This window comes from Fibrobacter sp. UBA7003 (assembly GCA_002449765.1).
In the GTDB taxonomy this organism is placed as follows: Bacteria; Fibrobacterota; Fibrobacteria; order Fibrobacterales; family Fibrobacteraceae; genus Fibrobacter.
Genome location: DJXN01000013.1, coordinates 173,014 through 230,684, shown reverse-complemented (window position 1 = coordinate 230,684; position 57,671 = coordinate 173,014). Strand labels below are relative to the sequence as shown.

Annotated in this window: 38 protein-coding genes and 1 tRNA gene (1 of these 39 running past the window's edge); 18 read left to right on the top strand and 21 right to left on the bottom strand. The window is 53.9% G+C overall.

All coding sequences use genetic code 11. From position 1 onward, the window contains the following. The 3 genes in view from B2952_RS10620 to B2952_RS10610 are tightly spaced (at most 55 nt apart) and all read left to right on the top strand, a layout consistent with a single transcriptional unit that may run on beyond the window. Nucleotides 1–720, top strand: the 3' portion of a protein-coding gene (locus B2952_RS10620) for a TIGR02147 family protein (protein ID WP_290736389.1). 171 nt of this gene lie to the left of the window's left edge; 720 of the gene's 891 nt are visible here — the last part of the coding sequence; the start codon falls outside the window, past its left edge; the stop codon is at nt 718–720. Continuing rightward, on the top strand, nt 713–2,686 hold the full coding sequence (locus B2952_RS10615) for an FISUMP domain-containing protein (protein ID WP_290736392.1): 1,974 nt from the start codon (nt 713–715) through the stop codon (nt 2,684–2,686). The genes B2952_RS10620 and B2952_RS10615 overlap by 8 nt, the downstream gene beginning before the upstream one ends. Before the next feature lie 55 nt (nt 2,687–2,741). Continuing rightward, a complete protein-coding gene (locus B2952_RS10610; protein WP_290736395.1) occupies nt 2,742–3,902 on the top strand; it encodes a class I SAM-dependent RNA methyltransferase in 1,161 nt (386 codons plus the stop codon). A 546-nt stretch (nt 3,903–4,448) separates the two neighbouring features. Here B2952_RS10610 and B2952_RS10605 read toward each other — a convergent pair. Then, entirely contained in the window at nt 4,449–5,414 is a 966-nt protein-coding gene (locus tag B2952_RS10605) for an NERD domain-containing protein (protein ID WP_290736399.1), read from the bottom strand. Nucleotides 5,415–5,611: 197 nt separating this feature from the next. Here B2952_RS10605 and B2952_RS10600 point away from each other — a divergent pair, with 197 nt between their 5' ends. From B2952_RS10600 to B2952_RS10590, 3 genes are all read left to right on the top strand, one after another. Further along, nucleotides 5,612–5,884, top strand: a complete 273-nt coding sequence (locus B2952_RS10600) for a type II toxin-antitoxin system RelB/DinJ family antitoxin (RefSeq protein WP_290725075.1) — start codon at nt 5,612–5,614, stop codon at nt 5,882–5,884. A gap of 85 nt (nt 5,885–5,969) precedes the next feature. After that, nucleotides 5,970–7,154: an MFS transporter gene (locus B2952_RS10595; protein ID WP_290725073.1), complete on the top strand. Its 1,185-nt coding sequence runs from the start codon at nt 5,970–5,972 to the stop codon at nt 7,152–7,154. Nucleotides 7,155–7,156: 2 nt separating this feature from the next. Then, nucleotides 7,157–7,771 carry an NUDIX hydrolase gene (locus B2952_RS10590; protein WP_173381245.1) on the top strand — a complete coding sequence of 205 codons (615 nt, stop codon included), beginning with the start codon at nt 7,157–7,159 and terminating at the stop codon, nt 7,769–7,771. Here B2952_RS10590 and B2952_RS10585 read toward each other — a convergent pair. The 5 genes from B2952_RS10585 to B2952_RS10565 all read right to left on the bottom strand — a co-directional run bounded on the left by B2952_RS10585 (nt 7,760) and on the right by B2952_RS10565 (nt 18,334). After that, entirely contained in the window at nt 7,760–10,213 is a 2,454-nt protein-coding gene (locus tag B2952_RS10585; RefSeq protein ID WP_290736402.1) for an InlB B-repeat-containing protein, read from the bottom strand. The genes B2952_RS10590 and B2952_RS10585 overlap by 12 nt on opposite strands. A 159-nt stretch (nt 10,214–10,372) precedes the next feature. Continuing rightward, entirely contained in the window at nt 10,373–13,414 is a 3,042-nt protein-coding gene (locus B2952_RS10580; protein WP_290736405.1) for a diguanylate cyclase domain-containing protein, read from the bottom strand. A gap of 135 nt (nt 13,415–13,549) precedes the next feature. Continuing rightward, on the bottom strand, nt 13,550–14,356 hold the full coding sequence (locus B2952_RS10575; protein WP_290736408.1) for a hypothetical protein: 807 nt from the start codon (nt 14,354–14,356) through the stop codon (nt 13,550–13,552). Nucleotides 14,357–14,406: 50 nt separating this feature from the next. Then, nucleotides 14,407–16,599: an NADP-dependent isocitrate dehydrogenase gene (locus B2952_RS10570; RefSeq protein ID WP_173381241.1), complete on the bottom strand. Its 2,193-nt coding sequence runs from the start codon at nt 16,597–16,599 to the stop codon at nt 14,407–14,409. Between the two features lie 67 nt (nt 16,600–16,666). Continuing rightward, a complete protein-coding gene (locus B2952_RS10565) occupies nt 16,667–18,334 on the bottom strand; it encodes a cellulase family glycosylhydrolase (RefSeq protein WP_290736412.1) in 1,668 nt (555 codons plus the stop codon). A gap of 183 nt (nt 18,335–18,517) precedes the next feature. Here B2952_RS10565 and B2952_RS10560 point away from each other — a divergent pair, with 183 nt between their 5' ends. Further along, nucleotides 18,518–19,948 (top strand): alanine/glycine:cation symporter family protein, encoded by a 1,431-nt coding sequence (locus B2952_RS10560; protein ID WP_290736415.1) that lies wholly within the window; start codon nt 18,518–18,520, stop codon nt 19,946–19,948. 3 nt (nt 19,949–19,951) lie between these two features. On the opposite strand, the gene B2952_RS10555 is transcribed toward B2952_RS10560, so the two are convergent. Next, nucleotides 19,952–21,052, bottom strand: a complete 1,101-nt coding sequence (locus B2952_RS10555; RefSeq protein WP_290736418.1) for an NAD(P)-dependent oxidoreductase — start codon at nt 21,050–21,052, stop codon at nt 19,952–19,954. Between the two features lie 203 nt (nt 21,053–21,255). On the opposite strand from B2952_RS10555, the gene B2952_RS10550 reads away from it, so the two are divergent. The 4 genes from B2952_RS10550 (at nt 21,256) to B2952_RS10535 (ending at nt 25,419) form a co-directional block, all read left to right on the top strand. Beyond that, nucleotides 21,256–22,605, top strand: a complete 1,350-nt coding sequence (locus tag B2952_RS10550) for a polysaccharide deacetylase family protein (RefSeq protein WP_290727889.1) — start codon at nt 21,256–21,258, stop codon at nt 22,603–22,605. Nucleotides 22,606–22,796: 191 nt separating this feature from the next. Beyond that, nucleotides 22,797–23,738: a PD-(D/E)XK nuclease family transposase gene (locus B2952_RS10545; RefSeq protein ID WP_290727887.1), complete on the top strand. Its 942-nt coding sequence runs from the start codon at nt 22,797–22,799 to the stop codon at nt 23,736–23,738. Further along, nucleotides 23,701–24,306, top strand: a complete 606-nt coding sequence (locus B2952_RS10540; protein WP_290727885.1) for a hypothetical protein — start codon at nt 23,701–23,703, stop codon at nt 24,304–24,306. The genes B2952_RS10545 and B2952_RS10540 overlap by 38 nt, the downstream gene beginning before the upstream one ends. Before the next feature lie 186 nt (nt 24,307–24,492). Beyond that, complete coding sequence (locus tag B2952_RS10535; protein WP_290727884.1) at nt 24,493–25,419, top strand: Rpn family recombination-promoting nuclease/putative transposase; 927 nt, start codon at nt 24,493–24,495, stop codon at nt 25,417–25,419. 244 nt (nt 25,420–25,663) lie between these two features. Here B2952_RS10535 and B2952_RS10530 read toward each other — a convergent pair whose 3' ends face one another. The 6 genes from B2952_RS10530 to B2952_RS10505 form a co-directional block, all read right to left on the bottom strand. Next, nucleotides 25,664–33,964: a pilus assembly PilX family protein gene (locus B2952_RS10530; protein ID WP_290736421.1), complete on the bottom strand. Its 8,301-nt coding sequence runs from the start codon at nt 33,962–33,964 to the stop codon at nt 25,664–25,666. 8 nt (nt 33,965–33,972) lie between these two features. Then, nucleotides 33,973–35,373, bottom strand: a complete 1,401-nt coding sequence (locus B2952_RS10525; protein WP_290736424.1) for a prepilin-type N-terminal cleavage/methylation domain-containing protein — start codon at nt 35,371–35,373, stop codon at nt 33,973–33,975. 266 nt (nt 35,374–35,639) lie between these two features. Beyond that, nucleotides 35,640–36,623, bottom strand: coding sequence for an Rpn family recombination-promoting nuclease/putative transposase (locus B2952_RS10520; protein ID WP_290736427.1), 984 nt, complete (start codon nt 36,621–36,623; stop codon nt 35,640–35,642). Between the two features lie 138 nt (nt 36,624–36,761). Next, the gene (locus B2952_RS10515; RefSeq protein WP_290781609.1) at nt 36,762–37,850 is read right to left on the bottom strand and encodes a hypothetical protein; all 1,089 of its coding nucleotides are present in this window, start codon (nt 37,848–37,850) and stop codon (nt 36,762–36,764) included. Between the two features lies 1 nt (nt 37,851). Further along, nucleotides 37,852–39,591 carry a hypothetical protein gene (locus B2952_RS10510; protein WP_290736432.1) on the bottom strand — a complete coding sequence of 580 codons (1,740 nt, stop codon included), beginning with the start codon at nt 39,589–39,591 and terminating at the stop codon, nt 37,852–37,854. A 57-nt stretch (nt 39,592–39,648) separates the two neighbouring features. Continuing rightward, nucleotides 39,649–40,473, bottom strand: coding sequence for a tetratricopeptide repeat protein (locus tag B2952_RS10505; protein WP_290736435.1), 825 nt, complete (start codon nt 40,471–40,473; stop codon nt 39,649–39,651). 33 nt (nt 40,474–40,506) lie between these two features. Here B2952_RS10505 and B2952_RS10500 point away from each other — a divergent pair, with 33 nt between their 5' ends. The 5 genes from B2952_RS10500 (at nt 40,507) to B2952_RS10480 (ending at nt 44,034) form a co-directional block, all read left to right on the top strand. Continuing rightward, nucleotides 40,507–41,010: a hypothetical protein gene (locus B2952_RS10500; RefSeq protein WP_173365016.1), complete on the top strand. Its 504-nt coding sequence runs from the start codon at nt 40,507–40,509 to the stop codon at nt 41,008–41,010. 1 nt (nt 41,011) lies between these two features. Continuing rightward, nucleotides 41,012–41,737, top strand: coding sequence for a hypothetical protein (locus tag B2952_RS10495; RefSeq protein ID WP_290736438.1), 726 nt, complete (start codon nt 41,012–41,014; stop codon nt 41,735–41,737). Further along, nucleotides 41,727–42,467, top strand: coding sequence for a hypothetical protein (locus tag B2952_RS10490; protein WP_290736440.1), 741 nt, complete (start codon nt 41,727–41,729; stop codon nt 42,465–42,467). Before B2952_RS10495 ends, B2952_RS10490 begins: the two co-directional genes overlap by 11 nt. 13 nt (nt 42,468–42,480) lie before the next feature. Then, nucleotides 42,481–43,608, top strand: coding sequence for an AI-2E family transporter (locus tag B2952_RS10485; protein ID WP_290736443.1), 1,128 nt, complete (start codon nt 42,481–42,483; stop codon nt 43,606–43,608). Between the two features lie 111 nt (nt 43,609–43,719). Then, nucleotides 43,720–44,034 (top strand): HU family DNA-binding protein, encoded by a 315-nt coding sequence (locus tag B2952_RS10480; protein ID WP_173365020.1) that lies wholly within the window; start codon nt 43,720–43,722, stop codon nt 44,032–44,034. A gap of 54 nt (nt 44,035–44,088) precedes the next feature. Here B2952_RS10480 and B2952_RS10475 read toward each other — a convergent pair. The 4 genes from B2952_RS10475 to B2952_RS10460 all read right to left on the bottom strand — a co-directional run bounded on the left by B2952_RS10475 (nt 44,089) and on the right by B2952_RS10460 (nt 50,516). Then, nucleotides 44,089–44,162, bottom strand: a tRNA-Val gene (locus tag B2952_RS10475). A 101-nt stretch (nt 44,163–44,263) separates the two neighbouring features. Beyond that, nucleotides 44,264–44,764 (bottom strand): hypothetical protein, encoded by a 501-nt coding sequence (locus tag B2952_RS10470; protein ID WP_290736446.1) that lies wholly within the window; start codon nt 44,762–44,764, stop codon nt 44,264–44,266. Beyond that, nucleotides 44,764–45,207, bottom strand: coding sequence for a DUF6941 family protein (locus B2952_RS10465; protein ID WP_173365022.1), 444 nt, complete (start codon nt 45,205–45,207; stop codon nt 44,764–44,766). The genes B2952_RS10470 and B2952_RS10465 overlap by 1 nt, the downstream gene beginning before the upstream one ends. Continuing rightward, nucleotides 45,207–50,516 carry a hypothetical protein gene (locus B2952_RS10460; protein ID WP_290736449.1) on the bottom strand — a complete coding sequence of 1,770 codons (5,310 nt, stop codon included), beginning with the start codon at nt 50,514–50,516 and terminating at the stop codon, nt 45,207–45,209. Before B2952_RS10460 ends, B2952_RS10465 begins: the two co-directional genes overlap by 1 nt. A gap of 137 nt (nt 50,517–50,653) precedes the next feature. Between B2952_RS10460 and B2952_RS10455 the strand changes: the two genes are divergently transcribed. Next, nucleotides 50,654–51,532 carry a prepilin peptidase gene (locus B2952_RS10455; RefSeq protein WP_290736452.1) on the top strand — a complete coding sequence of 293 codons (879 nt, stop codon included), beginning with the start codon at nt 50,654–50,656 and terminating at the stop codon, nt 51,530–51,532. A gap of 68 nt (nt 51,533–51,600) precedes the next feature. Here B2952_RS10455 and B2952_RS10450 read toward each other — a convergent pair whose 3' ends face one another. The 4 genes from B2952_RS10450 to B2952_RS10435 all read right to left on the bottom strand — a co-directional run bounded on the left by B2952_RS10450 (nt 51,601) and on the right by B2952_RS10435 (nt 56,960). After that, nucleotides 51,601–53,703 carry a pectinesterase family protein gene (locus B2952_RS10450; RefSeq protein WP_290736455.1) on the bottom strand — a complete coding sequence of 701 codons (2,103 nt, stop codon included), beginning with the start codon at nt 53,701–53,703 and terminating at the stop codon, nt 51,601–51,603. Nucleotides 53,704–53,705: 2 nt separating this feature from the next. Beyond that, nucleotides 53,706–55,466: a pectate lyase gene (gene pelA / locus B2952_RS10445; protein WP_290736458.1), complete on the bottom strand. Its 1,761-nt coding sequence runs from the start codon at nt 55,464–55,466 to the stop codon at nt 53,706–53,708. A gap of 157 nt (nt 55,467–55,623) precedes the next feature. Further along, on the bottom strand, nt 55,624–56,628 hold the full coding sequence (locus B2952_RS10440) for an XRE family transcriptional regulator (protein ID WP_290736461.1): 1,005 nt from the start codon (nt 56,626–56,628) through the stop codon (nt 55,624–55,626). Nucleotides 56,629–56,636: 8 nt separating this feature from the next. Beyond that, nucleotides 56,637–56,960 carry a type II toxin-antitoxin system RelE/ParE family toxin gene (locus B2952_RS10435; RefSeq protein ID WP_173381221.1) on the bottom strand — a complete coding sequence of 108 codons (324 nt, stop codon included), beginning with the start codon at nt 56,958–56,960 and terminating at the stop codon, nt 56,637–56,639. A 170-nt stretch (nt 56,961–57,130) separates the two neighbouring features. Here B2952_RS10435 and B2952_RS10430 point away from each other — a divergent pair, with 170 nt between their 5' ends. After that, nucleotides 57,131–57,667: a hypothetical protein gene (locus B2952_RS10430; RefSeq protein WP_290736464.1), complete on the top strand. Its 537-nt coding sequence runs from the start codon at nt 57,131–57,133 to the stop codon at nt 57,665–57,667. The last annotated feature ends 4 nt before the right edge of the window (nt 57,668–57,671 follow it).

Below are 57,671 nucleotides of genomic sequence, written 5' to 3'. Positions count from 1 at the left end.
ACGGCTCCGCAGGTGGCACAAGCCATGGGGCTCGCCGGATTCGAATCCACGTTCTTCTGCAAGCTGGTGGCCTTGGATAACGCGAAAAGTGAAAGCGACAAGAAAGAAATTCTCGAGAGCATCGCCGAACTGGCGCGCGTTCACAAGGTAAAGCCGATTACCGCGGAGGAATACCAGTTTTTCAAGTCCTGGAAGAACTCGCTTATCCGCGAACTTGCTCCCTGCATGGACGGAGCGAACCCGAAGGAGATTTCGAGGGCCACCCGCTACCGCGTAAAAACTGGCGAAGTCCGCGAGATTCTGGAATTCCTGCAGGAGGCGGGCTACCTCACCCAGGACGCGCAAGGGAACTACCGGCAGGCCGACCGCTCGCTCCGCATGGGGAGCGAAGCCCGCAACAGCGCGAGCAAGACCGTGCAGAAGGCCATTGCGCACGACCTGCAGGTGCAAATGGCGGAACTCGCCACGGATGCGCTCAAGAACGACCCCGCACAGGGCCGCAACATCACGGGCCTCACGCTGGGCATCACCCGCGAGGCGTACGGCCAGATTGTAGAGGAACTGGCCGAGTGCCGCAGGCGCATCGTGGCAATCGCCACCGAGAGCGCAAGGACCGAAGAAGTTTACCGCCTGAACATGCAGCTGTTCCCGCTAAGCGATATGCACAAAGAAGGTTTTATACAGGATCCACCCTCCAGCAAGGGAGTAAAAGATGAATAGACTCTGCACAATTCTCGCCACGGCATTCCTGCCCGCATACTTCCTTGCTGCCTGTAGCAACGCCGAAAAATCGGCCGGCGGCTCCGTCGAGGACCAGGAAGTCATCGCCGTCACCGACAAGACTATCTCGGGCGTAACGCAAAAGGGGCCGTTCCTGCACGGCTCCAGCATCACGATACAGGAGCTCGACGAAAAGACTCTTTCCCAGACAGGCAACAGCTACGAGGGCAAGACAAAGAACGACAAGGGCGAATTCTCGGTAAAGGTCGCGAAGCAGGCATCCCCATTTGCGCTCCTGAAGGCAAACGGGTTCTACCGGAACGAAGTCTCCGGCAAAAAATCGCAATCGCCGATTACCCTTTACGCCATTATAGATCTGAGTAAACGCGAGGTGGCGAACGTAAACCTGCTTACGCACCTGGAATACGAGCGCTCCGTCTACCTGGCAGCGACCGATTCCATGGATGTCGCCACCGCAAAGGAACGGGCAGAGCGGGAAGTACTGGCATCGTTCGGAATCGAGGGTGAATTCGCCAACTCCGAAGACCTGAACATTTTCGGGGAGAGCGACGGCAGCGCCGCGCTCCTCGCAATTAGCGTGCTGATGCAGGGAGACCTTGATGAAGCCGACTTCAGCGAGCGCCTGGCCAACTACGCATCTGACATTGAAGAAGACGGCACCTGGAATGACAGCGCGGCTGCAACCGTCATTGCGGATTGGGCCTTCGAAACAAACAAGAACGACAGCCTCAAGGCCATCGGCAAAAACATCGCCGGTTGGGAAATATCGGCCGACATCCCCGCATTCGAAAAGTACGTAAACAACTTCTGGTACAATAACTTTAGGCTCGGCAGCTGCAACGCAAAGCGTGAAGGCGAAGTACAGAAAAACGCAAACAAGAAGAGCAAAAACGCCTCCGTATACTTTATATGCAGAAGTGGCGCATGGAACATAGCGAACGACTTCGAGAAGGATACCTACGGCTGGAAGGATACTACCGATGGGGCGATAAAGAAGGGTGATATCACCGACAGCCTCTATATTTTTGACGAGACCATTTGGCGTCCGCTCTCGCCCGCCGAAAAGGAATTGGGCCGATGCGTCAAGGCTCTCGAAGATACCGTCCGGGTAATCAACATTCTCGAGGATTCCTCCCAGATAGATTTCCACGACAATATACGCAACTACGACCGCTATTTTATCTGCAGGTCAGGCAAATGGAAGACGCCAAAGGATTTGGTCGGATCCATGACCGACCCTCGGGACGGGCATGTTTACAGGACCATCGAAATAAACTCGCAGATATGGATGGCCGAGAACCTTGCCTACAAAGACTCCGTAAGCTATCCGAGCATGAGGGGCAAATTTGGGTGCAGAAGTGATTACGCGTTCGGCTGCTTTTACAAATGGACTGCTGCGATCGATTCCGTAAAATTCGCAACCGATGCGGATAACCCGTTGGACTGTGGCAAAGACAACAGTTGCAGGGGTAAGTTACCTGACGTGGTGCAGGGGATTTGTCCTGATGGATGGCACGTGCCCAACGAAGAAGAATTTGTTTCCCTAATCAAATCACTCATAACACCAGACCTTTACGCGGAATTCCAGATAATCCGGCGGGAAGACATCGCCAAAGCGTATCCACAAGATACCACTGACTGCGATGTCGATGTTCGATGCCAAAATGCAATAGGTGACTTTTATGACGCGGTTTTCAGAGATTTAGTGAGTTTTTGGAGCAGCACTGAAGAGTCCATCAAATCAGCATTAACGGGCGATACTCTCTATTACGCCGTGGAAGCCTATCCGATATCATGGGCCTGTCGATCCAAGCTAGAGGAGCCCAAACAAGAGGTGCAAGAGGAGCAGCAAGCCGAGTACAGGAAATGTCTCCATAAATATTTTATCCATGGTAATAGTAAGAATACCGGGCGCCCCGTCCGTTGCCGAAAAGACGATGATTAGGGATTCTATTTTTTCTAAATTTGCCCCTGTAAAAACGGCCGACATGGAGGCAATCATGTTTTTCGAACAAGCCATCGCACACCAGATTCCGGGCTACACCAAGGAGGCCGACTCCCTCCACGGCGAATCGCTCGCCATGCTTGACTACAGGGACGAGCTGAAGGTCAAGAACGACGCCATCCAGGAATTCTGGGACGTGAACCGCCTTGCCGGCAACCCGCAGAAGATAATTGCAAGCCCCATGCACCGCGGGTACCGCACCACGAGCAAGCGCCGCGTGTACATGCAGCCGGGCAATCTGCAGTTTGACCGCCAGGAATCCATGCTCGAGCCCGAGGAACACAACAAGATTTACGACTTCCTGTTCGAGAAGCTGATTACGCCCGCGTACAAGCCGCTCGCCTACGCGCTCAACTGGATAATTATCCGCGGCACGTACCAGTACCGCGTGGTGATTTTCAACATCAAGAAGATTGACGCGAGCATCGTGCGCAAGCTCAAGCTGATTGCCGACGCACTGCAAAAATCGCCCTTCCACGTGACCGCGGCGCATGCCTACGTGGACACGACCGAATCGGATTACTACCTCGAAGCCAAGCGCCCCACCGAAGGCCTGAACTTCAAGCAACTCTACGGCCCGCGCGAACTTAGCCTGAATCTCGGGCACTTTAGCCTGCGTTACCCCGTCACGGGATTCAGCCAAATTAACGAAAGCCAGATTCACAACCTCATCAAGGCGGCGAGCCGCATGCTCAGCCTCGGCAAGGAAGACCACTTCCTGGATTTGTACTGCGGTTACGGCCTGTTCAGTTTTGCGCTCGGCGAAGCCGCCAAGGACGTTCTGGGCGTGGAATGGGAAGGCCCGTCCATCGACTGCGCGAAGGCTTCCGCAAAGCACCTGAAGAAAAACTACCGCTTTATCGCAGGTAAAATCGACGAAATGTTCGTGCAGACGCGACTGCCGCGGCCGATCGTGAACGAACCGGAAAAAATCCTGCTGGACCCGCCGCGCAAGGGCTGCGAACCGGGCGTGATTCACGCACTCGCGATGAGAAAGCCAATCCGCGTATGCCACGTGTTCTGCGGCACCGACGAAATTCCCGCCTCGCTCAAGGAATGGGAACGCTACGGCTACCGCGTGCGCGAAGTGCAGCCGCTCGACCTGTTCCCCGGCACCCCGCACCTCGAAACCATCGTGATGCTCGAAAAGAAATGACGCAAAGCGTCATCCTGAGGCGTGGAACGCCGAATCAATCGCCTATAGCGGGCTTTCGGCAATATTTTGTTCCTAAATTACATACCAAACAGGCCTTTCCACCTCTTTTAGTATGTAATTGAGCAAAATGCTTTTTGGGCCTTACATACTAGAAAGCCTTTGGGGGACATTTGGTATGTAAACCTGCCACTAAAAAAGCCCTACCAAGGCAGATTTCGCACTCCAAGGCATACAACTAGGCCGTTTCCCCGCTTTCCAATCCGATTTACGTCCCGTTATTACATACCAAAATGCAATTTTCCACATTCTGGTATGTAACAGAGAGAAACGCATTTTGCCGTTTACATACCGGCAGCTTATTTTGGCCGCTCTTAGTATGTAATCAAGCAAAGGAATCAAGAAAAAAAACTAATTAATCCTTTTGGGATTCTAGGCAAGTACCCATTGACCGCCCTTGTCGGAGCCAATATGTACGAGAACACCGCACCTCGAAACCATCGTGATGCTGGAGAGGAAATAGCTCGAAGCGTCATCCTGAGGAGTGAATCACGCTTTTTCAATAAACCTGCATTTTGGATAACCGCTGCATCCCCAGAATTGGTTGCCAGCGTTCTCCCCTTTTTTAGCAATCCGCAAAACCAAGGCTTTTCCACAACGAGGACAAGTCTTTGACGTCCCATCTTTTTCGGCAGATTCAGTTTTCTTTTCTAGAACGCGCTTTGCCTCTTGAGTTTTGCATTCAGCAAGCATCTCTTCGTACTTTTTCGAATAATCCGATTTATTGGGAAGGCTCTTGTCAAGGAAATACTGAATCGTTTCACGCATATCAGCATCAGTCCAACAAACATCCTTCGAAGCGTCATCTTTCGCTTTGATAAAAGCTACTAGCTGATCGGCACGAATAACCCTGCTCTTAATTTCTTTGGGCGCGTTCTTATTGTTCAACACCGTCTTAGGATTCGCAAGGACAACAATTGACTGATAATTTTCTGCAAAAGTATTATCAAATATTTTTTCAGATAAGCCCAAAAAACTACCAGTTTTCACCTCTCGACGGACTTCTTTCAAAACATTCAAGTGGCGCTGATTTTGCGTAATTGGCGAATAAAGGCCTTCCTTCTTGTACGCCTTGCCAAAATTCATATGTCGGATAAAATTGCCTTTTGCATCAATTTCAATATTTCCAAATAGATTCTTACATTCTATAACATAGAGATGCCGTCTTGTAATCAGCAAAAAATCAATCTGCGCCGACAAATCACCCTTTTCAAGATAGATATCGTGAAGAACATACATGTCTATTCCACTGTTCTTCAACTCAAAAGCAATCTGCTTTTCACCAAGCAAACCAGCTTCGGCATATTTTATTTGTTCTTCAATTTTTTCTTTAATACTACCGGTAGCATTTGTCAGTAAAGAATTCATTTTCACAATGAAATTTTCAGAGTCACTTGATTCTTTTAAGAATACCGGTCCAATACGCTTATTTAAGAACGAATCTAAAAGTCCCATAAAATACCTCTAATCTGAATATAACCTTTTCCTCAAAAAAATACTCAAGCCTATTGACAAATCCCACTCCTAAAATTATATTATAATGCACAAATGTGTAGCATAAAAGACTTCAGAAAGCACAACTCTGATAGCATTCGCAAGAATACACAATCATTCACTTGCTTTTGCAATCAAAATGAGGTATATTTATGTTCATGAGCACCATAGCTAAAAATTTCCGCATCGACTCCGAGCTGAGCAGCCAGGCCAACAAGCTCCTTGAGGGGCTGGGGCTTTCTATGTCTCAGGCGATTTCTATGTTCCTGCGGCAGGTGGTGCTACAGCAAGGCCTCCCCTTTGAAGTGAAATACCCGAAACGTTCCGGCGAACTCCTAGACACAATCGAAGAAGCAAAGCGACTAGAAGCAGACCCGAAGACCAAGCGCTATACGGATATGAACGAGATGTGGGCGGACCTTGACAAATGATTTACGAAATAATCCGGACCAGCCGTTTTTAAGAAAGATTTTATTCGGGAAGTAATTTCTATCTTTGGCCTCCGGGATATTTGATATGACGGATGCAACCCAAAAGCCAGCTCTCTGGACACGCAACTTCGTGACGGTCGCCGCCGCGAACTTTCTGCTGTTCTTCAGCTTTTACCAGCTGCTGCCGATTCTGCCGCTCTACATTATCGAGAAGTTCCAGACCGACAACGCAACCGCTGGGTTCATCATCTCGCTCTACACCATCGGGGCACTCGCCTGCAGGCCCTTCGCGGGTTTCCTCGTGGATACGCTTTCCCGCAAGCCGCTGTACTTCTGGACGTTCTTCGCGTTTACCGCATGTTTCTTGGGCTACAAGACGGTGGCATTCCTGCCGATACTAGCCGCAGTGCGCTTTGCACACGGACTCTTCTTCGGGATTTCGAGTACCGCAAGCAACACGGTGGCCATCGACGCGCTCCCCGCAAGCCGCCGCGGGGAAGGCATCGGTTATTTCGGGATTAGCGTGAATCTCGCGTTCGCGACCGGCCCGATGACGGGTATGTTCCTGTACGAGGCCTTCGGCGACACCATCGTGTTTATCATTTCCATCGCGCTGTGCATCATCGGGCTCGTTCTCGTGCAGACCCTGAACGTTCCCCGCAAGGAGAAAAAGCCGCACGCGCCGCTTTCGCTCGACCGGTTCTTCCTCACGCGCGCCATCCCGCAGTTCGTGAACTTCATCTTCGTGGGGTTCGCCTACGGGCCCGTCACGAACTACATCGCGCTCTACGCGAAAGAACTGGGCATCGGAGGTTCCGGCTGGTTCTACGCGCTCATCGCGGCAGGACTCATCTTGAACCGCGTTATGACCGGGCGCCTGATTGACCGCGGCTACTTGATTCACTTGGTTGGCACCGGCATGACGCTCAACATCGTCGCGTACTTCCTGCTCGCCTTTAGCCACTCGCCTGTCACCTTCTTCGCATCGGCATTCCTCATCGGTACAAGCCTCGGGCTAATTTTCCCCGGCTACCAGACGATGTGCGTGAACCTCGCCCGCCACGACCAGCGCGGTACCGCGAACAGCACGTACCTGAGCGGCTGGGACATCGGTATCGGGGCGGGCATTTTAGCGGGCGGCTCCATGGCGGGGCATTTCGGCATGCACCAGCAGGTATTTTTCACCTGCGCCGTGGCACTTGTAATCGCCGACATATTATATTTCACGTGGACCGCAAGGCACTACCTGAAGAACAAGCTGGAAGGATAGCGATGAACCCCTGGAAACTGCTCAAGACGGAATACCTGGTAGACGCCCCCTGGCTCAAGGTCGCGAAGGAAACCTGCGAACTCCCGAACGGCAAGGTCATCGACGACTTCTACACGCTATGGCAACCCGACTGGGTGCTGATTCTCGCGCGTACCGCAGAAGGCAAGTGGGTCATGACAGAACAGTACCGCCACGGCACCGGAAAAATCGCGCTCGAATTCCCCGCGGGCATCATCGACAAGGGCGAAACGCCGGAACAGGCCGCGCTCCGCGAACTGCAGGAAGAATGCGGGTACTGCATAGATCCTCGCCTGCTCCCCAAAGAGGATAACTCTACTATGGCAACAAGTTGCCAAGTATCGTATAGCGAGGATGACGAAGGCAAGGCAATCCGCTACCTCGGCAAGTTCCCGGTGAATCCGGACAGGCACCGCGGCGTATTTCACGTGGTATTCATTGACGGCGTCGTCAAGAGCGGCAGCACGCATTTCGACAGCACCGAGGACATCGAGTCTCTCGAACTCTCCGACGAGGATCTGCAAAAGAAAATGGCGGATGGCACATTCAACCATCCGCTACAGATTGCAGGGTATTTCAAATTCAAGCTAGCGCACTAGCACGCGACGGCTTTCGCTACCCACGCGAACCAGGTACATTCCCGGCACAAACGTCCCCATGCTGAACAAGCCCGCACTTGCCGTAGCCTTCGCCACGACATGCCCGCGCATATCGAACACGGCGACAGGCGTACCGGAGCGCACGCCGGAAAGTTCAAGAGTCCTTCCGTTCGCCACGACACCGAAGCGTGCGGCCGCCTTCGCTACGACAGGAATAGCAGTCGGGTCCTTTACCCAGTGCGGGAAAAGGGCGACATCCGCATCGGCGGCATATTCGGCACCAAGGTCGTATTTCTTCTTGCCGCCATCCTTCGTGGACCAGCCGTCCTGCAGGTAGCCGTAGCGGGTAAACGAGGCTTCCTTGAGCTTGATCGTATCGCCGTAGGCCTTGACATCGGGCTCCACGATTTCCAGGGCAAATTCGCCAGCCATGTAGGTGACCGTAAACGTCTTGATTTCCCACTTTGCATACAACTTCACCTTTCCCGTGGAGCCTTCGGTAATCTGCGTCGCCGTATTCACAAAATCCGCATCGTAGTACCAGCCGTCAAAGTGGTAGCCCTTCTTGGTGGGCGGCTGCAACTTGATGGTCGGCGTTTCGACCGTATAAGAAACCGGGTTCGCCTCGTTGTTCGCGCCCTTGCCCATGATATAGACAATTTCATATTCAACGATGTCCCACTTGGCATATGCGACAACATTTTCTGCAATCGGCGTTTCGGAGTCGAATTCGGAACCTTCCGCAAATGTGAAATCGGTAAACCAGCCGACAAACTTGTAGCCATCCGCCTTCGGAGTCTCGGGCAGAGTCGTCGTTTCACCTTCCTGCACGTAATCGACAGTCACGCCGAATCCGCGCGTATCGTAGGTGACCGTGAATGTCGGAGCTTCCGTCCATACCGCATAAAGCGTCACGTTATCGGTTGCAGAGCCAAGCGTTTCGAGGGCAGCCTCGGCATCGGCTTCGAGAGCCCAGCCCGAGAAGTAGTACTTGACTTCTTCTTCGGAGGTGTAGGTCTGTGGGACATCGAAACCACTCACGTCTATGGCAGCGCCATCCGCGACAACCTTCGACTTTTCCGTAGATTCATCCGGGAAGGTCCCTCCGTTCGCATCGAACTTGACGGTAAACATTTTCTTCCACACGGCATAAACCGTTTTCGCCCTGTCGGCAGCGCCAAGGTCCTCGTCCGGAGTTTCAGCATCCTTGGCAAGAGCCCAGCCCGCAAATACGGTATCACCGCGGGTCGGCGGGATAATTTCTGTGGCCGTAATCTTGTCGCCGACCTTCAAAAGCTTGCTTGTCTTGTCGCCATCGCGGAACACGCCGCCATTAGCATCGAACTTGACTTCGAACATGAGCGCACCGCTCTCGTTACGCGACACGCCGTTCACGACAATGTGGGTTTCGCCAACCGACCACACGCCATCCTTATCGCAGGCACCATCCTTAAGTTCGCCACCGTTCAACGCGCACGTAACCTTGCCGACATTCAGTTCTTCTTCACTCACCGTCGTGCCATCCACCTCGAGCGAATCCGTCTTGGCACCAATACCCTCCGAGACAACATCTCCATCGAAATAGGCAATCTCGACCTTAGCCGTTCCAATTTCAAAATTGCCCAGGATGCCTCCCCGCTTTCCGTCACCGTTATTTATGAGCGCGGCTCCATCGTACGCACTGTATTCGATACTTGTCGCCCCTCTGACAAACCCTACTATGCCTCCCACATATGTCGAATTCCCGCTAGCATACACAGAAACCGTACTCAAAGTATTTCTAATCGAGCCTCCTCGCGCTGTTCCTACAACACCACCAACGGCATTGCCAGCTCCACTTGTAAAGATCTTGCCCGAAACAAAGCATCCCTCGATGGAACCACCCGTCTGCCAGCCTACTATTCCTCCCACCGAAATCGGGTTTGCGACATCCAATATTTCGCCTGCATTGGTCGATGCCGTAATATACACGTTTTCCAGATTCAAATTTTTGACAACGCCACCTCCGCCTAGCACGGCAATAAACCCAGGATTTTGAGAGTTACAGTACGATTTCGAGGTATCGCAGTTCGGATTAGGGATTTCGCCTATTTTCGCCGCATCAATATAAAGATTGGATATCGTGAATCCGTCACCATCGAACACGCCGCCAAATTGCGTATCGCCCTTCCCTGCGGCAATCGGCATAAAGAGTTTTTCGGCCAGGTCAAGCGACTGGACCAATTTCGCGTTCAATGCAATAGTCCCCTTATTTTTGTTAACGGAATCAGCAAACCATGCAAGGTTCGCCTCGTTACCGATAAGGTAAAAAACCTTGCCGTCAATCTTCTGGATTTCCGGTTTTTCCATGGACTTGCCGTCCCACGCGGCAAAGGACTGACCCGCACCCACCACCAGGGCGAGCGCAGCGACTAGGGCAAACTTCGTACGTATATTCTTCATATTGCCACCTTTTTTCGTGCTAAAATAAATAAAAAATTCGTTTTTTTTCATCGTCCATGCCGCCCCAAAAAGCGTTTTTTGCCGTATATCACAAGCAACCCGCGAAAAAGGCGCAAAATTAGACGCGCCTACATTCCAACTTGGACTATGAATTTTGACTTACGACAGGGTCGCGGATTCGACAGACAGCCTGCCGCGGCCATCCTTCTTCGACTTGTACAGGGCCTTGTCGGAAGCCTCGTAGACCTGCTTGAACGTCATATTTTCGTGCTCGGCAACGACCGCGCCCATCGAAAGCCCGGTCGGGTGTTCTGCCGCCGCCAACTTATTCGATATCCGGTCAAAAATCTGGCGAGCGCGCGAATGCATGAATTCCGTATCGTTCTCCTTCTTGAAGAAGAGCGCTGCGGCAAACTCGTCACCGCCCATACGGCAAGCCAGGTCGCTATCGCGCAAGGAACCGCGGACCGTATTTGCCACAAAGACAAGGTATTCGTCTCCCGCGCGGTGGCCATAGGTGTCGTTGTACTTCTTGAAATTATCGACATCTATCATCAGGAGCATCACCTTGGTCTCGCTGTCGAGCAACTTTTCTTCCACATCGCTCTGGAAGGCCGACCGGTTCAACAGCCCCGTCAGGGAATCCTTGCGATAGGTATCTTCCCACTGGCGCAACTGTCGAGCCGCCTTCACCTGTTCGTCACGGGCCATCATCGTCATGGCAGTCGTGCTGGAGCTATCGGCTATAATCACCTCGCAACGGTTCTCTCGCGAAGCGGAATCGTAAAACACCTTGTACGCACCGAACACGAACAGGACAGAACCGTTTCTGCAGCGCAGGCGGTGTTCGAAATAGGCGACCTGTTCCTTCGCGGCAAGATCGGCAGTCGCACAAAGGTATTCCGTCAAATCTTCCGGCGGAATCAGGGATTCCAGGCTCAAATTCATCTGACGGATATCCTCGCGAGAATACCCAGTCATGCCCTCGAAGTTTTCGTCTACCGACACAATCTTGTTGCCAGCATCGACAATGCAACGGCAGAACTGCACGCGGTGAATGCAGGGGGCCCGCTTGTCCATCTTCTGCACGACATCCTTCATCGAAGCGAGCGCCTCTGCGGAAGGCACATGGACATTGGAAGCCGACGGCGCCTGCGAAGACTCGGCCGCTTTCTTTTCAGTCCCGGCATCCTCGGTTTCTTCCGAAAGCACCTGCAGGAACTCGGCAACAACTGTCGGATCGAACTGGGTTCCCGCACAGGAGCGCAGCTCGTTGAGCGCGTATTCCTTCGGCATCACGGCACGGTAGGGGCGCGGACTCGTCATAGCATCATAGGAATCGAGAACCGCGATAATCCTTGAAAGGAGCGGAATGCTTTCGCGGCTGATGCCGTCAGGATAGCCGATTCCGTCCCAGCGTTCATGATGGTGCCGCACATAGTCGGCAATACCGACAAATTCCTTGGAACTCTTGGCAATCTGGTAGCCCTTTTCCACATGCGACTGCACCAGGCGATATTCCTCGCGAGTCAGCTTCGCGGGTTTCTGCAGGATTTCGACAGGGATGGCCACCTTGCCCACATCGTGCAAGGTGCAAAGCAGCTTCAAGTCACTCAGCTGCCTTTCGGTCAGGTCGAGACGAGGCGCCAGCGCATCGCAGAATTTTTGCATCTTCGCGACATGCTCTTCGAAACGGCTGTCGTTCTTGAGCAAAGCCTGCTTGAGCGTTTCCAGGATCTCGGAATGCTTGGAATCCGTATCCAGAAGCTTCTTTTGCCTCAGGACTTTGGACGCCGTCTCGATAGCCTGCAGGATTCCTGTCTGAAAATCCAGGACCTGTTCCGTCGCATAGAGGAATTGTCCCCCGAATGCGGCACTCACGGATTCCATGGCCTTGGCGACCGTCTCCTTCGAACGGTTATAGGCAAGGACAACAAGGTTCGCCCCCTCGCCACGGACAAAGTAAGAATTTTCGACAAATTCTTTTCGCAGGAGATGGGCGAAAGCCTTGAGCATCTGGTCACCACGGGTGCGGCCACCGACACTGTTGACCACCGAAAGGTTATTGATGTCGGAAACGATGACAGTCAGAGGCAGGGCAAACGTCTCTGAATTTTCCAAGACAAAGTTTTTGAATCCATCCCATTCCTGATAGCCCGTCACGGGATCTGTTTCGAGGCCGATATCCGCAAACACATACAGGTAGCCGACAAGTGCGCCATGTTCGTTCTTGAGCCTGCGGAAATCGCAACGCAGCGGAATCCGTCCCGAAGACTGACGCACAAAGCACTGCAGCGACGCCGTATCGATATCCTTTTCGCCCACAATCACTATGTTGCAGATCTTTTCGAACTCCTTGCGCAACGGCTTCTTCGAGAAGTCAATCATCGAAAATAGCCGGACGGCCTTGGAATTGCACATCACCATCTCGCCGCGGAAATCGAACAGGACAATGGATTGCGATACATTCTCGAACACGCTATCCTTGAAGTAGTCAATCTTGATATAGTCCGAGAACTTATACGCGAACACATACATGATAACCGGAAGGATGGAATAAAGGCCTATGGAATAATTCAAGAAGTTCTTGTTGTCCTGGACAAAGACCGATACAATATTAAACACGAGGACAAAAGCCAGCGCAATCATCGTGTACAGGAACTGCCTCCCGAATTCTTTCGGGACCATGGCAAGCCCATGTCCAAGGAGAAGCAGGACACCGACGATAAGCAGGTAGGCGATCGCCATGTGCATGTAGTACAGCGGATATTGCGCCGCATAGATAAACTTGGAAAAAAGGGATTCCGGAGTGCGGAGCGCAAACTCCAAGACAATATTCTTGAAGGGATTTATCAACAGAACGATGATGTCTACCGCAACCAGCGCAACAAGGATTCTGGAAATAATCTTTATAATACGGAAAGATTCAAGCCTCACATAGCGGTACGAGAACACCCATGCGCAGAACAAACCAATGGCAACGGCAATCAGATGCACGGTCGTCATCCAGGCGAAGACCGAAACCGAATCCGTAAAGACTGTCACAAAGTAGGTGACAACACAAACGGTGGCAAAAACTCCGCTAGCCCCCAGCCACCTCGCCGTGGCATCGCGACGCAACAGCCTGTTGGTCGTCCAGATGTTCATACACAAGAGAACCAAGGATACGGCCACAAAGATGTTCAATACCATCGTATTCATTTCCATTCCAACTTACAAAAAACAGCCGAATAGACTACTATTTTAATATACATAGAAAAAACGCCCCGGAACAAAAAATGGAGCGTCAAATCATCTTTTTTCGGGGGAAACAGGCCGACCGGCCCCACCCGTCCACTATTCCCCTAGCGAAACAACTGCCTTGCAGGCATCCGCAAACCGGACGGCGAAGCCCTCCAGCGGGCCCAAATCCGCCCCATTTTTGAAATGCGGGATATTTTTGGCCAGTTCCGACCTCGAAATTTCGAGCCAGGAATCGTCCTCGGTCAAGCAGAAAAAGGCATTTTCGATGAAAGCTTCGTAATTGAAATCCTCGAAGGTCGTTTCGACACCCAGGTTGCCGAAACCATCCGGCAAGTCCTTCCCTTCGTCAAGGGCTGCCTTCGCAGCATCCAGCGCATCCTTGTTTTCATCGTCGACCTCGACCATGGCATCGGTCCCGATGCTGATGACCCCGTCTTTCGCGATTATCGATTCACCGACCACGCCGGAACCAAAAACGGCCTCATACGAACTGGAACTTTCCTCGGCAACCGAGGAAGAGGATTCTTCGTCATCCTCCTCTTCTTCGGACGAACTGGATTCTACGGGTTCGGAATCCGAGCTCACATCCCCGGATGAGGAGCTCACGTTTTCGGATGCTGAACTTGCCGCAGTCGAGGAGCTGGAAGCTTTGGATCCTGAAGATTTCGCCTCCGTTGCAGTCGAAGAACTGGATACTTTCCTGGTGAGCGTCGTATCGATGACATTCCCCATCTCGTCGACAAGCCCGGCATTCTTGAGCGACTCGAACTCCTTTTCGGAATAGGAGTCCCCGTTCGCCGTAATGACCTGCGGAGGCAGGTCAGACGTGCAAGAGACAAAGAACAGAACTGCAGCGGCAGTGGCCGCAGCCGACAGCGAATTTTTCAACAGAGCTTTCATATCCAGCCTCCGGTTCTAAGGCTAAACATATATTTTTTTGCGTCCGTGGACTACAGGCCGTCAATGACTTCGTTAAATTCTGTGACAGGGCGCATCCACTTCTTGAGAAGTTCGGCCTTCGGCAGGTAGTAACCACCGATATCGGCAGGCTTGCCCTGTTCGGCGGCAAATGCGGCGACAATCTTCTGCTCGTTTTCAGCGAGGGCCTTCGCAACCGGGGCGAACTTCTTGGCAAGTTCCGCGTCGTCCTTCTGGGCGGCGAGAGCCTGCGACCAGTAGAGGGCCAGGTAGAAGTGTGAGCCGCGGTTGTCGAGTTCGCCAATCTTGCGGGCCGGCGTGCGGTTGAATTCGAGAATCTTGCCGTTCGCTTCGTCGAGCGTGTCGGCGAGGACTTTCGCCTTCTTGTTGCCGTCCTTCAGCGCGACTTGCTCGAAGGCGGGCACCAGTGCGAAGTATTCACCGAGGGAATCCCAGCGGAGGTAGTTTTCGGCGAGGAACTGCTGCACCTGCTTGGGGGCGGATCCACCTGCACCCGTTTCGTAGAGGCCACCGCCCGCCATAAGCGGCACGATGCTGAGCATCTTGGCGGATGTTCCGACTTCGAGAATCGGGAAAAGGTCCGTGAGGTAGTCGCGCATCACGTTGCCCGTGACGCCGATGGTATCAAGGCCGGCCTTCGCGCGCTTCATGGTTTCCACAATGGCCTTGCGCGGGCTCATAATCTTGATGTCGAGGCCGTTCAAATCATGTTCCGGCAAGTAGGCTTCGACCTTTTTCTGGATTTCGCGGTCATGGGCACGTTCCGGGTCCAGCCAGAAAATTGCGGGCGTGTTGCTGAGGCGGGCGCGCGTGACGGCGAGTTTCACCCAGTCGCGCACCGGAGCGTCTTTCGCCTGGCACATGCGGAAAATGTCACCCGCTTCAACATTCTGCTGCAAGAGGACTTCGCCCTTGCTGTTCACGGCACGAATGACGCCCTTGCCCTTTGCAACGAAAGTCTTGTCGTGGCTGCCGTATTCTTCGGCGCCCTGAGCCATGAGGCCCACGTTCGGCACGGTACCCATCGTCTTCGGGTCGAATGCGCCGTTCTGCTTGCAGAATTCTATCGTTTCGTCGTAAATGCCGGCGTAGCAGCGGTCCGGAATGCAAGCGACAACTTCTTGCAACTTGCCTTCCTTGTTCCACATGCAGCCGGAATTGCGGATCATCGCAGGCATCGAGGCGTCGATAATCACGTCGCTCGGCACATGCAAATTCGTAACGCCCTTGGCAGAATCGACCATCGCGAGATCCGGGCCAGCGGCGAGTGCCGCATCGATAGCGGCCTTGACTTCTGCTTCCTTCGCATTGCCTTCGAGACGCTTGTACAAGTCGCCCAGGCCGTTGTTCGCGTCAATCCCGAGTTCCTTGAACAGGTCGGCGTACTTCGTGAACACGTCCTTGAAGAACACGCGCACGAACGCACCGAACAGCACCGGGTCAGAGACCTTCATCATCGTGGCCTTCAGGTGCACGGAGAACAGCAGGCCCTGCGCCTTCGCCTCGGCCATCGCATTGGCGATAAACTTTTCGAGCGAGGCCATGCGCATCACGGTCGCGTCAATGATTTCGCCCTTCAGGAGCGGCTTTGCGGCGCGGAGTTCAGTGACTTCGCCTGCTTCATTAACAAATTCAATCTTGAACGTGTCGGCATCGGCCATGGTGATGGACTTTTCGTTGCCATAAAAGTCGTCGGCCTGCATGCTTGCCACATGCGTCTTTACAGAAGTGTTCCAGTTGCCGTTGCTGTGCGGGTTGTTACGGGCGAAGTTCTTCACCGCCTTGGGGGCGCGGCGGTCGGAGTTGCCCTGGCGGAGCACCGGGTTCACAGCAGAACCCTTCACCTTGTCGTACTTCGCGCGGATTGCCTTTTCTTCGTCGTTCGCCGGAGCGTCCGGATAGTCGGGCACGTCAAAGCCGTTCTTCTGGAGTTCGGCGATGGCGGCCTTGAGCTGCGGCACAGACGCCGAAATGTTCGGGAGCTTGATGATGTTTGCATCCGGTTCAAGCGTAAGCTTACCCAAAAAGTCTAGGTCGTCGCTCGCCTTGCCAAAAGCGGCCAGAATGCGGCCCGGCAGCGAGATGTTCTTGGTTTCCACATCGATATCGGCGGCCTTTGCAAAACCGCGAACGATGGGGAGCAAAGATTGAGTCGCCAAGAACGGCGACTCGTCAGTAAGCGTGTAATAAATCTTCGTATTCATACGAATACAAAGATAGAAAAAATTACATCACGCCAAACCGGTCGAAAAGCGGGAACAAGCCCGTCCCTTACTTGATGCGGTGGCCCGTCAAGTCAAAGCGCACGCCGTTCCTTTCGACAAACAGCTGGCCACCCTGCTTGCGGAGGCGCGGGGCCGAAGTCTTGGTAACGGACGCGGGCATGATTTCACGGATTCCTGTAGGCGCCTCGCAGGCCTCGCCTTCGCAGAACTTGAGCCAGTCCACGTTCACATAGCTACCTGCAATGGCAAGTTTCAGGATATGTTCGCCAGCAGTAAGGTTCGCGACACCGATATCGACTTCCTTGTACACATTCCATGTGGTATCGACCTTCTCGAAAGTCACCGTATCGCCAATCGCCTCGCCGTCGACAAACAGTTGGATTTTCGAAGTCTCGGATGCAGTCGCCACATTCGCACGGATGGCGTACTTGCCGCTTGTAGCGACCTTCACGCTGTATTCGAGCCACTCGCCCGCTTCCGTGTACCCGACGGCATAGCCCTTGCAGGCAGAGTCGTTGCAGGTGGCGCCCTCCAGGGGAACGACATCCACGGCGTCTTCGCGGTAGGTCTCGCCCTTGTTGGCAGCATCCTTGTCGTAGAAGCTGAAGCGGTTACCGCCCTTGTCGTAATTCTCCGCCTCGATTATACCCGGAATCGCCGCAGGTTCGCCGTTATACGCTTCGCGCACGAGCGGAGTCGTCTCGACCGTATCGGCCCAAGCCATCTTCATACGGTCCACGCCCGACTGGTTCACGATTTCGAGCTTGATGTTCGCGCCTTCGCCGGTGCGCTTGGTCATGCTGTACCAGTCGCCGTCGCGAAGCCCCGGCCAGTAGAAGCTACCCATCTCCCATTCGCGCAACTGGTCCGACATGCCGCGAATGTAGGCCATAAAGTAATTCGTCGGAGTAGAATTATAGTCCATGTAGTCGTAATGCACGCCAGCCTTGTCGCCAGGGCTCATGGCACCGCCCCATTCCGTACACACGGTGCGGTCGGCATACTTGCCCACCTTGCCCTTGAAGCTGTTCTTCCAGCCCTGCTCAGTGGTGATGCTCATGTTCCAAAAGGTGTATTCGTGCACCGCGAAAAGGCAGCCCTCGAAACGCGGGTCGTCGGCAATGTCAGGCACGTTCCATGCAAGGCCCGAGCCGTCGAGCAGAATATGGTCACGCGGGACATCAGGGAACTTGCTCAGCCACTGGGCATACAGATTGCGCAACTCGTCCTTGCTGTACATGTGCGGCTCGTTGAAGATTTCAAAGTAGGCGTTCGGGTGGTCGCCGTATTTTTCGACGATTTTTGCCCACATGCTCCACCAGTCATTCATGTTCTTGGGGCCAGAAGGCTGCGCGGGGCCCCAGTAGCCCATCACGATGCGGCCCTTAGAAAGGCCCATGTCGATAACACCCGTGTAGGTATCCCAGAACTTGAGAACCGTGGGTTCGTTCACCGGAATTCGCACGCTGTTCGTGCCGAACAGTTCCTGGAACTGCCCGATAACGCGGTCCGCCACTACGGATGCCGACTGGTAATTGTCCGAAAGGCTCATGCCCGAAAGCACCAGCACGTCAGACACGAAATTGTCACGCTTGTCCGCCCAGTTTACGCCGCGGAACTGGCTCGTGACGGCGAAGGAACTCACTGCCGAAAGTGCGGTTGCAGCAAGAACAGAACAGGCTACACGCCTAAAACCATAACCAAACATCTTCATACTCCTTGTTGTATCCCACCAACAACACCTATAAAATATCTTTTGATGAACCGAAAAGGCGTATACGCACGACAGTTAGCATGGATAGAATGTCAACAGGCGGGAAATTTTATATCTTTTTGCCCATCAACGAGTTACGGCACGCGACTTGCGTACAAGCCATTCAACATTAGGGAGTTTCAGATGGAGACTTTAAACGCTATTCTCGACACCATCGACGGTTACGTGTGGGGAATCCCGCTCATCGTCGTAATCCTGTTCGTGGGAATTTTGCTCACGAGCCGCCTCGGCGTGCTGCAGGTGACCAATCTCGCCAACGCGCTTCGCTACATGACGCACAGTGAAAAGGAAGGCGAAGGCGAGGTCTCTAGTTTTGCGGCTCTCTGCACCGCACTTGCCGCAACGGTCGGCACGGGTAACATCGTGGGTGTCGCGACCGCCATCGGCACTGGCGGCCCGGGCGCTCTCTTCTGGATGGAAGTCGCCGCGTTCTTCGGCATGGCGACCAAGTACTCCGAAGGCCTGCTCGCGGTCAAGTACCGCAAGGTCGACAGCGACGGCAAGGTCCTGGGCGGCCCCTTCTACTACATCGAGACCGGCATCAAGGAACGCTTCGGGCTCAATTTCAAGTGGCTTGCCGTACTGTTCGCGGTGTTCGGCGTGCTTGCGGGCCTGCTCGGCATCGGCACCATCACGCAGGTGAACGGCATTACCTCGGCGGTCGCGACAGTCATCCCCACCAGCGAATTCATCAACCTCGCCGGCAACTCGGTCTCTTACTCCACGGCCATCGCGGGCCTGCTCTGCGCGGGCTTCACCGCCTGCGTCATCATCGGTGGCTTAAAACGCATCGCGAAGGTTTCCCTCTACATCGTGCCGTTCATGGCCATCTTCTACATTCTCTTCTGCCTGCTCATCCTGGGATTCAACTTCTCGAAGCTTTCGGGCGCCATCGAGACAATCATCCAGGCGGCATTCAACCCGAGCGCGGTCACCGGCGGCGTGGTAGGCACCATCTTCATCGCGATGCAGAAGGGTATCGCCCGCGGTATCTTCAGTAACGAGGCGGGCCTCGGTTCGGCACCTATCGCCGCTGCCGCCGCCAAGACAAAAGAACCCGTGCGTCAGGGTCTTGTGTGCATGACGGGTACGTTCATCGACACGATCGTCATCTGCTCCATGACGGGCCTTGCCATCGTAGTCACCGGCGCTTGGACTCCGGAACTTGGGCTCCAGGGCGTGAACATCACCATGGAAGCGTTCTGCCGCGGGCTTACGAACTTCCCGGGCGGCTCGACCATCGCCCCGTACATCCTTACCGTGGCACTCGTGTTCTTCGCGTTCACCACCATCCTCGGGTGGGCATACTACTCCGAGCGCTGCCTGGAATACCTCATCGGGCGCGGCAAGAAGAACGCCATCCTCGCCTACCGCTGGGTTTACGTGGCTGCGGTGTTCATCGGCCCCTACCTCACGGTGAGCGCCGTGTGGACGAGCGCCGACATCTTCAACGGGCTCATGGCCTTCCCGAACCTCGTGGCACTGATTCTACTAAGTGGTATCGTCGCCCGCGAGACGAAGAAGTTCTTCATCAAACTCGAAAAAGAGAAGTAATATCTACCAGCCCATCATCTCGGCGATTTCTGCGCCTATAACGCCATCTTGCATAGTCATCGAGAGAATGCGCTGTTCCAATTCACTTGGCGGGTCCTGAGGGCCTGCCTTTTTATTTGCGGCGGCTTCGCGCACGAGCTGTTCCCCGAGGGCGGCATGCAGCGCGAGCGACGCATCGATGTACTTGAGATGCGTCGGTTCTTCCAGAATAAAGTTCAGCGGTTTCTTTTCGGCGAGCACGCGACTAGCCGGAACGCCCGGCCCGTATTCGTCCTCAACGCCCATGTTGGCAAGCACGGCACCCGAGGCGAGCAAAGCTTCCACGACCTGCGGGCGGTCAAGCGCACCCTTCACGCCGGTCGCAGTCACCACGAAGTCGGCACCGCGCACGAGGGCAGCAACCGCATTCACGTCATTGCAGTCCGTGACCGGCACGCCGTTTGCATCGAGAAACGGGTTTGTGCCTCGCGAGCAGTCCGTGACCACATGGACATCGGCACCGGAGCGCAACAGCTGCAACACAATGCCCTGCCCCACCTTTCCGCTCCCGAACACGACAAACTTCTTGCCGTCGTAAAAATCGTACCCAAGTTGCGCAAGCGCCCGCACGTAGCCCTCGCCCGTCCCGAGGCAGGTCTCGATGCGTTTCACTATCCCGCTGTCGGCCACATACACCTGGTGTTCGCTCTTCTCATAAAACTGCACGCCGCTGCGCGTGAGTTCCACAAACCCGAACCGCGGATGGCATGCCGCAAACTGGCCCGCGCAATCCAGCACCAGGTCGAACGCGCAATCACCCGACTCCGCGCAACGGACCTCCATCTCGAGGGCCTCTTGCAACCCGATTACGGGAATTCCATTTTCGCGCAAGGTTTCCACGATACCCGGGTCGCAAGGCATACCGCCGGCCACACCCACGACAAGATCCGCCCCGCCCGCGATAAGCGCACGGTACTGTAGCAGCGTATTCCTAAAAACCGGTGTCGCCACCAGCACGCGCAGACCGTCAAAAGGGCGCGCGACCTCCCATTCGCGCGCCAGGGCCAAAAGGGCCGGGTATTCGCGTTCCTCGTAGGCGTCGTTCACAATATCGTCGAAAATCATGTGCATAATGATAGAAAACGCGAGGCGAACCACCCCGCACCCCCTGTAAAATTTTAACAACACCCTCAAAAAACGCTTTTTCCGGCCTAAATTCGCCATTTTCGCGTTGCTAACCTATACAACGGAAACACCCCGCCCCATAAGCAATCAACCCGGCAAAAAGATAATTTAATGGTATAAAACATGATTATGGAGTATATTTTATGAAAAAGGTTCTCTTTGCCGCATCTGCGGTTGGGTTGTTCGCGGTGGGTTCCGCGTTCGCGCAGAGTGTCGAAATCGCAACCTGGTCGGGCTTCCGCAAGGGCGCCGCTTCGTTTACTTTCGATGATGGCGCTCCGAGCCACGTGACCGACGCTGGTCCGATGTTCAAGAAGTATGGCTACAAGGCTACCTTCAACGTGGTGGTGAACTGGAACCCCAACTGGAGCGGATTCCAGGGCCTGGCCGACGAAGGGCACGAAATTGCAAGCCACAGCAATAGCCACGGCAATAACATGAGCGGCGAAGAAGCCTCTTCGAAAAAGTCCATCGAAGGCAAAATCAACCAAAAGTACGGCGTCATCACGGTCGCCTACCCGAACTGCAACGTGCCTAACGAAAGCGCCGTTCTCCAGAACTACATCGTTGGCCGTATCTGCAACGGCAGCTGGAAGGGCATGGCCGATGAAATGGGCAAGGACGGTCCCTCCAACTGGGCTCAGGTTCCCGCCACCATGACCGGTGCCGAAGGCCAGCTCAAGAGCACGAACGACTTTACCGGCAGAATGCAGAAAGTTATCCAAAGCAACGGCTGGGCGGCATTCCTCACCCACGGTTTCCAGGGCAAGCAAAATGGCAACGCCAACTACTCGCCGACGGATATCAACGCCATCGATGGAGCCCTCAAGTGGGCCCAGCAGAACGATAAGGACATCTGGGTAGCCCCGATGGGCCATGTCGCCATGTATCTCAAGGAACGCAAGGCATCGAAGGCCGAAGCTAGCAGCAGCGGTGGAAACATCACCGTCAAGCTCACCCACAGCATCGCCGACAACATTTCCAAGTACGACTACCCTCTTAGCCTGAAGGTCAAGTACGACGGCTCCAAGGCCGAGGTGACACAGGCGGGCGCCAAGCTTGAATCCAAGATTGACGGCGGCTATGTGTACTTCGACGCCGTGCCGAACGCAGGCGAAATCGTGATTTCCGGAGGCGCAACTCCCCCGCCGTCTTCTTCTAGCGTCGAACCGCCGGCATCTTCCAGCAGCGCCGCCAATCCGGAATCCTCCTCGTCTTCGGGCCATCACTGGGGACCGTGGACGCAGAGTTCTTCCTCTACCACAGCAATCGCTGCCGATCCGGCAAGCCTCGCCGCAGTCGCCGTCTACAGGACCGCCGACAACTACATCGAAGTTTCTGGCGCACAGGGCCTGGAAATCTCCGTATTCAACAGCCTCGGCCACAAGGTCCGCGAAACGCGTGGTCTCGGCTATGTCCAGAAAGTGTACACCGGCGCGAAGGGCGTGTACATCGTGAAGGTCGGAAACAGGACTTTCAAGACAAGACTCTAATACTTAGATTCTCTGCGAGTTTGCGGCATCCTCACGGATGCCGTTTTTTTATTCCCAGAAAAGGCTTGCGCATGTAAAGAAAAAAATTTTCGCTCATTTTGGAACATTTTCCGGTTTCAATCGTTCTTGTATATAGATAGGGGAGTCTCTATCCGCCATCGCGGGGGCGTTCCCGCATTTAACGGAATAAAATGACAAGAGAGGAATTCGCAATCTTTCTCAAGAAACTCAAGGCCGCAAACGACAACGGACAGGATGTCGATACAATCGTCAAGGAATACGAACACCGCAACGTCTATTTCTACAACGACGGATGCATTAAGAAGATTCTCGCCAGCGAGAAGAACTTGACGCTCACTACCGACCTCATCAACGCGGCGCTGAATCTCGTGGGTTCGGACCGCATCGAAAATCCGCAACTCATGAACCCGTATGTCCCTGGCGAACTTGGGTACCGCGGCATCGAGCCCGATTTGCTTTTGACCAACGACCGCGGTAACGGCGTGCCCCGCGACCGCATTTCCATCGACGTCCAGCACGAGAACAACGATTCGCTGTACAGCGACCGCCTAGTTCTCTACGTGGCGCGCCTTACAGGCAGCATGGAGAAACCGGGCGACTTTACCCCTCTAGAGAACCTGCACGTAGTAAGTTTTCAGTTCTTTGACGCTTTCAAGGGTTCGCCGAACTACCTCCACACGGTACAGTTGCGCAATCAGGAACAGCGCGTGTATTTCGAACGGCAAACCGTGACACTCATCGAGGTGAACAAGTTCCTGAAGCATGCTGAGCAATTCGCCGGCGACCGCAGTCGCATCGCCCAGTGGCTCCGCGCCATCGACACCCTCAATCGCGAGGCTGATTTCAGCGAATTCGCTGGTGACCCCGTGTTCAGGGTATTGCAAAACGAGGTAAAATTGTGTAATTTTAGTGCAAGGTATATGCTCAGCAACATCATGAAAGACATCGACAAGTCGTACTGGGAATACGGTGCGGCCCGGAAAGCGAAGAAGGAAGTCGCAAAGAACTTCCTTCTGGACGGACTTCCTATCGAAATGGTGGCCCGCAATACGGGTCTTCCCCAGTCTACCGTCCTTGAACTCAAGAAGGAAATCGACTCGCCGGACGCATAACTCGCGGACTGTCAAGAAGTCGCAGAACTACAAGTTGCCGCACATCTACGTGCTCTCGCTTTTGACCGAGAACCAGTTCCCGAAGGAACCGGACACCTACCTGCACCATGCGCAAATCGTGCGCAACCGGTGCATTTTCTACAATAAGCTGGATATCTATCTGGTCGAAATCGAGAAGTTCTTCGCCATCGACAGGCGCACCTCACCGTGCAAGCGCGAAGCGACCGATAGGGCCGAGATGCTGCGTTTGTTCCGCGATGTTCTTGAAGAAAAGGACATCCCTGAGGAAAAGCTGAAGAAACTGCTTGACAAGGACTTTATGAAAGATGTATCTTTAGTGGGGTACACCGACGAAATTCTCCTGAACGAGGTTGACGGGATGACGAACATTATCTACGAAAAACAGGGTTCCTACTTGCAGGGCGGCGAAGACAAGGCAAACGAAATAGCCCTCGCGATGCTTGCCGAAGGCGATTCTGTTGACAAAATTGTCCGTGTTACCAAGCTCCCAAAGCAGGAAGTGGTCAAGCTGAAACGGCAAGCCGCGAAAGAACTGGCCACAGCGTAGCTCTATTGTCATCCCCGACCTGGTCGGGGATCTTTTTGTTTCCGCAATGTAAAAAATGCACGTAAACAAAATTTATTTGGCTCATTTTGGAACATTTGCCAGTTTCGACCGTTCTTGTATATAGATAGGGGATTTTCTCTCTATCTGCCATCGCGGGCGCGTTCCCGGAAACAAGAGAAATACGAAATGACCAAAGAACAGTATGCCGAAATGCTGCACGACATCAGCGAGACCCACAAGACCGGAGGCGACACTGCCGCTTGCATCGCCAAATACCGAAAGCGATACAAATTCGCCTACATCTACAACGACACCATATTCAAGCTCCTATTCGGCACCCCCGAAAACATGGAGTTCACGGCAAGCTTCCTCAACGCCATACTCAAGCTGGACGGAGGCGACTGCATTGACAAACTCACCTTCGTAAATACGGCAGTAGAAGGCGCCCTGAGCAAGAAGGTCATCTCGGACGTGGTCATCGAAAACGAATACCTCGAGCGCATCGTGCTAGAAGTACAGCACAAGGAAGACGACACCTACAGCGACAGGCTCGTGTACTATGTCGCAAAGCATACCGTGGCAAGCAAGGCCCACGGCGAAAGCTACTGGCTGCGGAACCTGAACCTCATCAGTCTCCAGATGTTCGACGGGTTCCCCGAATCCAGGAACTACCGGCACAGCATCCGGCTCAAGAACCAGGAGAACGACGAATTTTTCAAGAAGCAGACCATCACCCTTGTGGAAATCCCCAAGTTCCTGAAGGGGGGCTACAGTTCCGACAGCAGCATGCTGGCACAGTGGCTCCGGGTGATCGACGGCCTGAACGAAGAAAATCCCGTTCCCGTGCCCGAAGGTTCGCTGTTCGCCCGCTTGCAGGAGAAGGCCAAATTGAGTATATTTACCGAAGAGTTCCTGGTAAGCGAGGCAATGAACATGAGCGACCGCCTATACGAAATGTACGTGGAAAAGAAGCACGCCCGTGCCGAAGGGTTGGCCGAGGGCCGTGCTGAGGCAATCGATATTCTAGAGTCACTTGGTGCGCCAGCCGACCTAATCGAAAAAGCCCGAAAGATCGCAGCGGAAAAGGCCAAGGAATCCCCTAGCGAACTTTAACCCACTCCTTCATTAAAGCAAAAGCCCCCGGACATGTGTCCTGGGGCTTTGATTGTTTGTTGGGTAAAGAGAAGGCTCTCCCACCGTAACCGTTATTGTCGCACAATCTTATTTTTAGCGAAAGCGGCTCGTTCCAAGTGAACGACCGCTTTTTTGTTGAATTAAACTGTGCTTTCAGGATGGGTAAACCTATATGTCGAAGCAGATCACATAAGATCTTATGGAAAGCGATAAAAGATCTATTCTAATTACAAAGACGAGCTCCTAAAGTCACATTTGATCCATAGTTATCGCCACTTTGTGTTTTAATGTAATAGCCTCCATCTCGCTTTGCAGGCATATCTCCAGAAGCCTTATACCCCGATAGAGTTGTTCCATTTACGGTATATGAGTTCTGAAGGTTTATATAGTTCACGGATGTTGCATAATAACATCTTCCATCAGACGCAAATGTACCTGAGGTTACAGGGCTCGAGCATCCCGTCGGAGGGTTACACGCCGTCATGGCAACTGTTACCGACCATTTACATGTAAACGGTCCCGTAGTCTTTTCGTTATTTTTCAATTTAACGGAATAGACATAATCAAAATCGCCTACAGCTACAGGAGAAATTGAAAGATTTGTATTGAACTTGCTTGGATCGTTGTAGCAATCGCCACCAGAAGGTACTCCATTGCCACTCAGACTACAATCTTCAGGATTTCCATCAACACCACTTGCCCACGAAGCCTTAGCTGTAAACGAGTTCCCTATGTTGATACCTGCAGGTTGCGCCGAACATACAATTGGGTTCTTTATTTCATATGTCCCATGGCAAAGTTCATCAGAACCAACTTTCAGATAATATGTGTAAGTACCAACTCCTTGTGTTGGAGCATAGTCATCCATATTTGGACAGTGGTATTTGCCACAATCTTTAGATCCAACCTTGTCACTACCAATATATACATCTCGTGTCACGTCGGATGTCAGAGCGTCATTTCCCGTTGTCGTTATGCCCCAAGCAGTAGTTTTCAATGGGTAAGTGGAAATAGAAGGACAAGTTGCGGAAATTACGGTGCTTGATCCTCCCGTTTTATACTTCACATCAAAGTCGCACGGCGTTCCATCGCCAGCGGGGTTGCTGAGCGTCACGTAGTAGGTAACGGTCTGTGCGGTCGATTCGCCGGTAAAGCCGCTTCCCAGGGCACCGGATGTGTACCCGGTACCTGGTCCGATGACTTCCGTTCCTGTCGAACTGCCCTTTGTCACCTTGTAGCCACATCCCTGCGTGCAGTTTGTGACGCTGGTTGGGGTTACTGCGACTGTTGCGCCAACAGCTTCTTCCTTATCTGTAGGACAGTTATACGTAGGTCTCTGGTAGTTTACCGTAATCTCGCAATCAGCGCTATTGTCCGAAGTTTTCTTGTTCTCTATGGTGAAGCGGTACGTATTGTTTCCGCCCGCGGCATCGCCCGTAAACGAAATCTGCCCGGAAGTGTAACCGTAATTTGTTACACTCTTTTTCGTGGTAGAGCCTTCGAGCCAATCCACGGTATAATTACAGCCGGAACTGCATCCTGTTATGGTCGGTGTAAACTGTATTGTCGTTCCGGGTTCTGCGTTGATAGTTCCGGTCGGGCATGTCGCTGTCGGCGAGGCTTCGCCTACTTCGATATTTATGGTCTCGCAAGAAGCCGTGCCTATAGAACCTCCCGTAACGGAGAAATTATAGGGTTGAGTGCCCGCTGCTGTTGGCGTAATGGTATAGCTCATCTGGCAATTAGTATGAGAAACGCCGCTGCCGGTAAATGTCGAGTTATGGCAAGCTCCTCCATAAGACGCCGTAAAGGTGAAATTCTCTCCGAGTGTCAGGCTGGTCTTGTCCACCGAGCAAGTCAACTTCGGGTTGACCGTCAATGTTCCGTGGCATTTTTCCAGATTGTTGAAATACATGTAATAGGTGTATTCGCCTGTTGTATTGGGGGCAGTCATCGTCAGGGGTTCACAGTAATCTTTGTTGCAGTTGTTGCTCGATCCGACCTGGTTATTGTTTATTTTCACGACTCGCGGAGTGTTGTTGTTTATGTTGCCCAGATTAGACATCGTTACAAAATTTTCCACAGTCATTCCTGGATAACCTGAAACATTGTCGCAAGTTGCTGCGACCTCATCGTTTTCATCGACAATCGTGACGTTGCCCGAGCACACGCTTTTACCGCCAAACGTAAGTGTGTAGGTGTAATCGCCGGCAGCCGGAGCTGTAATCGTATTGTCCCAGCAGTTGCTCGGACTGCACTTAATTGTCCTTGTGACTGTGTTCGAACCACCGTCCGTCAGCGTCCACGTCATGTCGCTTCCGCTGTTGCTTACGTCGCCCGAAATTGACGATACGTTCAATGTCAATGCCCGTCCCGGATACAAATCTCCAGTAATGTCGCAGCTCCCTGTTACCGCAGAACTCGTCACGTTGAACGTAGCCGAATTACAGCTGGTGAACGATGCCGGATTATCCGTACTCTGGAGAATGAAATGGTATTCTCCCACTTCAAGCGCGGTCTCCTTGTTGGCAGCGTTTGCATCTGTGACCCAGGAGCCGTTGCCGCTTTCGGTCGCCGCAACAACCTCCGTGCCAGCACCATCGCTCAATATAACCTTGTAGCCGCAGTGGGTGTCCGGACAGTTGGAAATACCGTAGCTGAATACCGGGAGGCCTGCGCCCTGCTTGATAGTTGTAGCCCCGCTCAGGCCTTTACAGAGCGCTTCGACGCCGGATATTTCCACGGGGTTTGTTTCGCAAGTCAATGTTTTGTCGTCGTCTGTCGTAAGCGTAACGGCAAATCCATAGGAACGCACTCCGGAACCTACGTACGGATTTGCATCCGTAATCGGGAGGACGTTAGTTCCGACACGTCCGCTGATTCCAGACCATGTGCAGGCCGAGGACTCGTCGCATTCGGCCGTGCCGTCTGTGATGTAACTGGATGTTTCGCGAACCTCTATCTTTTTTGCGTGCGTGTAGTTGCTCACGACTGTTGATACCTTCCACTTCGCGGCAGGCTTGTCGTACGCAGCCGAACAGCTGTTGATATTGATGACATACGGGCAGGAACTCATTATCGACGTAGCCCTTGCGGAGCCGCTCGACTTCACGTAGACTCCCCCGACGCGTTCAGGGTCGAAACCTTCCACGTTCGACAGGTTCTTTACCGGAATCGTGACGGTTCCGTTGCTTGTTGTCTTGTAGGGGAGGCTGTAGATATGCTGGCTTGCCCCGTAGGTATACATGTTGTCCGTATTGACGCTATAAAGGAAGATTTCAACCTCATCCCCTGCGGGGTTATCAAGGATTACCTTAAGGTCGGCATCGCGTACGTTTGCCACGTCTGCGACTCCGTAGAAAAGGCCTTCTGCATCGCTTGCCGTATATTCGAACGTTATGTGCTGCGAACACTCCCTCATTTCGCCGACCCAGAATGCACCGCAGTGAGCCGCAACGCCCTGATTCGCCCAAGCGGCAGCGGGGCCCACGACAGAACAGTTCTCTACTCCGGCCTTGGCTGTTTTTACCTCCCTGCGTTCAAGATTTGAATAACCATGAGCGCCAGGTTCTGTAAACCGGTAGCTTGTTCCGCACCGTTTGTAGTCGGTTCCGCTGATGCTCGTTACACATCCGGCGGCATCGTCGCCATTGTAGTAGTAAACCGGAATGCAGCTATTTGCATGGGCTTCGTTGTACCAGGCGGAGAATCCGGTCCAGGGTTCTACGAATTCGTCTAGCGGCACGATTCCACCCGTATAAGCCGCCTTGAAGGAACAGCTGATTGTCGGATAGGTGTCCCAGCACTGTGCATTGTATGTGTTACTCTTCCAGCCGATGCCGTACAACTTGAAACTCGGGTCGGCGAGAGAATAGCCAACGTATTCGTTCGGCGCTGTTGCGGTGATTCCGGGAATCGTCCCTTCCTCCAGGGTAAACGACACCTCGTCGGCGTCCGAATCTGTAGCCCATGTGCCGGGCCATACTTTCACATTGAGCTGGCTGTTTCCTTTGACCGTAGTGAGTTCTGCCGACATCATGATGATATCTGTGGCGGTAATTGTCCGGAGATTTGCAAAGGTCTGTGTCTTGCACCTGTTGTCGTCCCCGTTAACGCACAGCCTTGCTTTCAGCGTGCCGTTTGTTGTCGCGAATACGTTCAGCATCAAGAAACTTGACTTGGTCGCGTCGGATCGCAGTATGAAGCCCGAATTCTTTACCGTTGCCTTTGCAATATCGCCCGTACTGAGACCTTCGAACGGTACCTGGAACTGGGCTTTGAGAACGCCGTCCTTGCCCGCCTGCGCAGTACTCATCACGACAGCCCTGACAGTAGCCTTTTCCGCCTCACGCTTGCCGCGCGTTGCCTTGTACTTGAGGGAAATCCTCCCATCGGAATAATCGATATTTTCCATGGAACCCTCGAACAGGCGCCACTTGGTTTCTCCATTCGAGACGGTGCTGCAAACCCCATCGCATGTTTCGATGCAGTAAAGCGGGTTCGATTCATCGCACGCCACGGACGCACGGTCGTAGTGGTTTTCGTCCTTGAACTCGTCAAAGAAACAATGTTTGTCCTTTTCGCCAAAATGGGCTTCAACGGTATTCGATCCCGTGACCAAGACTCCGTAACTGGAATTAAGGTCCGGATCGCTAGATTCACAGTCGGCGCCTTCAGCGCACATCCAGTAATTGAACGTACTCGGCGGGTCGGCACTATTTGCCGGATCAGAACCGAATGCAAGCCTCACGAAGTCTCCGCGGTAAACACTAATTTTGCATTTTTCCGCCCTACGACCGGCATCCTTGAAGTCGCCGTAGGTGCAAGTATTGCGTAACTTGTTTTCTACGAACATGTAGATGGTCTCGTTATCCGAAAGGTCCCCGGTGACATTGTAGTGTAATTCGAATGTCTGCGGGATAGCCTTGAGTCCGGCATAGAGAGTCACCGTATCGTTGGGCACAAACGGTCCCGTCGCCGAATTGTTTGTGGAGGGAATAACGACTTGGCAACCGATTGGGGTGGAGGGCGATACGAGGGAAACTTCACCAGTGACCCCGCAACTCCACTTGTTGTTGTCGCTGATTGTAGAACAGTTGGTCCCGTTCGCACCCACCCAGATTTCGCTACCTACGCTACAGTCGGGCCAGTTGGACTGAATCATCTTGTAGTAATCTCCGCCCGGACTGCAGGCGGCGTTGCCCGCACCCGCACCGCTGCAGTATTCGGCGAGCCCTTTGCGTTCGACGGTGATGCTGTTCGTGTTGTAGATGATTTCGACTTGCTTGTTTCCTGGCGTGCACCCTTCGGCATCCTTTATCAGGAACAGGACAGAGCCGTCGCTCGAACTGACGTTTTGTACATCGAAAATTTTCATGGGAGTCTCGTTCGACGTGTTGAACGTGACGGTGAATTCGTTGCCGTTCTGCGAAACGCCTGCCGCAGAGGAAATGTTCCATTCGGGTGCATAGTCCGTTGCAGAAACAACCACCTTGCATTCGACCCCGGCTCCGGTTGTCTTTTCCCAACCGAGCTCGACTGCGGTCTCGTTGCCGATGGCGAGTTCCTCGGAAGACTTGGTAAACGATACCGCCGGGTTGCCGCCTTCGCCGGAAACGACCACCCAGAACGGGACCTTCTTTTGCAGGGACCCTGTTTTGCCGTTTACAGTTGCGGTTGCTTCGCAGGTAAATTCGCCTTCGGTCAGTGAGCCTGTTGCCGTGAGCTTGCCCGACGTGGGAATGCCTCCCTCGCATGCGACCGATTCACCCGAAATGGGGCTGGAACTGCCCACGGGAGCAATCGCATTGAGCGGTACAAGGTTATAGTAATCGGCAAGCTTCCCTTTCGCGTCTTTCGTGATGTAGATGATTCTCGGGAGCACGATGAACGATCCGTCGATATCGGATGTCTGCGATTTGTTGTCTATGTTCTCGTTGTTCTTGTACTGCGATTCGAGCGAAATCGAAAGTTGTGGTGCTACTGAAATGTAATAGTCGTCCGATCCGCCGGACGTGTATTCGACCGACACCACGCTGGAAGAAGACCCCGGCGTAGCGCTCGTGCCTCCGCAAGTGGCTGCGTTTGCGTCGCAAACGATGCCGTTGCCTACCATGTCGCTCATTAGGTCTGGATTGTAGACCAGGTTCGAGGTCCACATGTGGTTGACTTTTGCGCAGGTAGACGCCTTCAGATAAATTGTTCCGGACAAAGTGTTGTTCTTCCCCTGAATGCCCTCGATTGTACCGTCGGAGAATATAAAGTAGTTGAATAGACCGCTTCCTTCAAGGTAAATCTGACTGTTGGCCGTCTTGTAGAAACCTTTCGGGAAATAGATAAACACGTAGTCGTTGCTTGTCGCTGTCGGCGGAAGTTTCATCGCGTCGTTGCTATGGTCGGAATCGATGACAAAGATGTACTTGCCCATCATGCTTCCGCTCGGGTTTTTGAACAACTTTGCATCGGCAAGCGATATCACCAGATACCCGTTGTACAGTTGCTTGTCGTTTTCGTTATCGACGGTTGCGTCGTGGGCAAGGGCCTTTTCGTAGCATTTCTTTAGTGAAGTTTCGCTATCGTTGGATACATTATAGTTGTTCTTGGCATTGTCGTCCAGTTCTGCAATGGATTTGGCGCAGGGAGCCTTGTTGGCAAAGTTCTTGAATGAATCATAGCCGGTTTTCAGCTGGTCTCTCACCACGAATTTTGCGCCATCGCAGCCGGGGGCCTCTTCCCAAACGCTGAAGCAGTGTTCCTTGACGGATTCTGCACAGGTCATGTCGTCGGGCTTGGTGTTGACCCACGGCATAAATTTTCCCTTCATCGTGAACCAGGGCTTTACACCGCATGTCGGTCTCCAGGTCTTGTCCGATGCCAATCCACAATAAGGTGAACCGATTATTTCCGTACCATTGTCATTATAATTAAGATAACGGTACCATCCCTTGCCTGCTACATTAGTCTTGTGGTGGTTGTAGCAGCCTATGCCATCGCAGTCCTTGGTGTGTGCGGAATTAGTAAATACATAATTCTTTGTCTTTTCCGGGAAGTTTATGAAATATCCGTTCATTATTGTATTCGAATTATATTTGCTGCAGAAACTTTCGCTCCACCAGCGCCATCCCTTTGAAAATTCCGTACACCATTTCCAGTCGGGGTCGCTGTAGCTGCCAAAAGAAACGTCCGTATGGCCGGGTTCCATGTAATAGATGTAATAAAGGTCCTCTTTCGATGCCCTATCTGTAGTGTATATGGGAATGTCGGATTCGTTGTTCCAAAATTTCGCGTGCTCCTGGTTGTCGAGAGTTCCCCAGCATATTTGCTGCTGTCCCCAAACGCTCAACCCCGCCAGGCACTGCCTCGGATGCTCAGTGTCTTCGGTATACACCCTGTCGCTTCTCAAATCTCTATATTCTGTCCACGGGTGCCCGGACTTGATATAGACCTTCGTGTTCTCGTCCGTACCCACGACAAAGTTCTCGGACTGATTGTAGTTGTCGTCGGCGTCCTTCCAGATTGGGAAATCTGCCTCCATCCATGCTCCACCCTCGAGTTTCACGCTGTTTCCATTCGTCTTTATCTGTCCGTTCTCGAGAACGCAGGTATTCCCCTTCACCACGCGCGTATTGCACTGGTCAAAGTTGACCGTGGCGTTTACGGTCATGTTGCCAAGGACCTGAAAGTCCAAATCGCCGCAGGCAGACGACATTTCCAAATTGCCGTCAAAGTATGCGTCGCCGCTGATTACGCCAGTGAAGTTTTTCGCCTTGCCCGCCACATAGAAATCCTTGGTCGTAATGCCGTTCGTCGTGTTTAGTGTGCCGCCGATACATGTAGTTTTGGCGACATCGATTCTGTTACCTGAAAGGTTCGCATTACCCGTAACGATAAAGTCGCCGCTGGTTGTTTTCGGAGGGTTCTTGTCCCAGTTTCCGTTCACCACCATCGATGTCACATCGTTGGATCCTTCGTAAAGGATAGAACCGCCGAAATAAGCGTATTCAAAATTCGACTTGAAATGCTTTTCCTTGATAGGCTTTGTCACCTGGTACAGGCCCTTCACATTCAAGATTGCAATTTCGCTATGCTTGGCTCCGCTGTTGCGCGCCGTTCCCTCGGAAAGAAGTTTCAGCTTGTACGTCGATTTTTCGGTGTTCACGCCGACAAGATAAACATCGAAATGTTGGCCTGCGCGCACAAAGGCGGCCAGGCGGTCGGTCAGTTTAACGGGTGCGTTTTTGCCATCCTTGTACTGCTTGATAATTGCACCGGTCTCGTTTGCGTTATATGTCATCCAGCTGCGGGCGCTCTCGATACCCGCAAGTGCGCTCTGGTATGCCTCGTTTTGCTGCATGCGGCTTGCGCTGGAACGACCTTCGCTGGTAAGCCACTTGTAGGTCGCTGTAGCAGCGATGGTTGCCACCAACATAAAGAGGAGTACGGTAACAAGCGAGACGCCTGACTTTAGAGCAAGATTCTCGCTTGCGCGAGAATAACGTGTTGTGTGTCTTTCATTGAAGAACATAATTCCTCCTAGTCGGTAGGACCGTTGCTCGGGGTGGGAATCACGAGAATCGCTTCGCCCGATTCTCCGTTCCGCTTCACCTGAAGCCGCAACTGGAAAGCCTTGACATTCTTTTTGTACTTGGTCGATACGGAAGTCGTATTTGGGTCGAACTTATAAACGGAACTTTCGGCTACGCGTAACTTCAGGTTCGAAAACACGATAGGTGCAGACGCTGCGACAGGGCTATAAAAGGAGAACGTGAACGCAATACAGGCGCTGATCGGGGACTTGAGCGAAAAACGAACCTTCCGCTCGATGTCTTTCGCGTCGTCTTCCAAAGGCGGGTAAAAAGCGAAATCGTCAAGGCCCGCAATCGGCTCGCCCTCGACATTCCTAAACCCGACCGCCATGTGGTCCCTGTTTACGACGAACGACTTGATGGCATTTTCGGCCCCGGGTTCCGGATATACGTTGAAGCTCAGTTCGTATGTAGTATCTGCGCCTAGGTGGATAGGGCTGTCCCCGCAAAGGTTTTTCCAGCTTGCATCGGGTGAAGTGTTCTTGAACGCGTATACCTCGTTCAGGTCCTTTTCCGTAGATGCAGCCGGGTCGTCGTCGTCCTTGTAATTCGAGGCGAATTTTTTCAAGATGACATTCTTGCCGCCCGCCCCCACGAAAAGAGGCTGGATATGCTTCGCGGCATCGTAGCGATAGACAAACTTGAATTCTCCCGATTCGTCCGGGAACACGAGGTATTCGTCTTCTCCTTCCGTTACGTCGTCTGCTTTATGCCAGGGAATCGCCGGCAAAACCTTGAAGGAATCTACATCTGTAGCCATTTCGACCGTGAAATTGTCGAGATCCGTACCGGATGAACCTTTCGGCGCACAGTCGTCGCCGGCACTGCCGTCAATAACCAGGCAACGCCGCTTGAGCACTTTCCCCTCCAGAATCCACGAAACCTCTTCCACGGCTTCGTACTTGCCATCGGAGTCATAGCGCAAGCGGCGCATCTTGAACTGTTCCAGATTCGTGTTTGGCGCCGGACTTGTCGGGACGAACTCGAACGAAGACAGGTCTTCCACCTTGTCGTCGGGGTCGCCATCGACCTTCGGGTACATGTAGACAGAGTCGTACACGCCACTAAAAGTATCGTCGCTCCCATCGGTGGCGTTGCTTTCGAGGGAACTCTTGGCCCCCATCTGCGCCACGTCGGTCTTGAACAGGGTTGCCACGTTCTCGGCCACCTCGGATGCCTTGAGCATGCTCTGCGTGCGGATGCGCATCTTGGTCGAGTTGCTAAATGCTTGACCGGCAACAATAACCACGATACCCACGATGGCGATATACACCATGAGTTCCATGAGGGTGAAACCCCGCTTGCGGGTATCGCATGCCGAGCGCTTGTCTACAACAAATTTTCCCATACCGATCACATTCCGTCCATACGCAAAACACCGTGGCATACACCACGAAGCGGGGCCCACCCGGGTCCCGTCTAGTTTAAAATAGCTTTTTTTCTGCGAAATGTTTCAAAATATTTAAAAACAGGCGTTTTTCTGCGTTTTTGCGCACATTTTGCCTTTTTGAGGCATTTTAAGCATATTTGGGATCCTCAAAAGTCCCGATTCGCAACAATAATTTTACATTTTATGAAAAACAGCCAGCATTTTACAAGCGTTAAAGCCGTTCTTCACTTGATGGCGAGCATGGCCGAAATCAGCGCCTCCGGCACTTTATGGGAGCGAAGGAACTCTACCCTTTTGGCATTAACGGCTTCATTTCTAGATCGTTCCTTCTCCATTCCTTTCTCCATCCCTTTCTCCATCCCTTTCTCCATTCCTTTCTCCATCCCCTTTTTCATGCCTGCTCGACGCCCTGCACGTTCTGCAGCTCGACGACGATCTCCAGCAGTCACTATTCCCAGGGCTTGTCCGATACTCATTCGCATTTTCAACTCCTGCACAATGTCTTCATCAAGGAACTCTCCTAAATATAACTCTATTTTTTCAGCAAGGGTAGCCCTCGCCCCTACTTCCATCTTATAGAGTAGCGGGACCAGCTTGTCACCTAATTTTTTTAGTTTTTCCCCGTCAAAAGCGTATTTCATCACAATTGTCCCAATGGCGGCCTCAACATTCTTTTCTGCAAAACAATGGCTGTCGGGAATATTGGCCAGATTCACGAGCACGCAATCAAACGGCAGTTCCTTTCCTCCTAGTTGGTTTCCATACTTTGCCCGAAAATCTGCAACCGGGTCCCAAGCGCCCTGACCGTTGTATATTATAATGACCTTGGTAGGAAGCCAGCTAAAGTCTGTCGCCCCCTTGTTTACCATAACCTCGAATACATATCGATAGATTTGCGAGAGTACGTCGCCTTTGCGATAGGATTTATGTTCAAGCAATATTCCCACAAAGACTTCCGGACCGCCCTTGGTCCGCGCCTTGAAAGCAAGGTCCGCCTCACCCCACTCACGAACATTGCTGAAGCTGCCGGGTATAAGTTCCATGCTCGACAAATCCACGGCAGATAGCATGTTGCATAAATCAGGATTTCCGTGTTGCGCGAGCTGCAGGAGGGTTCGAGCATTTCCCGGAACCGCATAGACATAGCGGAAGAACGGATCATGCTTGCGTCTAGCGATCTTTCTTGTTTCATTCTGTCTTGTTCGCATAAAAAACTTTTTCCGTTTTACACGGGTACGCGCCCGTATCGCGAACAGGAGATTATCCCCTATCTATATACAAGAACGATTGAAACCGGAAAATGTTCCGAAAAAGACAAGAAAATTTTGTTTACAAAATTCGACCGTCTATCTCCAGTGCGTCCCGAATCGCACGATGAGGTCGATTCCGCCGTACCAGTTGTAGCCGTCAATGTCGAAGATATTGTCGCCGAAGTTTGCCACCCCGATGCGGGCGCCAAGCCCAAACACGTTCGGTATCGCCCCCCCGTCCCTGCCGAAATACTTGGCCCCCGATATTCCCGTAGTGAACCCATACGAATACCCGTTTTTCATATCCTTGAGTCCCTGCTCCTTGTAGTATTTTCCTTCCTCGGTGTCGAACTCGATGGCATGGAGCCTGAGGCCGCCGAACACGGAAAGGTCGTAGGAATACGAATAGATGACTTTCGCACGGAACAGCGCCTCGACGGCGGTGTAGGAAATTTCCTCCTTGTAGTAGGTGACCCCCGACTGCACGATATCTTCCTTGTAGGGGTTCACGACGACGATGCTCCCGATGCGGAATTCGGCGCAGTATTTCCCGAATGCGCAATACCCGAATCCGAGATCGAACGCGGGACCGGGGCGGAGCTTGTCGTTGGCGCCATTGCTAAAGAAATTACCGGCAATCCCGATGAACATCTCCCAGTGGTTTGCGTGCAAGACCTCATGCTCGCTCTTGGCGCGGAAAAACTCTTCCAGGAATTCACGCTGTTGTTCATTCTCAATTTTGCCCAGCTGAATCTGCACGTAGCGCGGGGTCTGTATTCCGGTAAAGCAGTAATAGACGATAGTGCGGACAAAGGCGGCATCGCCGGGCGATAGTTTTTTCAGGTCAGCTTCCCAGGCTTCGCTATCGAGGTAGACATAGACGCTGTCGTAAAAATCCTGGTTGGCATAGCCGAAATACGCAAGGCGGCCAAACGGCGTGTTGTAGACATTCAGGGAACGCACCAGGCTATTGCGCACGTAGTCGACGTTCGCGATAAGGGAAAACTGCCCGGCAAGAAGCCGCGTGCCGATTTCCTGGTCGAAGTAGGGTATTTCCACCTGCTCCCGGGCCTCCTTTTCGTCGGCCTTGGGCGTAGAAAGTCCGCTTCCCCAGCCCCATTCGCTCTGGGCCGTCGCACAGACGACAAGCACACCGACCGTCACAAGAACATGCCTGAACATCATTCTACCTTTCCCCATATTTCTTCTCCCTTAATTCGTAATACTGCAACAGGGGCGTGAGCGTGAGCGTAAGCGTCCCGCCATCGCTCCCTTTCACGACATCGGTGTAATAGTTGCTGATACTCGCGAACAGCCGGAGTCCAAGGCGCAGCTGGCCCTTCTCCTGGTATTTCGTGAAGTAGAAGTCGAACGCCGTCCCGAAATGGAAACCGACCCCGAAATGGGATTCAAGGGGTTCCTGGTCACCCTTTTCCATGAGGTCGCTGAACAGGAGCGTCGGGCCCGCATAGATGCGATTTTCCACATACGGCGTGGAGAACGTGCGGTAGCCCATATAAAGATCCAGCAGGAATACGCTCTGGAACTTGTTTTCGTCGAAATTTTTTGAAGAAAGGAACCGGCCGTTGTAGCCGCCGCCAAAGGCGCCCGGGAAAAATTCGAGGGTGATGTCAAACGAGCCTTCGCTCGGGAAAAAGTCGCGCGTATCACCGAGTCCGAAGGTGAACCCGAGGCCCATGCCCATCTGTATGTTCCAGCCGACGCCCATGCCCTTGTAGAAACTGTTGACAACAAAGTCGCGCTGCTCGATTTTCTTGATGCTGTCGACGTTTGCCAGCACGATTTCGTTCCGTTTTTCCCTGTCCCTTGTCTCGAGCGTCGCGACGAGTACGCGCCAGAACGCACGGTCGCTTGCGCTATGCTTCGCCAGTTCCTTTTCCAGTTCGCCCGAGTTTTTCATCGCCTTGAGGGAGTCCTGCAGCAGCACGAAGATAATCCGTTCTGATTCGTCCATGCTGCCATTTTCCTTGCAGTCGAGCCCGTCTTCGAAGGTGTGCAGGTAGCCGCCCATCAGTTGTTTGGTGCTGCAGGTCAACGGGCTGGGCCACGAATAGAAGAACTTGCCGTCGGCGTATTTCAGGAATTCGTCCAGCTTTTCCATGTTTTCCCGGACAGCATCGCGGTCGCCCGCGCCTAGCGCATCGAGAATCTTCCGCTTGTAAACCGGGGACATATCCTTGGTCATTTCGAGCAAGAACCGGTTCGGCAAGTAATAACCCGGCAGCTTTGCAATGGAATCTATCGACCTGAACTGGTTTTCGTCAATAATTCTCGAATGTCCGTCTTCGAAAAAAATCCTTTCTAACTTCGGATGGACATTTTCCAGAGAAATTTCGGCAAATAGCCCTGGAGGGTCCGTCTCGACAACGGGACCCTGGTGGACAAGGCTGTACCGGACAACCGTCTCCGCCCCCTCGCGTGGATCTATCCAGGTTCGGGTCTTGCGGTCGTAGACTTTCTTGACGACATAGGTCGACTGGACCAAGACATAGATTGTGTTGCCGCTCGCATTGATGTAGGCCTGTTTCAGGTCTTCGGGAGCGGATTCCAGCTTATGGAGCGCCGCATCTCTCTGTTCGTTGTACCATGAGAGGAAGGCGTTTTTCCATTCCGTCGAAATTGTATCGTGGAACCAGGCGTCAATAAAGCCATTCCTATATTTTTTGACAGCTAAGGCGTCGCTGTATTTCTGCACGCCCCAGAATACGAGGCCGGTATCGCTATCGAGCTTCTGCTGCAGGGTGGCGCGGAGCGAATCGGGCACGCGGGACGCGGAAATGGAATCTTGCCGTTCCTCACACCCACGGAACGTACCGCCCGGGCAAGACATGCCCGAGAACGCTGCCGCAAATGCCGTGAGGCAAAGCACGGCAGCCGAAAACAATGCAAACCTGAACCCTTTCATCTTTTCTTCTCCCAATCCCAAAATACAAAAAAAATCAAGGGCCGCAACCGACGATCGCTAGATAAACATCATCGTATTGAGCTTGGCGCGGTATTTCCACGTGAGTTCGTGCTTGGGGCCGAGAACTCCGAACAAGGTAAGCATCGCCTTCTTTGCGGCACCGTCGTTCCATTCGGGCGATTCTACAAACAAGTTAAGGAACGCCTGGAGCGCGCTTTCGAAATCTTCGGCGCAGGCAAGCTTGCAGGCCTCGTGATACACAACAGCTTCCTTGCCCTGGACATCCTTCTTCGCGGCTTCGGCGTGGAAGTCGAGGAGTTCCAGCAGGGATTTCGCCTCGCGGTACTGGTCGTCGGCCTCGTTAAACTTCTGGAGCACTTCCTTCGCCTTCTCGGTATCGCCCATGCCGAGGCTCGCCTTCGCCCACAGCAGCTGCAGTTTCTTGTCGTCGGGAGTCTTCGAAAGGGCTTCCTCGAGCATCGGGAGCGCCTGGTCAAAATTCTTCTGGGCAATCGCGTCTTCGAGCGCCGTCTGGAACCGGGCCTCGTCCGAGACGAAGAACTTCTCGAGTCGTTTCTTGAGGTCGGCTTCGGGGAGAACCCCCGCAATGACGTCCGCAATCTGGCCCTTGTCGACCACGTGGACTTCGGGCACCGAGCGCACACGGAACATCTGGATGAGCTGCATGTTCTCGCGGTCATCGCAACTGACCACCCCGAGGGTGAAGTCCATGCTGGTCGAGAGCTGCCCCATCAGCTGGGAGTAGGGGGCGCAGTCGGGGTATTCGGCAGAGGAGAAAAGCACCGCGACGGCGCGGGTCTCGGAGGCCTGCATGACCTCGGTTTCAAAATTTTCAGCGGTAATCTGTACAACTTTAGCCATATCGCAAATATACAAATTGTTATATTGCGCTATATGAGTTCATGTCCTTTTTGCAAATCCGAAGTGGTGCAGTCGAAAATCGGCCATCTCGACCTTCGCATCTGCCCCAAATGCTTTTCGACATTTTTTCCGTGCGACCAGACGATGGCCCTGCGCGGGGACATGCCCGACCGTTCTCGCGAAATGTGGTACAACGCGCTCAAGGCGAAGAACGTGCCCGACCCCGACATGACGGGTGCCTGCTGCATCGACCACGGCGAACCGCTCGTGGACGGGAACATCCCCGACTACGGGATTCCCGGCAAGGTGACGACCTGCTGCAAGATGTTCCACCTGCCGCCTTCGCAGATGCTTACCATCCTGAAGCGCACGCTCGATGCTCCCTTCCAGAAACCCGGCGGAAACGGGAAGCATCATTTCTTCTTTATCCGCGCGCTCGACGCGCTCATAAACAAGTGGTTTGGAGAGAAAATGCCCGAGGTCGACCCCTTGGACGAAATACCGTACAACCTCCACCTGAAGAAAATTTTCGAATAAAATGAAAAAGACATACGCCGTCCTGGCGGTTGTGGCAATCGCAATTCTCGCCATCTACTTCCTCCTTCCAGACAGGAACTTTTCCGAAGTCGTCTTCCCGGCACCCGAAGGTACCGCTTTCGACAAATACGACGACAAGTCCGACGGCGGATCCTCCGAAGCTGCGCTTTCCATCAAGGATTCTACCGCAAAGTTCACCTGCACTCTCGGGGCGGATACGGCTGCCCCCGCCTGGTGCGGCCTGCTCTGGAACTTCGATCCAGAAGGCAACAAGGACTACCGCAACTGGACTTTCGTCGACACCATATTCCTCGACCTGGAAGCGACGGGAACGACGCAACTGCTGCTGAAGATGTGGACGTTCGATCCCGACGTGACGGATATCGGCAAGTCAGAGACCTTCAAGCTCCTGCTGAAGGAAGTTCCCGTAAGGGCGGGCCGCCAGAAGATTGCCCTCCCGATGGAAGAACTCTACACTCCGGATTTCTGGTACGGCAATGCGGGCGTCGACCCGAAATTCAACAAACGGCACCAGGAATCCGTCGCCCGCGTGGAAATCGCGCCCGGCTGGGAACAGGCTCGCGGCGCGGAATTCTCGGTTGTCCTCTACGGCATTTCCGCAAGCGGGGTGAGCAATTTCTACTTCGGCATCGTACTGTTCGCCTTCCTCGTCATCGTCATCATCGCCGTCGGACGGCGCCACGGGTCCAAGGCAGATGAGAACTAGGACGAAGGCAATCGTCTTTGCTGTGTTCGCCGTGGCATTCGCGGCATGGACTTTCGCTTTCCTGCATTGCAGGGATTCCGAACTGACGGTATTCCCGCAGAGCCACTTCGAATTCTACGAACTTACGGACAGGGCGCAGGGAGGTTCCTCGACGGCCACGCTTTCAGTGTCGGATTCGCAACTCGACGTCGAGGTGAACGTGCGTTCGGGCGTCGCATTCCCGGCAGTGGGTCTGGAGTTCAACCTGAAATCCATTGACAACAGGCCCACGGGACTGTTCGACCTTTCGAAATTCGATTCCCTCGAAGTGACATTTTCGACACGGAGGATGCGTTCGGTTTCGCTGCGCGTCCTGACCGAGGATCCGGTCTATTCGCGGTCTGGCCGCGAATCCCTGCGCGTCCTGACACAGGACGTGCAGGCCGGACGCGCGCCGGCATCCGTCAAGGTCCCGACTTCCGCATTCCGCACCGCTCCCTGGTGGCTTTCGGCGATGGGCCTCGAAGAAGACGACGGACTTTCGCACCTGCACAGGAGCGCCTACCTCGAAGTCGTCTGCGGCAGCGGAGTGATGCGCGGGATTCCAGACGAAATCAGCGTCTCCAGGATTCGACTCCGGGGCGTGAACCGCGATTTCGAAAAGGGAATGCTTGCAGGCGCAGCACTCCTCGCCCTACTCCTTGTTGCCTTTATTATATATATTAAGAAAGCCAAGGGAAAACAGTCGTAACACAGGAGAAAACATGACTAGGTATTGGAATCTGGATCGCGTCATGCGGTTCGTGCTCTGCAGTCTCGGTGTAATCGTCGCATTGGGCCTTGTCTATTACTTGCGCGGAGTGCTCTTTCCGTTCATTGCCGCTTTCCTCATCGCCTACATCGTCGACCCGATTGTAAACAAACTACAGAAACTGGTCAAGAAGCGCGTCATTGCGGTCATCATCGTGCTGCTCGCCTTCGCCCTGATTCTTTTCGGAGTCGGGAGGGTTTTCATTCCGCAAATCGTGCGCGAAGTCCAGACGCTCGGGACATTGATTGCAAGGATGTTTACGGACTCCGAATGGTCTTCACGCCTGAACGACGTACTCCCCGCCAACTTGTGGGAGACCGTGCGTTCCATGATTTCTTGGGACAAACTAGCAGCGGCCATGCAACACATGGATTTCTGGAGCGAAGTCCAGAGCATCGCATCGAAGGTCCTGCCCGGCGCATGGGGCGTGCTTTCCTATACGGGTTCCGTGATCGTGTGGTTCTCGAGCGCCGCCATCATTTTCATGTATCTCGTGTTCATCATGCTCGACATGCACAAGCTGCGCAACGGCCTTTTGCTGACATTCCCGAAACGTTTCCGCAAGCAGGCTAGTTTGTTCGCAAGTGAAACAGACAAATTCATGGGCAACTATTTCCGCGCCCAGGCCCTAGTGGCACTGCTGGTCGGGATTCTCTACGCCATCGCGTTCGGCATCATGGGACTGCCCATGGGAGTCGCCTTCGGGCTTTTCTCCGGAGCGCTCAACATGATTCCCTACATGCAGCTCACCACCATCCCGCTCGCACTGCTACTGGCGGTCGTCCACGCCCTCAACACGGGGCTTCCCTTCTGGGAAGTGGCCATCATCATCGCATCCATCTACCTCGTCATCCAGGTTATCGAAGACTTCTTCCTCGTGCCGCACATCGTCGGGAAGTCGATGGACTTGCCTCCCGTGGGCATCCTCCTCTCCCTTTCCATATGGGGTAAGTTGTTGGGCTTCTTAGGCTTACTTGTCGCGATACCCTTCACATGCATCTGCCTCGTGTACCTGAAAAAGTTCCACGAGATATCGGAAACGGCCAACGCGAGCGAGGTCGAACCACCGCCCGAGGCTTGATTTTAAAGGGCTCAGAAAAAGACACTTTTTTCAAAAAAAGTTTTCCACATGTGAAAAAAAAAGGTATAATATCACCATACAATTAATCTCAACAACTCAAGGAGTTATAAAATGAACAAACAAGAACTCATCGACGCCATCCTCGCCAACAAGGAAGCTGGCATTGAATCCAAGGCTGCTGCTGCCCGCGCTGTTGACGCCGTTCTCGACGGTATCGCCGCTGGTGTCAAGAAGGACGGCAACGTCCAGCTCATCGGCTTCGGCACCTTCGCTGTGAAGGAACGCGCTGCCCGTGACGGCCGCAACCCGCTCACCGGTGAAAAGATCAAGATCAAGGCTTCCAAGACTGTTGGCTTCAAGGCCGGCGCCGCCCTCAAGGCTTCTGTCGCTGCCAAGAAGGCTGCTGCCAAGAAGGGCAAGAAGTAATTCTTCTTTGTGTACGAAAAAGACCCCGCATCAGCGGGGTCTTTTTTTATTTAGTGGTCGATACAGAACTCGAATCTGTGACCTCTACCATGTCAAGGTAGCGCTCTAACCAACTGAGCTAATCGACCATTAAGGTAGCCCAATAGTAGAAACTTGCATTGAGTTTGTCAAGGGATAAAGGCGCACAATTCTCGCGACATATTGCCGAAATTCGTGTTTTTTCGAGGAGTCAGCGATCTTCCTTGGGAATCCAGTAACGCAACCGCCCCGTAATGTGCAATGCAGGGAGCGAATCCTCGCAATGGCCGCCGCGGCAATCTACCGCATAGAGGTCGAGGTTGGCGGTCCAGGTGGAATCGTCCTTCTGGTCAAAGTGAAGCGTGCTGCGCCCCGCGTCGATGCTTCCCTTTTCGGAATTTTCGGCAACGAACCAGGAATACTGCCCCTGTACGGGGTGGTTATCCCCGAGGACCGGCGAATTGACCATGATGGAAAACTGGTCACCGTCAGCGCTCTCTTCGATCTGCGTCCTTAGAAACAGATAGTGATGGCTATTATGGATGAAGGGGATTTCCACGTCATCGGGAGCAAGCTCGACAGTCCTGCTTTTCTCGCCATTTATTTTGTACTTAATGTAGCCGCCGCCCTTGACTTCCCAGCTGTCGTTGATACCGCTACAGGCATAAAGCCCTAGCGCAAGAGCCGGGAAGATGGAAAGGATACGCCGCATCAGTTCTTGATTTCGCCGCCGGATTCTGCCGCCCTGCGCGCCCTCGGGTCTTCGAGAATGTAGAGCGGGAGATAGGAAATTTCTTCGTCATCGATAAGGAGGCGCACGATATACTTGTCGGGGCGCGCAATCTGAAGGCGCTGCATGTTGAGGACAAGGTTTATCGCGGCCGTGTCGAGACCGTCGGCGACGGGCTCGAATGGAATCTTCGATTCCATGACGGGCACTATCGGGTGCCCGCACACGTCCTCGATGGAAAGCTTCAGGTTGTGGATTCCCGCCTCGGAACGCTGGTAGCGGATGCGGAAAGCCGCCGCACACTGCGGAATGACAAAGGGGAACTGCGGAGGGAACGCCCTGTCGAACGCCCCGAGGATATTGAGCCTGCCGCCGATTCCGTTCGCGGTGGCGGCATCGCAGATTGCTGCTATTTCGATATTCATCAATGAACCGTCCATGAATCGGCCACATACTTCATGACGATGGGGCCGAAGTTGACACCTCTACCGCCCGCATTTTCCCAGGCCAGCATGGAAATGAAGACCTTTCCGTCGCTTGCAACTGCGATATCGGGAACCGAGCCGCGGAGATAGTAGTGCTTGCTGTTGTAGAATACAGTCTTGAAGTAGGGCAACTCGTTTTCGCCCATGAGCTTCCACGTGCTTCCGTCGAGGTAGAACACGTGGCTCTGCGCGAGCGAGGGTTTGCCCTTGTCGTCGATAATCGCGTAAAGCTTATTGTCGAAGGCGGCAAGCTTGATATGGTATGCCAAGATGCCTTCGTGGATGGATTGTCCGAACACTCCCGACTTGTTCCATGTGATGGAGGATGTGTTTGCGCTTCCCTTGTACACGTAAGGTCCGTACGATTCGGTATTGCGGTTCAGGAATCCCAGATAGAGCGTGTTCCCATCGGCCACGAGGTTGATTCCGTTCATGTTCTGTTCGATCTTCTCGGAATTCTTCTTCAAGGCGTAATCACTGCCGTACAAGGTGTAGTAGGCCTGGTAAGCCGACGTCGTATCGACAAAGACGAACGCGAGCATGCCGTTCTGCATATAGGCGACCTGCTGTTCGCGCATCTTCAGCGGATGGTTCGTGTATGTGGTATCGCAGACGGTCCTGCGGTGTTCCGTGCGGCAATTCGAAGTCGTGAACGTCCGGTATGTGGGGACGCTTACGTCGGCCGTGACCCATGCAGAGCCGTCCCAGCGGCTGTACATCGTTGCATTCGTAGTTGTCTTGAGGTAGCTTACGAGCGGGTACCCGGAAGTGGGATGGCAATCGAGCGCCATGATGGAGGCCTCTTCGATGGCATCGCCCACGGAGGCCCAGGTCGAAGTTCCGTTCGCAGACCTGTAGACGGAGAGGTTACCCGCGCTTGTGAGGACCGCGAGATAGAGGTCGCTCCCGCCAGACTTGAGCTTGAGGGAAACGATGGAATCTGCAACTGAAATTCCGGCCGTACTGATGGATTTCCAGGTGCTTCCGTCGAGATACTTCGTCGTGACCGCCTTCGCGCCGGAGAGGTAGGCCACGACAGGTTTTGCGCCCGCCACGGCAATAACCGGCGGAGTCGTCATCTTGCTCGTCTCGAGAACCGTATCGCTCGTGGCGAGATTCCGCCATGCCTTGCGGAAGTAGACCTTGCGGCAGACTTCTTCGGCACGGTGTCTGGAGAAGAACGCCTGGTTCGGATGCGCCGACGTGCTATCGCGGTAGTCGAGGCAGATGGTGAGCGAATTTTCCCTGGAACTGCGGATGAACGCGGAGTTGAATTCGGCGATATTGGTATCGAGAGAACCGTCATGGTTGCCCTGGTAGTAGTTGCCATCGACATTGCTGAAGCTCCACCAGAAGTCCTGATGGTTCTCGTCGCCGATCGTACCGAGTGTCGATTTCTTGCCGCCCCACGAAGTATCGTAGAAGTAGTAGGATTCACCGCTATCGAAGGATTCGTCGCCGCTCCAGAGATACACCGTATCGGCCGCGGTAATCACGCCCACGGGCGACTGCTTGATGATACGGACAAAGGTCGTATCGCTAAACACCGCCTTGGTACTCGATTCCTCGGCGCTGACGACGCAGTACAGGTCCCTGCCGTCCACCGTGTATTCGCCGGGCCGGAAATCATAGAAACTGGACCCGTTCTTGTAGTAATCATACCGCGTGACGTTCGCTTCGAGCGAAGTATCCTTTTTCTGGTCGAAGCATTCCCAGGTGAACCAGCTGATGCCCTGCCAAACGTTGTTGACCGTGGCATTGAGTTCAAAGAGGTCGCCCGCCGTCACGTAGATTTCCTCGTCCTTCACGGAAATGACGGGAAGCTCGGTAGAATACTGGATCCTCATCGTATCCATCGCCATGTTTCCATCGTTGTCCGTGGCGCGCGCAACACAGTAGAAGGTCGCCGTCGCGGCGGGTGCCTTCCAGACCGTATCGTACTGAGAAACAGTCTTCCAGTTATTCGCGATTTCGGAAGGCGTCCCGCAGCTCCATTCCCGCTTCTCGATGAAGCCCGGGAAGTCGGGATAGTCGTAGGCCGTGGCGCCCAGCACGATGTTGTAGCCCTCGCGGACGACAGCCGACTCGTTTGCGACAACAACGGTCGGAGGCGCAAGGATGATATCGATCAGGGTCGTATCGCGCGAGGTATTGCCGTCGTCGTCGGTAACGCGGATAATGCACTTGTAGCCGTTCTGGGCCGTAGCAGGCATGGAGGCCGAATACTGCGGGGAAGTCGCGCTGGAGTAGGTGAACCCGATATTCTGCGCATCGGCAGAACCGCATCCCCATTCGTAGAGCACGATTCGCCCATAAAGGTCGCTCGCCATGGCGTCGAGCCCGAGAGTATCCTTGATGGTGACGGTGTAATTGCCCAGCACCTGGACTGTCGGCGGGTCCTGCAGCACATTGAATACCGCCGTATCGCTCGCCTGGTTATTGTCGTCGTCGGTGACGCGGATGGCGCAGTACCAGTTGCACGCCTCGGGCGGCATCGTGACGGTCGGGGTCGTATTCTTTGCAAAACTCGTCCAGCCGTTTTTCAGGTTCGCGCGGACACTGTCGCAGGCCAATTCGTAGCCCACAATTTCACCGAGGGTATCCATCGCAACGAATCCAAGCTGCACCTGGTCCTTGATGGTGAGCGTCTGGTTCGTGATGTTGAGCGAGACGTACGGGAGATCCAGCAGCACCCTGAAGTATGCCGTATCGTTGGCCGTTTCGCCGTCGTCGTCGGTCGCCCTGACAATGCACTTGTAGTTTTCGGACGCGATTCCCGGCATCTGGACGGAAATGGGAAGATTCGAGAGCGACTGCTGCGGGGTCGCAAAAGTGGTGTCGTAGTCGAAGGCGACTATGGTTCCGTTGGAGCAGCCCCATTCGATCTTCGCGATGGTCCCGAACCTGTCGCTTGCGTTCACCCTGAGTTCCACAGACGAATTGATCTTGTGGCGATTGTCCATGGATTCCGACGTCACCTGGATTGTAGGCGGATCGGGGATTACGTTCACAAGCAGCGTATCCGCTCGCTGTACGAGTGCGGAATTCTCGATTTTCACGATAAGTTTCTTGGTTCCGGGAGCCGACCACGAAATATCGCCTTCCAGACGGTCGTCCGTCGGGCACGGAGTGCCGCCGGCGCAAATCCAGCTGAGCGTAAAGAACTTGTCTCCGGAATCGCTGTTGTTGCCATCCGCAAAAAGCTTATAGGAGATGACATCGTTCACGGAAACGTTTGTATCGTTCGTCGGGGATTCGAAATAGACGACAGGGCCGTCATTGAAGAAGCCGAAGCGCACCTTGTTCGTAACGACTCCGTCATCCGTCCTTGCCACCATTTCGTAGAAGGCCCCTATACGGATGTCACCCGGCAGCATCGTCTTGTCAAGGACCAAGGTCGCCACGCTGTCGTCAATCTCGGTACGGAATACCGACGCGTTTTCGACATTCGATTCCCACGTGACGCTATCCGGCATCGGGAGGGCGTTTTCGACCTTCGCCTTGAACGTGAACGAATGGAGGAGGTTGATCATCGAAGTCGCCTTGTCATCCACCGTAAGCGTTATATTCGAAGCGCGGACCATAAAGTTCAGCTTGGTCGTATCCGAGACTAGCCCCGCGCTATCCTTGACCACGAGAGCGAGGGAATGTTCCCCGTCCGCAAGGTTTTCGACATTCTTCGTCCAGCTGTTCACCGTAAAGTAAGACGCCTCGGTTTCCACCCCGTCAAGCCAGGCTTTCGCGGAATCGACCTGCGAACCGAAGTCGTAGAGCCTGAACGCGAACTGGTAGTCGCGCACGCGGATAGTATCCAGTTTCTTATTGAAGACGATGACGGGCGCCGCCGTATCCTTGAGCGTAAGCGTCGGGAGTTCGGTGGTATCGTCGGCGATGACAATCCTGTCCTTGAGGCTTGCGCGGTCGAACCTGTAGTTCGTGGTATCGATGGCGTAGACGTCATAAGATCCCGGGGGGACGTTCATGCTGTAGTAGCCGCTCTCCTTCGTGGTACCGTAGAAGAAGTTCCCGAGCGTATCTTCCATGGCGATGCGGATTCCCGAATGATGGTGCCAGCTCTGGTATTTCGCATAGCCGTTGAAGTTTCCGTTCGTATTGTCGAGGTTCCCGAGGAAGAACTTCCACGGTCTCGACTTCCCGCCGTCGTCGACATGCTTCGCGACAACCGTATCGTAGCCGTCGGTCACCCAGACATCCCAGTAGAGGATGCCGGAGAGGCCAATCAGGTTCTTGCCTGTCGTATCGACAATCTCGAAGCTCTTCTCGGCGATATCGCGTGCGACAAGGTATTCCTCGGGGTCGGTAAAGATGGGCGGGTTGCGTCCGTCGGGGCTCTTCGCCACGCGGATGTAGTAACGGAGCGAGCCCGGGTTGTCCTGGTCTTCGGCGCGGTAGTAGAAGGCGAAACGTTCCTTGCTGCTGAAGCGGCCGCCGTCCAGCGGCTGCAACAGTTCAATCGTGGGCAACTGGTTGAAATGCAGGTAGACCGTATCGAGGGTCTCGTTGCCGTCGTCGTCCACCGCGATGACATAGACCGTCTGGTTCCCGAGCGAGTCGACGTAATCCTTCTTGTAGGGAATCGAGATGGCGAGGCTGTCGCTCCCCTTGACCTTCTTTGTATCCCAGACCTTGGCGGAATCCTTGCCCGGGCCATCGATATCGACCTTGACTTCGACCACGGTGCCGAAGGAATCGGCCGCCCAGATATTGAAATTCGCGGCCTTCTTGTGACGCGCCTTCACCGTATCGCGCGGGACGTAGAGCATGGGAGGCGTATCGATGACACGGACATAGAGCGGCCTCCTGTGGATACCCGCCGTATCTATGGCGTTGTTACCGTCAATCGCGCGGAAAATGGGGAAATAGACGCCGGCGCTATCGTAGGCCCAACTTTGCGCCACGGTGTTCTCGCTCGTGACGACGCTGTCGCCAAAGATCCATTCGAACCTGTAAATCTTGTCGGCGTAGAGAGGCAGGAATCCCATAAAGTAGACGGAATCGCCGACCGTCACCGTAATCGTGTCCGCGACGGAATCGGCCGGGAGGGTCATCGTCGTAATAGAATCCGCGAAAGCTTCGGCATTCTCGAAGGGGTGATCAAAGGCGAATACGATGGAATGGTTGTTCCTGAGCCGGACGTTTTCCACAATGGAAGATTCCCTTGAACAGGCGAATAGGGCCACAAGGCATGCCGCCAAGGCTAGAATCAGGCAAGAATTTCTCAATCGCATATCGGATTCCTCATTAGACACGAAATAACGGGGCGCCTATGGGGGCGTCCTGCATTTTTAAATTTATCTTTTTAATTCGAAAAAACAAACGCCTATCTTTGTTTATATATTCTACTATGTAGGTTTTTGAGGCTTTTATGGAAGAAATCCCCCTCTGGTACTGGCTTTTGGTGTTTTTTGCCTTCGGCGCGTGCGTCGGGAGCTTCTACAACGTGATTGTTTACCGCATGCCCCGCGGGATTTCGCTCATCAACCCGCCGAGCCACTGTCCGCTGTGCAAGAAGCACATCCCCATCCGCTACAACCTGCCTATCGTGGGGTGGCTATGGCTACGCGGGAAGAGCGCCTGCTGCCACCAGCCCATCAGCGTCATCTACCCGATTGGGGAGGCGCTGTGCGGCTTGCTGGGTGCGATTGCGCTGTTTGCTGCCGTCGCGGTAGTGGGCGGTGTGCCGGTATCGGCCTCTTTTTTCACGGCGCCGGTCACTGAACCCGCGGTGTGGGCGTCGGCATTTGCGATGTTTTGGCTTTTGCTCGGGGCGTACCCGGTATGTGCGGTCGACTGCAAGTACAAACTGATTCCCGATTCCATCTCGGTGGGCGGGATTGTCGCTGGCCTTTTGATTTCGATTATCCCCGGCGGTGTCGCTCCGCTCCAGAGCCTGGTCGGGGCGGTGGTCGCGGGCGGCGGACTCTACCTGGTGGGTTGGTGCGCGACGAAACTTCTGAAGAAGGAAGCCATGGGCTTCGGCGACGTAAAGCTCCTCGCGGGCTACGGCGCACTGATGGGCGTGACGGGCGCGGTCGAGACGCTAATCGTGGCCGCGATCCTCGGCATCGTCGTGATGGTCCCCTACGGCAAGATTGCCGCTCGTCGCAATGCCGCTGGCCAGGATGCCGCCGAAACCTCGGGACAGATTCCCTTCGGGCCGTTCCTCGCGGTGGCCGCACCCTTCATGTACCTCTGGGGCGAGACTCTATTTAAGTTGTACATAAAGCTCGTGTTCGGGGAATAAGTCGATTTTGACATTTTTGGGGATTAAATGAAGTTTCTTTGACCATTTAATCCCCATTTTCAGGGAAATCACTCAATTCGGATTGCTTTTTGCATGTTGCGGGAGCCGGCGCGCACCTTTACGATGTATATCCCGCGGGGGAGGCCGCTCGTGCTGATTGCCGCGCGGCCGATGCTTTCACGCACCAGCTTGCCGGTCGCACTGAAAACCTGCACGCGGGTTGCGGGCGAGTATTCCAGGCGCGGCTCCGCGAGGCCGCTAGCGAGTCCACCGATTGCTGTCGTCGTGTCGGAGGTGTCGGGCTTCGTCACGTTCACTGCGGTCAGTTCCAGCTGGTCGAGGTTCGGGCCGTCGTTTCCGCCCACGGTCGCGAATGTGATGGTGCTAGCGCCAAACGGCAGCATGATGGAAACGTCCTTCGTCACGTAGGTGGTCCAGTTGCCGGTCGTCGCGAATTCGACCTCCTGCGATTCGCTCGCATCGCCCTTGATGGAAAGGCTGCGGGCCGCATTGCTCCCGTTCGCGTATGTCAGGGTAAGTTTGTATTCGCCGGCCCCGTCAGCATAAACCGGCACCTTCACGCTCGATGTTCCCGTGCCGAAGTTCACGTAGCCCGCACCCGCGAAACCCGCGTTGCTACTCTCGTTGACGGCATTCTCGATAACGCCCTCTTCGGCCTGGAACTTGCCCGAGCCATCGCCGATGAACGAGGGCGTAAGTTCGATGTCGCCTGCAGCGGTAATGCTTGCCTGCGGTTTGCTCGCGTCGATACCCGCGGCGCTCTTGCCGCTCCAGCCGGCGAATTTCCAGCCGGAGTTGGGAGTGGCGGTGAATGTCGCCGTCTTGCCTTCCATGACCTTGTCGCCGCTGAGGTTTGTGCTGACCTTGCCACCGATGGCGTCGCCAAGCGTCACCTTGTAGTAGGTGGCGTTCGCGTCAATAGTCATGACTTCGTTGGAGTATGCGCCGAGACCGCCCATGCTGTTGGCCGCACGCACCGTAATCTTCGAGCCCACCGCGATGCCTTCGAGCGAGAAGCTCGGAGTAATCACGTTGGCCTTGTACTTGCCGTTCACGAAAATAACCCATGCGCGTGCGTTGTTATCGTCGGCCCATGTAATTTCGGCGCCTTCCTGCGCAATTTTCGGAGCGTTCACCTGCGCGGTCAACTTGGTCGGATCCCAGTTGTCGCTACCCTTGAGCACGTTTTGGAGCGTGTACTTCGCGGCATCGCTTGCGTTCCACACCGTCTTGAGCGTGGTCGCGGTCGAGGCGTCCTTGCCGCCATTGAAATACGTCTTGCGCTGGCTCGTGTTCACAGCGTTGCCGTTGCCGTCCTTGCTGTTGTATTCGCCAAAAACCTGCGGGGCGGAATTCATGTCGGGCCCCCAGCCTTCGCCCTTGGGCTGCGCAATCATTTTTGTGTTCAGGAAGACCGTCTTTGCGTGGCCCCAGGAACGCCCCAGGTAGAAAGTGCCGTTGAAACTGTTGTTGCTTACCGTGATGGTCGCGTTGTTGAAGACGTAGCCCCAGTCACCCGGATTTTGCGATGCAGTGATGTAGCCGCCGTTTCGTGTCATCACGAGCTTGGTGCCTTCGAAGAACACGTCGCCGCCACCGCAGATGAAGTCCACCGTGCCGTCGATTTCGCCGCCTTCCCAGTAGGTGCGGCCCTTCTTGGTGTAGTAGGTATCCTGACCGCTTAAAAGGCGCACGTTCTTGTAGATAAACTTGTCGCCCTCGTTCTGCTGCAGGGCCACCTGGCGCGCCGCGTTGCCGGAGTTGTATGTGCCCTTGTTCTGCAGGGTGATGTCCTGCATGTACATCTCGTTGTTTTTCGGGAAGTATATTGTCGCCGTGAGGCTTATGCCCTCGGTGTCGGTCGTGTTCGCGATGATCGTCTTTTCGAGGCTCTGCCCGATAATCGAGAGGTACGAGGCGCTCACGGTCGATTTCCCGTGGCTGTCGCCCGTAAGCTTGGTGATGTCGTATTCGCCATCGGGCACGAAGATGACGAAGCGGTTGCTGGCAGATGCGCCCGACTTGCTGGCAGCAGCAACAGCCGCCTTGAAATCGCCATCGACACCGACCACGAAATCGATTTTCTTTTTTTCGACTGCGGATGCGCTCACCGCAAGAGCGAGGAATGTGCAAACTGCAAACCTGTTCATGATTACCTCGCCACGCCGTTTACTCGGAACACCTTGCCGTTGCCGCGCCTAAGGTACACGCCCGCGCTGTTGCCGTGGGTGCCGAAGTCCACGAAGTAGCGGTCCGCGGGAGCCCCGACTGCGGAGCGGCGCATGTCGCGCTTCCCAATAAACTCCGTGGTGTCGCCCGGAGTCGTGCTGGTATCGCCCACATCGACCTTGCCCACGAGCAGGTCCTCGTTCATCCAGCCGATGTAATCGATATTCGCCATGCCGTCTTTCGAGAGGCTCGTGAACTTGAGTTCGCTGTAGCCCGCGGGCAGTTCCACCTCGACGGATTGCGTTTTCCAGGTGGTCCAGCCGCCGGTCGATTCCATGTTCCCGCTTTCGATGAGCGTCCTGTCGTCTGCAGTAACGCTGAACCCGCGTTCTGCGCTCCCGCCGTTCGCAAAGCTGATATAGAGCGTGTACTTGCCCTCGGCTTTTGCCGTCACGCCGTAGGTCACGAAACTTCCCGTCGCGTTGGCTACGTTCGCGTAGCCTTCGCCCACGAATCCCGTGTTGCTCGATTCCTTCACGCCGTCGATTTCAACAAAGTTCACGCCGTCGATAAACACCTTGCAGGAATCGCTCCCGCACATGGCCGCCGGCGGGGGCGGTTCCACGTAGGTTCCCTGCAGCTTTTCGAGTGCCGCGAGGTATGCCGATTCTGCGCTCAGCAGGGCGGAACCGTAGTCGCCTGCCCACTGGTAACCCGTGCGGCGTTCCTCGCTAATCTTGGTGAAGTCCTGCGTCTTGGTGCTTGCGCCGTCGCGGTCGCAGAAGAAGTAGTTGTCGTTGTTCACCTCGTAGAAGCGGTACCACAGCACGTTTCCGTCGCGCTGCTCGAAAGTCCCCGCCTTCTTATTGAAGTAGAGCCCCACGACGCGGGTCTTCTTGTACCAGGCGATTGCGCCCTTGACCGCCTTCTGGATGGCTTCGGTTTGTTCGGGCCAGTTCATCAGGAACCATACCACGCCGGCGGATTCGCTGCCCGACTTGGATTCCAGTTCGTAGGCGCGTGCGGGGCGCGGCGCATAGTTTGCCGTGTCGTGCTGGGCGCACCATACCGTCAAGTTTCCGTTGTTCACAATCTGCGCCTTGAGCAGGTAGTCGACAGCCTTGTCGAGGGCGGACTTCATCTTGTTCCGGGTCGCATCGTCGATGATGTCGCTGTCGAAGGGCGAAGTCCTGTTCGCGATATCCATCATCGTGACCATCGCGCGCACCATCGCGTTGTCGTTGAGCGTCACGTGGTCGCTGTAGTTGCCGCGCTTGGGCCAAACCTGCGGGAGGCCTCCCGTGGAACGTTGCATGGTGAGGATAAAGTTCAATGCCTTGTTGAAGCTCGACTTGAAGGTCGCCTTGTAATTACTGTTCGTTGTTTCCTTGTAGCGCACCGCCAGCAGGCGCATTTCCTGGATAGTCGCGTTGTTGTCGATGGTGCCGAGGTCGCCGCCGTCCTTGGAGCGCCATTCCGACTTTTGCCCGCCGGTGTATGCACTCTTGTACTTGTCGGCCATCGCCTTGTAAAAACCGCCGTTGCTGATTTGCCACGTGGTCATGTTGTAGGTGTACTGGTCGATATCCATGCCGGAAGCGGCCGAGGTCAGTTCCGAATAGCCGCGGTAGCTGTTGATTTTCGAGACCGCCGTTGCGGGGGGGACGTAGTCTGCCGCCAAAGCGAAAGAGCCTCCCGATAACAGGGGGAGCGTTACAAGAATTCCAAACCAGCGTTTTTCCATAACATCCTCACGTTAAGAAAACTATGCCATACAGCATTAATCTAACATAATATATGTCAAAAAAGCTGGCAGGGAACGATGTTTTTATTTACAAGTTGTCCATGGACAACGCCCAAAATAGGCAAAACGGAGCACATTTGGAAGCGTTGCCGTGCCACTATACCTTAAAGCCCGCATCCACCATGCATTTTTGTGCGAAGGCGTTCGCCTCGTCCTCTTTTTCGGGATAGTTGTGCGTGATTTCGATGTTTTGCAGACAAATCCCCTTCTTGCCGTGGTAAAGCACGTGCGCCAGCTCGTGGAAGAACGTGAACCACATCGTCGCGCGCTTCTCGAAGCGGTCGTGCAGCTGGATTAGGGGAACGTCCTTGTACCAGCGGTACATCCCGTGAACCGGCGAACTCTTGAAGTTCTGCACAAACAGCACGCGGATACCGATTTTGCGGCACAGCGCCTGCAGGCCAGTCATGCAGTCGTCAACCACTTCCGCCTCGGGCGTCCAGTAGGTAATGCGCTTCTTGCTCTTCGGGCGAACCTTGTTGGCCGCCGCAAATGCGATGATTTCGGGGAGCGCCGCCTTCAGGTTCTTGCGGACCGCGGGCTGCCCCAGCTTTTCCATCGGGTCCTGGTCCGAAAGGATTTCGCCCCGACGAATCCATGCCGACATGGCATACGGGTCCTTGACATCGGCGAGCGAAATGCGGAAGGCGACCTTCAGGCGGGCATCCTTGTAGTAACTGTCCCACGCCTGCGGAGACGCCACCGCGAAGAACTTGAGGAGCGAAAGGCCCGATTTGTCGTCAGCCTCGTTTTTACCGCGCCGTACCCAGTCGCGCACGCCAAGTTCTTCGGGAAAAGACTTTCTCCAGAGAGGCTGGTCCGAAAGCGAAGCCTTGACTCGTTCGCGTGAAAGGTATTCATCATAAGCAATTTGGCTACGCAGCCAAAACGAAGCTGGGATTTCTGTAACCATCTCCAACATAATTGCGACTTCCGGCATAATGCGGCAATTGCCTTGCAAAATATCATTCACCGCCTTGGGCGTGTAACCCATGCGAGCAGCCAAGTCATTCGCATCTAGGCCCATTTCTTCAAGTTTTTCAGCAAGATGCCGCCCAGGAGGCACCACAACAGCCAATTCGTCACATCTAAAAACCTGCATAAGAGCTCCTACTTATGATAATCTACAATTTCTAAGATAGAAACAGTTTGTTCCACAATCAATCCGACGATATTCCCGTCACTATTTAAAACCGGCTTGAATATAAGCCGATACGGATGATCTAAATCGCACGCCCATTGCCCCGCACGGTCGCCAACCAATTCATGAAAACGCCCCGCCACATATTTCAATGAATCCAAATCAACAGCTCGAAGCAAGGCGTCTATTCTTACCGAATAAACATCCGCCCGTCGTTGCCCCAACTTTCGCACAGCATAGGCCCTGTCGCCCGCGCAGCGAGCTAATTCTTTGTCTGCATATACTACTTGCACCTACCACCTCATCATTTTACCACACCTATAATATACATTAAAATTTTAATAAATGCAATAGGTACATTATTTTTTATAAAAAAAAACAGGAAAGTCCGAGCCCTTGACAGCAGGATTACGCCGAGTATAGATTTATTCTTGCTAGTGCAAAAAAAGCAAAGGAGCAAATTATGGGAAGGAAGCCGCGCATCAATTCATTCATCTACACATATGGCAAATTCGGGAAAGGATTTCGGAAAATCCTGGACACCGAGAATAAATTCCTGTACTCACACGGACGCTATCCGACAAAAATCGTAGCAGAGGACCTGCCCGAAGACTACATAAAAATTCATAGTCGCACGCTTTGGTATATGACGGGTTTCCTCAAGACATCGGGCGTTGTCGATATCCAATACAAAATGGCGAAGCTAAACCATCTGTTCAAGGACGATTACGTCTTTATTTCTTACAAAGAAAAACTGAAGGTTGAAGAAGACCGATTTGGTTTCATAGACTATGTCAATTACGACGCATGTTTTTGCGGGCCCGACATCCTAGATATCGCCCACGCCATTGAGAAATATTCACATCTTGACATTTCGCACATTCGAAAGGGAATGAAGGAAAAAGTACGCTGGCTAAAGAAAAACGAACCCGATTTTTACGAAACATGCTTTCACGGAAACGACAAGAAATTTTTGAAAGAAATCGATAGCAAGTGGTGATTAA

What these genes read in the sequence shown, in the direction of transcription:
- B2952_RS10615 (WP_290736392.1), top strand. Translation starts at nt 713, where the DNA reads ATGAATAGACTCTGCACAATTCTCGCCACGGCATTCCTGCCCGCATAC.
- B2952_RS10610 (WP_290736395.1), top strand. Translation starts at nt 2,742, where the DNA reads ATGTTTTTCGAACAAGCCATCGCACACCAGATTCCGGGCTACACCAAG.
- B2952_RS10605 (WP_290736399.1), bottom strand. Translation starts at nt 5,414, where the DNA reads ATGGGACTTTTAGATTCGTTCTTAAATAAGCGTATTGGACCGGTATTC.
- B2952_RS10600 (WP_290725075.1), top strand. Translation starts at nt 5,612, where the DNA reads ATGAGCACCATAGCTAAAAATTTCCGCATCGACTCCGAGCTGAGCAGC.
- B2952_RS10595 (WP_290725073.1), top strand. Translation starts at nt 5,970, where the DNA reads ATGACGGATGCAACCCAAAAGCCAGCTCTCTGGACACGCAACTTCGTG.
- B2952_RS10590 (WP_173381245.1), top strand. Translation starts at nt 7,157, where the DNA reads ATGAACCCCTGGAAACTGCTCAAGACGGAATACCTGGTAGACGCCCCC.
- B2952_RS10585 (WP_290736402.1), bottom strand. Translation starts at nt 10,213, where the DNA reads ATGAAGAATATACGTACGAAGTTTGCCCTAGTCGCTGCGCTCGCCCTG.
- B2952_RS10580 (WP_290736405.1), bottom strand. Translation starts at nt 13,414, where the DNA reads ATGAATACGATGGTATTGAACATCTTTGTGGCCGTATCCTTGGTTCTC.
- B2952_RS10575 (WP_290736408.1), bottom strand. Translation starts at nt 14,356, where the DNA reads ATGAAAGCTCTGTTGAAAAATTCGCTGTCGGCTGCGGCCACTGCCGCT.
- B2952_RS10570 (WP_173381241.1), bottom strand. Translation starts at nt 16,599, where the DNA reads ATGAATACGAAGATTTATTACACGCTTACTGACGAGTCGCCGTTCTTG.
- B2952_RS10565 (WP_290736412.1), bottom strand. Translation starts at nt 18,334, where the DNA reads ATGAAGATGTTTGGTTATGGTTTTAGGCGTGTAGCCTGTTCTGTTCTT.
- B2952_RS10560 (WP_290736415.1), top strand. Translation starts at nt 18,518, where the DNA reads ATGGAGACTTTAAACGCTATTCTCGACACCATCGACGGTTACGTGTGG.
- B2952_RS10555 (WP_290736418.1), bottom strand. Translation starts at nt 21,052, where the DNA reads ATGATTTTCGACGATATTGTGAACGACGCCTACGAGGAACGCGAATAC.
- B2952_RS10550 (WP_290727889.1), top strand. Translation starts at nt 21,256, where the DNA reads ATGAAAAAGGTTCTCTTTGCCGCATCTGCGGTTGGGTTGTTCGCGGTG.
- B2952_RS10545 (WP_290727887.1), top strand. Translation starts at nt 22,797, where the DNA reads ATGACAAGAGAGGAATTCGCAATCTTTCTCAAGAAACTCAAGGCCGCA.
- B2952_RS10535 (WP_290727884.1), top strand. Translation starts at nt 24,493, where the DNA reads ATGACCAAAGAACAGTATGCCGAAATGCTGCACGACATCAGCGAGACC.
- B2952_RS10530 (WP_290736421.1), bottom strand. Translation starts at nt 33,964, where the DNA reads ATGTTCTTCAATGAAAGACACACAACACGTTATTCTCGCGCAAGCGAG.
- B2952_RS10525 (WP_290736424.1), bottom strand. Translation starts at nt 35,373, where the DNA reads ATGGGAAAATTTGTTGTAGACAAGCGCTCGGCATGCGATACCCGCAAG.
- B2952_RS10520 (WP_290736427.1), bottom strand. Translation starts at nt 36,623, where the DNA reads ATGCGAACAAGACAGAATGAAACAAGAAAGATCGCTAGACGCAAGCAT.
- B2952_RS10515 (WP_290781609.1), bottom strand. Translation starts at nt 37,850, where the DNA reads ATGATGTTCAGGCATGTTCTTGTGACGGTCGGTGTGCTTGTCGTCTGT.
- B2952_RS10510 (WP_290736432.1), bottom strand. Translation starts at nt 39,591, where the DNA reads ATGAAAGGGTTCAGGTTTGCATTGTTTTCGGCTGCCGTGCTTTGCCTC.
- B2952_RS10505 (WP_290736435.1), bottom strand. Translation starts at nt 40,473, where the DNA reads ATGGCTAAAGTTGTACAGATTACCGCTGAAAATTTTGAAACCGAGGTC.
- B2952_RS10500 (WP_173365016.1), top strand. Translation starts at nt 40,507, where the DNA reads ATGAGTTCATGTCCTTTTTGCAAATCCGAAGTGGTGCAGTCGAAAATC.
- B2952_RS10495 (WP_290736438.1), top strand. Translation starts at nt 41,012, where the DNA reads ATGAAAAAGACATACGCCGTCCTGGCGGTTGTGGCAATCGCAATTCTC.
- B2952_RS10490 (WP_290736440.1), top strand. Translation starts at nt 41,727, where the DNA reads ATGAGAACTAGGACGAAGGCAATCGTCTTTGCTGTGTTCGCCGTGGCA.
- B2952_RS10485 (WP_290736443.1), top strand. Translation starts at nt 42,481, where the DNA reads ATGACTAGGTATTGGAATCTGGATCGCGTCATGCGGTTCGTGCTCTGC.
- B2952_RS10480 (WP_173365020.1), top strand. Translation starts at nt 43,720, where the DNA reads ATGAACAAACAAGAACTCATCGACGCCATCCTCGCCAACAAGGAAGCT.
- B2952_RS10470 (WP_290736446.1), bottom strand. Translation starts at nt 44,764, where the DNA reads ATGCGGCGTATCCTTTCCATCTTCCCGGCTCTTGCGCTAGGGCTTTAT.
- B2952_RS10465 (WP_173365022.1), bottom strand. Translation starts at nt 45,207, where the DNA reads ATGAATATCGAAATAGCAGCAATCTGCGATGCCGCCACCGCGAACGGA.
- B2952_RS10460 (WP_290736449.1), bottom strand. Translation starts at nt 50,516, where the DNA reads ATGCGATTGAGAAATTCTTGCCTGATTCTAGCCTTGGCGGCATGCCTT.
- B2952_RS10455 (WP_290736452.1), top strand. Translation starts at nt 50,654, where the DNA reads ATGGAAGAAATCCCCCTCTGGTACTGGCTTTTGGTGTTTTTTGCCTTC.
- B2952_RS10450 (WP_290736455.1), bottom strand. Translation starts at nt 53,703, where the DNA reads ATGAACAGGTTTGCAGTTTGCACATTCCTCGCTCTTGCGGTGAGCGCA.
- pelA (WP_290736458.1), bottom strand. Translation starts at nt 55,466, where the DNA reads ATGGAAAAACGCTGGTTTGGAATTCTTGTAACGCTCCCCCTGTTATCG.
- B2952_RS10440 (WP_290736461.1), bottom strand. Translation starts at nt 56,628, where the DNA reads ATGCAGGTTTTTAGATGTGACGAATTGGCTGTTGTGGTGCCTCCTGGG.
- B2952_RS10430 (WP_290736464.1), top strand. Translation starts at nt 57,131, where the DNA reads ATGGGAAGGAAGCCGCGCATCAATTCATTCATCTACACATATGGCAAA.